This window comes from Paenibacillus sp. UASWS1643, assembly GCF_008693195.1.
Classification (GTDB): Bacteria; Bacillota; Bacilli; order Paenibacillales; family Paenibacillaceae; genus Paenibacillus; species Paenibacillus amylolyticus_B.
This window is the reverse complement of the sequence record NZ_VXKZ01000107.1, coordinates 115,343-173,013: the sequence shown is the minus strand read 5'-3', so window position 1 is coordinate 173,013 and position 57,671 is coordinate 115,343. Positions and strand designations below refer to the sequence as shown.

The 57,671-nt window shown below is 47.3% G+C and carries 55 protein-coding genes and 3 riboswitches (2 of these 58 running past the window's edge); of the genes, 11 read left to right on the top strand and 44 right to left on the bottom strand.

Annotated elements, in window-relative coordinates; genetic code table 11:
* Both FE296_RS14185 and FE296_RS14180 read left to right on the top strand, forming a co-directional pair.
* Positions 1–133, top strand: the final stretch of a protein-coding gene (locus FE296_RS14185; protein WP_167483792.1) for an AraC family transcriptional regulator. The gene continues 728 nt to the left of window position 1, outside the view; 133 of the gene's 861 nt are visible here — the last part of the coding sequence; its start codon lies beyond the left edge, outside the window; it ends in the stop codon at positions 131–133.
* A gap of 145 nt (positions 134–278) precedes the next feature.
* Positions 279–962, top strand: a complete 684-nt coding sequence (locus FE296_RS14180) for an S-layer homology domain-containing protein (RefSeq protein ID WP_150365343.1) — start codon at positions 279–281, stop codon at positions 960–962.
* A gap of 185 nt (positions 963–1,147) precedes the next feature.
* On the opposite strand, the gene FE296_RS14175 is transcribed toward FE296_RS14180, so the two are convergent.
* A complete protein-coding gene (locus FE296_RS14175) occupies positions 1,148–1,774 on the bottom strand; it encodes a nitroreductase family protein (protein ID WP_076215923.1) in 627 nt (208 codons plus the stop codon).
* 302 nt (positions 1,775–2,076) lie between these two features.
* Positions 2,077–2,499, bottom strand: a complete 423-nt coding sequence (locus tag FE296_RS14170; protein ID WP_150365341.1) for an RrF2 family transcriptional regulator — start codon at positions 2,497–2,499, stop codon at positions 2,077–2,079.
* 430 nt (positions 2,500–2,929) lie between these two features.
* Here FE296_RS14170 and FE296_RS14165 point away from each other — a divergent pair, with 430 nt between their 5' ends.
* The gene (locus FE296_RS14165; RefSeq protein WP_124117918.1) at positions 2,930–3,661 is read left to right on the top strand and encodes an MBL fold metallo-hydrolase; all 732 of its coding nucleotides are present in this window, start codon (positions 2,930–2,932) and stop codon (positions 3,659–3,661) included.
* Positions 3,658–4,233 carry a TetR/AcrR family transcriptional regulator gene (locus tag FE296_RS14160; protein WP_150365339.1) on the top strand — a complete coding sequence of 192 codons (576 nt, stop codon included), beginning with the start codon at positions 3,658–3,660 and terminating at the stop codon, positions 4,231–4,233. The genes FE296_RS14165 and FE296_RS14160 overlap by 4 nt, the downstream gene beginning before the upstream one ends.
* Positions 4,234–4,392: 159 nt before the next feature.
* Here FE296_RS14160 and FE296_RS33765 read toward each other — a convergent pair whose 3' ends face one another.
* The 4 genes from FE296_RS33765 to FE296_RS14145 all read right to left on the bottom strand — a co-directional run bounded on the left by FE296_RS33765 (position 4,393) and on the right by FE296_RS14145 (position 8,379).
* Positions 4,393–4,518: a hypothetical protein gene (locus FE296_RS33765; RefSeq protein ID WP_263364193.1), complete on the bottom strand. Its 126-nt coding sequence runs from the start codon at positions 4,516–4,518 to the stop codon at positions 4,393–4,395.
* Positions 4,519–4,617: 99 nt separating this feature from the next.
* Entirely contained in the window at positions 4,618–5,748 is a 1,131-nt protein-coding gene (locus FE296_RS14155; protein ID WP_124117920.1) for a hypothetical protein, read from the bottom strand.
* Positions 5,749–5,801: 53 nt separating this feature from the next.
* A complete protein-coding gene (locus FE296_RS14150) occupies positions 5,802–7,244 on the bottom strand; it encodes a glycosyltransferase family 2 protein (RefSeq protein ID WP_150365338.1) in 1,443 nt (480 codons plus the stop codon).
* Positions 7,225–8,379 carry a HEAT repeat domain-containing protein gene (locus FE296_RS14145; protein WP_150365336.1) on the bottom strand — a complete coding sequence of 385 codons (1,155 nt, stop codon included), beginning with the start codon at positions 8,377–8,379 and terminating at the stop codon, positions 7,225–7,227. The genes FE296_RS14150 and FE296_RS14145 overlap by 20 nt, the downstream gene beginning before the upstream one ends.
* 217 nt (positions 8,380–8,596) lie before the next feature.
* Between FE296_RS14145 and FE296_RS14140 the strand changes: the two genes are divergently transcribed.
* A complete protein-coding gene (locus tag FE296_RS14140) occupies positions 8,597–9,082 on the top strand; it encodes a CcdC family protein (protein ID WP_190945223.1) in 486 nt (161 codons plus the stop codon).
* 119 nt (positions 9,083–9,201) lie between these two features.
* Here FE296_RS14140 and FE296_RS14135 read toward each other — a convergent pair whose 3' ends face one another.
* Positions 9,202–10,215, bottom strand: a complete 1,014-nt coding sequence (locus FE296_RS14135; protein ID WP_150365334.1) for an NADP-dependent oxidoreductase — start codon at positions 10,213–10,215, stop codon at positions 9,202–9,204.
* Positions 10,216–10,389: 174 nt separating this feature from the next.
* Complete coding sequence (gene map, locus FE296_RS14130) at positions 10,390–11,136, bottom strand: type I methionyl aminopeptidase (protein ID WP_076215941.1); 747 nt, start codon at positions 11,134–11,136, stop codon at positions 10,390–10,392.
* A 207-nt stretch (positions 11,137–11,343) separates the two neighbouring features.
* Here map and FE296_RS14125 point away from each other — a divergent pair, with 207 nt between their 5' ends.
* The gene (locus FE296_RS14125) at positions 11,344–11,553 is read left to right on the top strand and encodes a hypothetical protein (RefSeq protein ID WP_017690946.1); all 210 of its coding nucleotides are present in this window, start codon (positions 11,344–11,346) and stop codon (positions 11,551–11,553) included.
* Positions 11,554–11,768: 215 nt separating this feature from the next.
* On the opposite strand, the gene FE296_RS14120 is transcribed toward FE296_RS14125, so the two are convergent.
* Together FE296_RS14120 and FE296_RS14115 are read right to left on the bottom strand one after the other, a co-directional pair.
* A complete protein-coding gene (locus FE296_RS14120) occupies positions 11,769–12,590 on the bottom strand; it encodes a serine/threonine protein kinase (protein ID WP_150365333.1) in 822 nt (273 codons plus the stop codon).
* Positions 12,591–12,726: 136 nt separating this feature from the next.
* Entirely contained in the window at positions 12,727–13,413 is a 687-nt protein-coding gene (locus FE296_RS14115; RefSeq protein ID WP_124117927.1) for a hypothetical protein, read from the bottom strand.
* Between the two features lie 545 nt (positions 13,414–13,958).
* Between FE296_RS14115 and FE296_RS14110 the strand changes: the two genes are divergently transcribed.
* Positions 13,959–14,912, top strand: a complete 954-nt coding sequence (locus FE296_RS14110) for an L-lactate dehydrogenase (protein WP_150365332.1) — start codon at positions 13,959–13,961, stop codon at positions 14,910–14,912.
* A gap of 258 nt (positions 14,913–15,170) precedes the next feature.
* Here the strand turns inward: FE296_RS14110 and FE296_RS14105 are convergent, their stop codons facing one another.
* Positions 15,171–17,879, bottom strand: coding sequence for a PAS domain-containing hybrid sensor histidine kinase/response regulator (locus FE296_RS14105; protein ID WP_124117931.1), 2,709 nt, complete (start codon positions 17,877–17,879; stop codon positions 15,171–15,173).
* Positions 17,880–18,557: 678 nt separating this feature from the next.
* Here FE296_RS14105 and FE296_RS14100 point away from each other — a divergent pair.
* Entirely contained in the window at positions 18,558–19,118 is a 561-nt protein-coding gene (locus FE296_RS14100; protein WP_124117932.1) for an acyltransferase, read from the top strand.
* Positions 19,119–19,212: 94 nt separating this feature from the next.
* Here FE296_RS14100 and FE296_RS14095 read toward each other — a convergent pair whose 3' ends face one another.
* The 5 genes from FE296_RS14095 to FE296_RS14075 form a co-directional block, all read right to left on the bottom strand.
* On the bottom strand, positions 19,213–19,947 hold the full coding sequence (locus FE296_RS14095) for an ABC transporter permease (protein WP_091018485.1): 735 nt from the start codon (positions 19,945–19,947) through the stop codon (positions 19,213–19,215).
* Between the two features lies 1 nt (position 19,948).
* Positions 19,949–20,665, bottom strand: a complete 717-nt coding sequence (locus FE296_RS14090) for an ABC transporter permease (protein ID WP_124117934.1) — start codon at positions 20,663–20,665, stop codon at positions 19,949–19,951.
* Entirely contained in the window at positions 20,662–21,576 is a 915-nt protein-coding gene (locus tag FE296_RS14085) for an ABC transporter ATP-binding protein (RefSeq protein WP_150365330.1), read from the bottom strand. Before FE296_RS14085 ends, FE296_RS14090 begins: the two co-directional genes overlap by 4 nt.
* An 85-nt stretch (positions 21,577–21,661) precedes the next feature.
* Positions 21,662–23,173: a HAMP domain-containing sensor histidine kinase gene (locus tag FE296_RS14080; RefSeq protein WP_223868879.1), complete on the bottom strand. Its 1,512-nt coding sequence runs from the start codon at positions 23,171–23,173 to the stop codon at positions 21,662–21,664.
* Positions 23,174–23,229: 56 nt separating this feature from the next.
* Positions 23,230–23,913 (bottom strand): response regulator transcription factor, encoded by a 684-nt coding sequence (locus FE296_RS14075; protein ID WP_124117939.1) that lies wholly within the window; start codon positions 23,911–23,913, stop codon positions 23,230–23,232.
* Positions 23,914–24,149: 236 nt separating this feature from the next.
* On the opposite strand from FE296_RS14075, the gene FE296_RS14070 reads away from it, so the two are divergent.
* Positions 24,150–25,910, top strand: a complete 1,761-nt coding sequence (locus tag FE296_RS14070) for an alpha-glycosidase (RefSeq protein WP_124117941.1) — start codon at positions 24,150–24,152, stop codon at positions 25,908–25,910.
* Positions 25,911–26,083: 173 nt separating this feature from the next.
* Here the strand turns inward: FE296_RS14070 and sdaAA are convergent, their stop codons facing one another.
* From sdaAA to serS, 26 genes are all read right to left on the bottom strand, one after another.
* A complete protein-coding gene (gene sdaAA / locus FE296_RS14065; protein ID WP_223868878.1) occupies positions 26,084–27,061 on the bottom strand; it encodes an L-serine ammonia-lyase, iron-sulfur-dependent, subunit alpha in 978 nt (325 codons plus the stop codon).
* Complete coding sequence (sdaAB, locus tag FE296_RS14060; protein WP_124117943.1) at positions 27,051–27,740, bottom strand: L-serine ammonia-lyase, iron-sulfur-dependent subunit beta; 690 nt, start codon at positions 27,738–27,740, stop codon at positions 27,051–27,053. The genes sdaAA and sdaAB overlap by 11 nt, the downstream gene beginning before the upstream one ends.
* 112 nt (positions 27,741–27,852) lie before the next feature.
* Positions 27,853–27,987, bottom strand: a riboswitch (glycine riboswitch).
* Positions 27,988–27,991: 4 nt separating this feature from the next.
* Positions 27,992–28,116, bottom strand: a riboswitch (glycine riboswitch).
* Between the two features lie 346 nt (positions 28,117–28,462).
* Positions 28,463–29,473: a phosphotransferase enzyme family protein gene (locus FE296_RS14055; RefSeq protein ID WP_190945222.1), complete on the bottom strand. Its 1,011-nt coding sequence runs from the start codon at positions 29,471–29,473 to the stop codon at positions 28,463–28,465.
* Between the two features lie 200 nt (positions 29,474–29,673).
* The gene (gene pstB, locus FE296_RS14050; protein ID WP_062837230.1) at positions 29,674–30,429 is read right to left on the bottom strand and encodes a phosphate ABC transporter ATP-binding protein PstB; all 756 of its coding nucleotides are present in this window, start codon (positions 30,427–30,429) and stop codon (positions 29,674–29,676) included.
* A gap of 12 nt (positions 30,430–30,441) precedes the next feature.
* Positions 30,442–31,329, bottom strand: coding sequence for a phosphate ABC transporter permease PstA (pstA, locus tag FE296_RS14045; RefSeq protein WP_091018663.1), 888 nt, complete (start codon positions 31,327–31,329; stop codon positions 30,442–30,444).
* 2 nt (positions 31,330–31,331) lie between these two features.
* Positions 31,332–32,267: a phosphate ABC transporter permease subunit PstC gene (gene pstC, locus FE296_RS14040; protein WP_017690972.1), complete on the bottom strand. Its 936-nt coding sequence runs from the start codon at positions 32,265–32,267 to the stop codon at positions 31,332–31,334.
* A gap of 115 nt (positions 32,268–32,382) precedes the next feature.
* Positions 32,383–33,309, bottom strand: a complete 927-nt coding sequence (locus FE296_RS14035; RefSeq protein WP_124117949.1) for a phosphate ABC transporter substrate-binding protein — start codon at positions 33,307–33,309, stop codon at positions 32,383–32,385.
* A gap of 99 nt (positions 33,310–33,408) precedes the next feature.
* Positions 33,409–33,594: a hypothetical protein gene (locus tag FE296_RS14030; protein WP_150365325.1), complete on the bottom strand. Its 186-nt coding sequence runs from the start codon at positions 33,592–33,594 to the stop codon at positions 33,409–33,411.
* Between the two features lie 283 nt (positions 33,595–33,877).
* A complete protein-coding gene (locus FE296_RS14025) occupies positions 33,878–35,170 on the bottom strand; it encodes an arsenic transporter (RefSeq protein WP_150365324.1) in 1,293 nt (430 codons plus the stop codon).
* Between the two features lie 188 nt (positions 35,171–35,358).
* Positions 35,359–37,449 carry a methyl-accepting chemotaxis protein gene (locus FE296_RS14020; protein WP_150365322.1) on the bottom strand — a complete coding sequence of 697 codons (2,091 nt, stop codon included), beginning with the start codon at positions 37,447–37,449 and terminating at the stop codon, positions 35,359–35,361.
* A gap of 174 nt (positions 37,450–37,623) precedes the next feature.
* Positions 37,624–38,682 carry an EAL domain-containing protein gene (locus FE296_RS14015; RefSeq protein ID WP_150365321.1) on the bottom strand — a complete coding sequence of 353 codons (1,059 nt, stop codon included), beginning with the start codon at positions 38,680–38,682 and terminating at the stop codon, positions 37,624–37,626.
* 213 nt (positions 38,683–38,895) lie between these two features.
* The gene (locus FE296_RS14010; protein WP_150365320.1) at positions 38,896–41,169 is read right to left on the bottom strand and encodes a bifunctional 2',3'-cyclic-nucleotide 2'-phosphodiesterase/3'-nucleotidase; all 2,274 of its coding nucleotides are present in this window, start codon (positions 41,167–41,169) and stop codon (positions 38,896–38,898) included.
* Between the two features lie 476 nt (positions 41,170–41,645).
* Positions 41,646–42,062: a pyridoxamine 5'-phosphate oxidase family protein gene (locus FE296_RS14005; RefSeq protein ID WP_074093246.1), complete on the bottom strand. Its 417-nt coding sequence runs from the start codon at positions 42,060–42,062 to the stop codon at positions 41,646–41,648.
* A gap of 450 nt (positions 42,063–42,512) precedes the next feature.
* The gene (locus FE296_RS14000) at positions 42,513–42,971 is read right to left on the bottom strand and encodes an NUDIX domain-containing protein (protein ID WP_124117959.1); all 459 of its coding nucleotides are present in this window, start codon (positions 42,969–42,971) and stop codon (positions 42,513–42,515) included.
* Positions 42,972–43,057: 86 nt separating this feature from the next.
* Entirely contained in the window at positions 43,058–43,831 is a 774-nt protein-coding gene (locus tag FE296_RS13995) for a LamB/YcsF family protein (protein WP_150365318.1), read from the bottom strand.
* Complete coding sequence (locus tag FE296_RS13990) at positions 43,831–44,862, bottom strand: 5-oxoprolinase subunit C family protein (protein WP_150365316.1); 1,032 nt, start codon at positions 44,860–44,862, stop codon at positions 43,831–43,833. Before FE296_RS13990 ends, FE296_RS13995 begins: the two co-directional genes overlap by 1 nt.
* On the bottom strand, positions 44,859–45,575 hold the full coding sequence (gene pxpB / locus FE296_RS13985; protein ID WP_150365315.1) for a 5-oxoprolinase subunit PxpB: 717 nt from the start codon (positions 45,573–45,575) through the stop codon (positions 44,859–44,861). Before pxpB ends, FE296_RS13990 begins: the two co-directional genes overlap by 4 nt.
* A 39-nt stretch (positions 45,576–45,614) precedes the next feature.
* Entirely contained in the window at positions 45,615–46,448 is an 834-nt protein-coding gene (locus FE296_RS13980; RefSeq protein ID WP_150365313.1) for a DUF2785 domain-containing protein, read from the bottom strand.
* Positions 46,449–46,451: 3 nt separating this feature from the next.
* Positions 46,452–47,042 carry a histidine phosphatase family protein gene (locus FE296_RS13975; protein ID WP_124117969.1) on the bottom strand — a complete coding sequence of 197 codons (591 nt, stop codon included), beginning with the start codon at positions 47,040–47,042 and terminating at the stop codon, positions 46,452–46,454.
* On the bottom strand, positions 47,039–47,629 hold the full coding sequence (locus FE296_RS13970; RefSeq protein WP_150365311.1) for a DUF1572 family protein: 591 nt from the start codon (positions 47,627–47,629) through the stop codon (positions 47,039–47,041). The genes FE296_RS13975 and FE296_RS13970 overlap by 4 nt, the downstream gene beginning before the upstream one ends.
* A 68-nt stretch (positions 47,630–47,697) precedes the next feature.
* A complete protein-coding gene (locus tag FE296_RS13965) occupies positions 47,698–48,027 on the bottom strand; it encodes a DUF952 domain-containing protein (protein ID WP_091038169.1) in 330 nt (109 codons plus the stop codon).
* 51 nt (positions 48,028–48,078) lie between these two features.
* Positions 48,079–48,636 (bottom strand): GNAT family N-acetyltransferase, encoded by a 558-nt coding sequence (locus FE296_RS13960; RefSeq protein ID WP_150365310.1) that lies wholly within the window; start codon positions 48,634–48,636, stop codon positions 48,079–48,081.
* Between the two features lie 28 nt (positions 48,637–48,664).
* Positions 48,665–49,072: a ribosomal maturation YjgA family protein gene (locus FE296_RS13955; protein WP_150365308.1), complete on the bottom strand. Its 408-nt coding sequence runs from the start codon at positions 49,070–49,072 to the stop codon at positions 48,665–48,667.
* 4 nt (positions 49,073–49,076) lie between these two features.
* On the bottom strand, positions 49,077–49,628 hold the full coding sequence (locus FE296_RS13950; RefSeq protein WP_124117977.1) for a GrpB family protein: 552 nt from the start codon (positions 49,626–49,628) through the stop codon (positions 49,077–49,079).
* A 385-nt stretch (positions 49,629–50,013) separates the two neighbouring features.
* Positions 50,014–51,120 carry an Ig-like domain-containing protein gene (locus FE296_RS13945; protein WP_150365307.1) on the bottom strand — a complete coding sequence of 369 codons (1,107 nt, stop codon included), beginning with the start codon at positions 51,118–51,120 and terminating at the stop codon, positions 50,014–50,016.
* A gap of 455 nt (positions 51,121–51,575) precedes the next feature.
* Positions 51,576–52,868, bottom strand: coding sequence for a serine--tRNA ligase (gene serS, locus FE296_RS13940; protein ID WP_150365306.1), 1,293 nt, complete (start codon positions 52,866–52,868; stop codon positions 51,576–51,578).
* A gap of 388 nt (positions 52,869–53,256) precedes the next feature.
* Between serS and FE296_RS13935 the strand changes: the two genes are divergently transcribed.
* The gene (locus tag FE296_RS13935; RefSeq protein ID WP_150365304.1) at positions 53,257–54,492 is read left to right on the top strand and encodes an MFS transporter; all 1,236 of its coding nucleotides are present in this window, start codon (positions 53,257–53,259) and stop codon (positions 54,490–54,492) included.
* A gap of 421 nt (positions 54,493–54,913) precedes the next feature.
* Here the strand turns inward: FE296_RS13935 and FE296_RS13930 are convergent, their stop codons facing one another.
* Both FE296_RS13930 and FE296_RS13925 read right to left on the bottom strand, forming a co-directional pair.
* The gene (locus FE296_RS13930; RefSeq protein WP_486187797.1) at positions 54,914–55,135 is read right to left on the bottom strand and encodes a DUF2798 domain-containing protein; all 222 of its coding nucleotides are present in this window, start codon (positions 55,133–55,135) and stop codon (positions 54,914–54,916) included.
* 22 nt (positions 55,136–55,157) lie between these two features.
* Entirely contained in the window at positions 55,158–56,447 is a 1,290-nt protein-coding gene (locus FE296_RS13925; protein ID WP_190945220.1) for a phospholipase D-like domain-containing protein, read from the bottom strand.
* Between the two features lie 545 nt (positions 56,448–56,992).
* Positions 56,993–57,105, top strand: a riboswitch (TPP riboswitch).
* Between the two features lie 220 nt (positions 57,106–57,325).
* Here FE296_RS13925 and FE296_RS13920 point away from each other — a divergent pair.
* Positions 57,326–57,671, top strand: the beginning of a protein-coding gene (locus FE296_RS13920; protein ID WP_150365301.1) for an ABC transporter substrate-binding protein. It continues 695 nt past the right edge of the window; only the first 346 of its 1,041 coding nucleotides appear in the window; the start codon lies at positions 57,326–57,328; its stop codon lies beyond the right edge, outside the window.

Genomic DNA, 57,671 nt, shown 5'->3' with positions numbered 1-57,671 from the left:
CGATTTTACCGATTGGACCGTGAAGCAGATCAGTTCCGAGCTTGGATTCAAGGACCCGTACTACTTCTCCCGTCTGTTCAGCAAAATGATGGGACGTTCACCCACGGATTACCGAAATAAATCCAAAGGTTAGAGGCAATGCCTTCATTTAGCCCTTTCTAAATGATTATGAATTCAGTTGGAAAATTGCAGCAACCTTTTGAGCAGAAGGGTCGTCTATAGGGGCAAATAACTTTTATATAAAGGGATCATCCCTGGAAAAGTGAGGCGAACCTATCATGAAAAAAAATATACTTGCTACATTAACTGCAGGAGCTCTGCTCACGCTGTCTCTAAGTGCAGGCCCGATCAACGCTGCGCAGGCCCAATTCACGGATATTCAAGGTATCGCAGGAGCAGACAAAATCGAATCTCTCCATAAGGATGGATTCATCAAAGGCGTGAGCGACAGCTTGTTCAAACCCGAACTGGAGTTAAATACCGCTCAGGGCATTCAACTGATTGCGGACGGACTAAATCTGAATCTGGACACGATTCGTTTTATCAAACAGCCGCTGCCAAGTGACCACTTCTCTCAAGTAAAAGATGGCGTATGGTACAGTGATGCATTTATCCGCGCACAATATAATGGCATTCAGATGTCACAGGATATCGATCCGTCCAAACCGCTTACTCGTGAACAATTCACCCTGTTCCTGATGCAAGGCATCGAGGCCAAAGGCGGTCTGCCGATGATTAATATCAAACCTGTGGACATTACCGACGAACAGGAACTTACGCCAGAGTATCAAGGTGCCATTCAGCGTTCACTCGTTCTCAAAATCAATGAACTGGATGCCGACGGAAACTTTAATCCCAAACAAACGATTACTCGTGCCGAAGCAGCAGTGATGATGTATAACGCAATCGAGTACATGGAATCGTTCCATGCACCACAAATCCCGGAAACACCTGAGAAGTAATCTTTTCATGATGGAAGTAAGAGCTCAATTGAGTGGTGAATCCGCTCGATTGGAGTCATCGTTAGTGGACTTTTCCATACAACCTCAATATGCCAAACAGCCGCACCTTCCCTCAACAGGAAAGTGCGGCTGTTTGAATTATACTTATATCACTGATGCAAAATCATCAGATTTAACTTTCTAACTTAGAAAGAACCTTTAACAACAACCTCAGACAACGGCAAACGTCCTGACGGGCGAGCTGGCTGTGCAGCTTTACCTACAGTAATCAACAACGTTGGCACAAATCGTGCAGGAATGTTGAATGTTTCGATCAGTTTTTGTGGATTATATCCACCGATTGGACATGTATCGTAACCCAGGGAGCGTGCAGCAAGCATAATATTTTGGGAAGCAAAAGATGCATTGCGGATCGCTTCATCGCGAGCGATTTGCGGGCTTTGGTAAGCACCGTTGATCTGTCCAACCAATGCGTCACGAACCTCAGCAGTCAGTGCGCCTGCTTCAACAGCTTGATCGTAGATTACGGTGTTACGGTTTGCTTCCAAATCTCCAAGAACAGCAATCGTAACTGAACTTTCCACGATCTGACTTTGACCATAAGCAACTGGCAGCAATTTCGCTTTGTCTGCTTCGGATTCAATCACGAGGAATCTCCAGTGTTGCAGGTTCCATGAAGATGGTGCTTCCGCAGCTGCTGTCAGAATCGCATTGAGATCAGCTTCAGGCAATTCAAACCCTTTTTCGTACTTTTTGACAGCATGGCGTTCGCTAATAACGCGAAGTGTTTCATTTTTTTCAATGCCTGACATGTGTTCCACTCCCCAGAATCTAAATTGTTTATACTTCTTTACTTTCGCAAGGTGATCTTGAATTATACTCTATCAAGGATTTGCCTTCCGAAAATAACATCAGCGCAGACGATCTCTCCCCATCTGTGTTCACGTTATGCCCGGAATCGCCTGAGAACATCAATGGATCTTTCACCGGAGCACACGCCAATGCCATAACTTGTCCACCACGCCTGACTAAACCAAAGCCATGTCATGAAGGACCATTCGTTGTGGACTCCGTCAGGACTTCTCCTTTGCAGATAATCCCTTCAGCGATAAGTTCAACGTTTCCCATGACCTATGCGTTCTTTCACATCCTGAATGGATATACGATCAAAATAAGCGCTGAGCGCCTCTTCGCCACCATTATAAATGTTCCCCATCACATCCTGCATATTGGAAGATACCACGCACGATGAACCGGACTCCCCTGAGCACCAGTTGGGACCGAGTGAACCACCAGCTACCAGTCTGTACAATTCTCCCAGCTTGATCTCTTCACTCGGACGGCTAAGCAAGTACCCACCATGAGCACCTTCCTTGGTCGTCAGGTAACCATGCTTGCGCAGAACACTAAGTACCTTACGGACTCTGGCCGGGTGTGTACCCACACTCTGGGACAAATCTTCACTATTGGCCATACACTCATCTCTCATCGACAGAAAAACAAGACAATGCACCGCTATGGTAAATTCGCTGTTCATAACTTACTCCTTCCCGGCTTACAACACCGATGAACTCCAACCCAAGGTAAGTATAACTGTCATTATATGAATAACAGTTATGTTTGTCAACTTTCACGCAGGATGGAGATCAAACGTCATTTTTCCTGTTATACCAATACTTACAGCTCATCAACACAATTAAGCTAGGTTTAACATCCCGTCTTCATTTTAATCCAAAAAAGACAAAAAAGTGAGCCTTTCGCTACGCGAAGGGCTCCAATAAGATAGACATATGAAAGGGCTTACGTGATTATTATAATCGGTAATCTTCAATTTGAAAACGCTTTTTTTGTAAAGTGCATCATTATTTAAATTTTTTTTTATTTGAATAAAATGAATAATAGGTATTGCTAAAACTAATACCATTAGTTATTATACTAATACCATTAGTTTTAAGGAGGGTTTCACGATGCGTATTACCCGAGAATTTGATGTCGTTCAAGTTACGTTTTTTCCAAGACTCTTCCCTGTGAACGTATACCTGGTTGAAGAGGAAGATGGATTAACCCTGATTGATGCCGGAATACCGTTCAGTCTTAAGGGGATTTTGGCAACTGCCCAGTCCCTTGGAAAGCCCATTACCAAGATCATTCTGACTCACGCTCATAGCGACCATATTGGTGCATTGGATGGTCTCAAAGAGGCACTGCCCCAAGCCGAAGTCTTCATCTCCAGACGGGATGCCCGTCTATTGGCCGGTGATGCTTCCCTTCTTCCCGGTGAGCCTCAAACCCCGGTACGCGGCGGCGTGCCTAAGCCCAAAGCGGTGCGTACCCAGCCAAACCACTTGCTGGATGACGGTGACCAGATTGGTTCACTGGTCGCCGTTGCCTCACCAGGACATACGCCGGGGCATATGTCCTTCATGGATACGCGCAGCCGCGTGCTCATCGCTGGCGACGCGTACCAGCTGCAAGGCGGCCTTGCCGTATCCGGCCGCGTGCGCCCGCTCTTCCCGTTCCCCGCGCTGGCTACGTGGAACCGCGAAGCGGCTCTGGCCAGCGCGAAGCGCCTGGCGGAGCTGGAACCGTCCGTGCTGGCTGTAGGCCACGGACGGATGCTGCGCCAGCCCGCGGCCGCCATGCGCGTGGCAACCGCTGATGCTCAGCAGCGGTTTGATCTTGCTGGGGGGCAACTATGAGCCCCCGGCAAGGGCTGGATCGCGGCGCTCTGCTCAGCGCCGCCGCCCAGCTTGCTGACAGCGACGGCTTTCAGGCGCTGACACTGGCCGCGTTGGCACAGCGGCTGGATGTGCGCTCGCCGTCGCTCTACAACCACATCAGCGGACTTCCCGGGCTTCGCCAGGAAATGGCGCTGATGTCCGTACAACAGCTCAGCCGCGCAATAACCGCGGCTGTCGCTGACCGCACTGGCGATGATGCCATCCAGGCCATCGCTGCGGCATACATTGGCTTCGTTCGCGAGCACCCCGGGCTCTACGAAGCCTCATTTCATGCCCCGGACCGCGAGGAGCCACAGCTCGCCGCGGCCAGCACAGCCACCTTGGAGTTGCTGCTGCACAGCTTGCAGCCCTACCCGCTAACCGAAGCAGAAGCCTTGCATGCTGTTCGTGGTTTGCGCAGCCTCTGCCATGGATTTGCCTCCATCGAGGCACAGGGCGGCTTCGGCATGAACTTTGATCCGGACGACAGTCTGCGTCTGACCGTATCCGCCTTCCTGCACGGACTCCGACATCTTCACCAGAACCAGTAAGGCACGCATTGCATCATGAAAAAGGACTGCAGAGGATCTGCAGTCCTTTTTACGTTGCCGTATACAGCTATATCCCATAGATTTGACTGTAATAATGTTATAGATCACACTACAGATCATGCTAACACCGCAGTGGGATGATTCTTGTTGGGGATCTAGCTACAACTCCCATTGTTCAGGGCGGTAAGAGTTTAAAAACGTAATCGAGCTACCCAGTCCCAGTCCCACGGCAATCTGATCCTTACTTGATTCGCCCTGTCTCTCAACCACACTTTTACCGCTCACAACGACGCACTTCTCTATTATGTACATCTCCCGTTCCTCTCGAAAGGTGGAATGGACTTTAGCTTCCCTCTTTCCATCGAAAGGTTCTCGATAGCCTATCTATGGCCATTGCTGCCGTCCATCCTGCACTTCATTTAAGATATGCTTCATCACGGGCACGTACACCTTCCAGTAGAACATGTCCGGAATATCTTTCTGATCGGGCGTAAGCTTGGACCGGACGACCTCCCATCCTTTGATTCGGCGCCAGAAAGAATAATGCTTCATCTCTCCGAAGGACCCTGCCATGTAATAGGACCGATTATAGTCGTCATATCGGACAAGTGCAGCAAATTCCGCGGGAATTCCTGCACCCACCAGCTTCTGCTCGCCTGCCTTCGTCAAATCCGTCTTATACCAGGCCAATATGGAATCCTGCTGTTGCGGCAAAATGATATCGAACCAGCCATTGTAATGTATATCCTGGGTTATACCGCTCCAATCCCTGCCCTCCTGTGTGAATGCAACTTGTACATTTCCTGTCTTCACATCCGGACCTTTCTCCAGTACCATGACTTGTCCATCCATATGTATCAGCAGCATACCCGCTCCGGAATATGACCATTTCTTCTTCTCCCGTTGCTCATAATTCGCCCGAACCCACCGGGGGACTTCTTCTATACTTTGCAGATTAGATACCGATTTCCCTTGCCATCCACTGCTGTTCACTCCCAAGATGGGATACAGCTGCTCCTTGGTCATCTTCGAAGCCGTATTCGCCAACGCACTGTATTCGGCGACAAGCGTTACCCCTTTATACGCAGCCTCGCGGATCTTCTGCACATCATATATCGTTAATCCTTCATATATTCCGTCTTGTTTCCGTTCATTCTTGTGTGCAGACAGACTGCTCCGATTTGCCGTCAGATAGATCAGATCCGTATCTGTCACCTCATCAGGCAGAAGTTGTTTCATTCGTGGAAACCCGTCCTGAAGATCATAGCCGTAATAATCCTCTTCATACGAGTAGTATTCCCCTGTGTGCCGTACAATCTTCTGTTGATTCAAAAGCCAGACCAACCCCTTGTGCCCCTGATAGGACAAGTCCGGTCTGCTCTTGTCAATAATCATGATGTTCAGTGGAATAGGGGCCTGGGATTGCCACATAATCCAGGGGACAACCAGCACCACTGATACCACTGTAAAACAAGCCAGCGTCCACATCGTGGCTGGCCTGTAACTTTTCTTCATGAAGCCTCTTCCTCCTTGCTCTGTTCCAAGGTATTACCAGGATTGCCGATAGATTACCCCAATCCATTTCTGATCTCCTTCTCCTTTTCCTTCCTCAATCCCATAGCCTGCAAAATGCCAAACATACGGAATATATTGTTCAGCGGTCTGAACCAGAACGTCTCCGAACAAGCATACAATAACAGACGCGTCACTGCTCTGGACGTGTACGCTTTGCGTGAACACCATACTTCGAACATTACCATACCTGCGGACAACAGTGAACCATAGAGCGTCAGCAGCAGAGCGAGAATGATGCATAGGTTGATATCCACCAACTGTAGCCCTATGCCTGCAATGAACAGCAAAATCGCTCCCAGTTCCATCACAGGCCCCAACAATTCGATCAGAATAAAATACGGGATGGATACCATCCCCATCCAGCCATAGGCCGGATTGAAGATCATGCTCCGCTGAGTCCATAGACTGCTTGCAAGCTGCATGTGCCAACCGATACGCTGTCTGCACAGCTGACGCCATGTACCGGGTACTTCTACCCTGCAGATCGGATCGGGAATATATATAATACGGCCACGTTCCTTGATCTGCTTCATATGTTTCTGTAACCGCATCACCAGTTCCATGTGAGCGACCTGGTCGTCGCGCTTGTAACCCCCAACTTCCAACACCCGGTTCTTTTTGAATACACCGAATACTTGGGCCGTAAATAAAAGCACATTAATATTGTAACGAACAAGTCCCACACCACCAATCAAAAAAGCACGCACGTATTCAATGGTCTGCATTACATACAACGTACTGTCCGTATGTCTTGTGCTGTTTTCCGTTAAATCTGTATGATCCATATTTCTGGGGGCCATGAGATCTAATCGACCACTACAAGCAACGACCTCTTCTCCTGGGAGAGCATCCATAACGGGTTTCATAATCTTCACCAATGCATCCCGTTCCAGAAATGTCCGGGGCCCAACAGAGGCGATATAAGGATATTGCGAGATACTCAGGCCTGCATTCAGGGAGTCCATTCGTCCTCCATATTCCTTGTCGATCACAACCAGACGATGATGCAACCTGGATTGGTAGACACATTTAATCTGAGCCGTCTCCTGGCCGAGTCCTGAATAATGAACTTTACTCCGAATGGGCATCAGGTCATAGGTTTCTATTAACCGTGACATTGTCCCATCCTTTGATCCATCATTAATGATAATAACCTCATAACGTGCATACTGAATATCCAGCAGACAATTAATTCGCTGTATGATCGTATTCTCACTATTACGCATCGGGACAAGCAGGGATACCGCAGGAGCCAGTGCTTCATCCAACATTTCATGATATTGCAACGGGTCCAGATCCCTCTGGCGAATCAATGTGCGAGCGGCAGCAACTACCAGAACACTACACATCACAATCGCTAACACCAGATAGATAAATATCCCCTCGTAACATGCCAAAACAAAACTCTGCAACATCTCAATCCATCTTTCGTCCATACTGCATCCTTTCCAGCGTTTCCTCCGCTATCTGCCTTGCATATTTATCCGGATGGTTTACAGCCGTTTCCCGGAGTTCTTCAAGTCCCTGCTCGTACCGGGCAAGAGAGTTCGCCGCTTCCTGTCGGATCTGAAAAGAAGGATCACCCATCATTACCTTCAGTCTAGGAATAAAAGCATCCGCATGAACAGTACCCATAAGCTGGGTCACTGTTAGTCTTTCAGAGCGTTGCCTCTCCTCACCAGATTCGTTCCATACCAGCAATAGCCCCTTCAGCATATCTTCGTGACCTCTGCCCACTTGAGCCAATGCCTGATACGCATGGGTACGCAGCAATGCATCCTCTCCAAGAATGAGCTTCTCCAGTAGAACAACAGCACCCTCCGTCTGGTCATCCCGAATACGAATGGCTTGGACGATATTACACTGGACCTGATAAGGTACATCCTTGAAATGATCCTTCAGACGAGTCCAGGATGAATTGGTAAGCAACAGCAGAATCTGCAGATACTGCGAATCGGACCATACATATTGCTCACGCAACAATTCCTTCACAATTCTGAAATAACCGGTTCTGGCATATATGCGTAAAATGATGAAGCGTTCAAGCGGCGAACAGGAAGTAACCCGTAGCATATCCTCTAACCTGGGCAGAAGTTCCACCATATGAAACTGTTCAATATATAACAACGTGTTAATCCGTTCACTCCACTTTCCTGTCTTCAAAATCAATCGGTATGAGCTTCCAAAGACTTGCCAGGATAACAGACGAATTCGCAGAGTCTCGTGCTCTACCGGACCTTGAGCAAGTCGTTGCAATAACAGCTGCTGCAAAACGATCTGTTGATCTCCACTCATATTCAATAAGTTTACGCCAATTTCTCCCTCGTTCAGGTACCGCTGTAGAAATGAACCTTCTGCAAGTAATTCATGCACCAGTGCCGTCTTAACCTTTTCCCTGCGCCTACTGCTATATTTCATCCATAAGATGTAACCGTAGATAACCAGCAAAAAAGCTAGTACACTTGCACATACAAGGCTGACCACATGTACTAACCAATCTGTATTACCCATAAGCCACCCTCTATGATGTGAGCCGATAAGCTTGATATACATCCATTGTTGTCCAATCATTGCATGATTTCCCCTTAATCGAATAAACGGCCTTACAACGGGCACAATAATACAAAATTTTCAAATACACCCTGTGAATACATATCGGGTATATGATACACTAAGCTTTCTATCGGCTTTATGCGTTTGTGATATAATAGGAACTGAAAATTCCGGCAATTCGTACTGGGTTCCGGATCACCGGATAACATATTATTCCAGAAAGAGGGAGTTCTACGTGGCTCAAATCAGTCCGTACTACCTGCAAATCGGAGCAACCGTGGGCATGCTTGTCATGGCACTGCTTGCCATCTTCATCCGCATGAAAGCCAGTCACAGACCGGTGACCATTCGTAAAATCCTTATTCCTCCGCTCGGCATGAGCACAGGGTTTCTCATGTTTGTTGTACCGGAGACTCATATTCCTCTACTCTGGGCATTCATTGCGTTCCTGGTGGGCTGGTTCCTTTTCTCCTATCCCCTCATTCGCAGTACACGGTTTGAACGAGTAGGTGAAGAAATTTTCGCCACACGTTCTCGCAGCTTTGTTTTTATCTTGCTTGGATTGTTGGCCGTACGCCTGATCCTGCATGAAGTCATTCAGCGATATGTAAGTATTCCGCAAACGGGCGGATTGTTCTTCCTGCTGGCTTTTGGCATGATTGTACGCTGGCGTGTATATATGTACAAACACTACAAAGAAGTGCTGGTCGCCGAACACTAGTACCCTACATAGACCACGCACAGATTTACAGATAAAAAAGACACGTTCTGCTGCACCATTGGTGCGCAGAACGTGTCTTTTCGTGTCCAACCTAATTGTACATGTAAACCATTCAATATCTATTCAGGATCTGCAACCTTAACCAGTTGCTTGCCCAGATTATCTCCCGAGAAGAGACCCATGAATGCTTCCGGCGTCTGTTCGAACCCGTCCACAATGTTTTCTTCATACTGGATATGACCTTCCTTGATCCATTTCGCCAACTTGGCGCGGCCTTCCTTGAAGGATTTCGTATAGTCACCCAGCAGGAAACCTTTCATTAATGCTGTATTCGTTAACAGCAACGTCTGTGGTCGCATCCCGATATCCGGTTTCTCCAGATTATAGGACGAGATCTGACCGCATAACGGAATACGTGCATTCCGATTGATGTGGCGCAAGACTGCATCCGAGATGTCACCGCCCACATTGTCAAAGTAGACATCTACGCCATTTGGGCAAGCCCGTTCAATGGCCGCTGACATATCCTGCTCCTTCTTGTAGTTCAACACCACGTCGAAGCCCAGCTTTTCTTTCAAATAAGCGCATTTCTCATCAGAGCCTGCAATGCCTACCACGCGTGCTCCCACAATTTTACCAATCTGACCTGCAATCATGCCTACCGCTCCGGCTGCTCCAGATACAACGACGGTTTCGCCGTCCTTCGGTTTGCCGATGTCTTCCATACCAAAATAAGCCGTCAGACCCATCAGGCCCAGCGCACCCAGGTAAGCGGTGATTGGCGCTTCTTCCGTATCGATCAGCGACAGATCCCCCGTATTTACTGCGGCATATTGCTGCCAGCCCCACATACCGGATACGAGATCTCCTTTGCGCAGATTGGGTTCCGAAGATTCTACAACCTGTCCAACGGCTCCACCCTTGATCACTTCATTTAACGCGTACGGTGCAGCATAGGATTTTGTATCTTTCATGCGGCCCCGCATGTACGGATCGACCGACAAATATAATGTACGTACCAGAACTTGCCCAGCTTCCGGTTCAGGAAGAGGTGCATCAATGAAGTTGAAATTCTCTCTGGAAGGGGCACCTTCGGGACGAGACGCAAGTACGATTTGTTTATTTAAAGACACCAAAATTACCTCCTTGTTGCCAAGTGGGCGCAAGGTTAACCCTTGTCAGCTGAGATCACTTACCACCGGCTCTGTGTTATCACTTCTTAATAGTTTAAACCGAAACAGGCGGATCACAAACGTGGGCCGCCTTGAAATATGCAAATATCGTCACATTGTAGCTGCTTTTGGCTATTATTGTGCTGTCAAAATCACTGGACCATCCGCCGTAATCGCAATCGTATGTTCATACTGGGCAGACAGACTTCCATCCATAGTACGAGCAGTCCATCCATCTGAATCCAGCTTACTTCGGAACGTACCAATATTCAGCATCGGTTCGATCGTAATAACCATGCCTTCCTTGAGACGCGGACCCCGATGAGGCGGACCGTAGTGAGGGACTTGTGGTTCCTCATGCATCTTCTCACCAATGCCGTGACCAATAAACTCACGCACAACCGATAGGCCTTCACCTTCTGCATACACTTGAATCGCATTGGAGATATCTCCGATCCGGTTGCCCACCACGGCAAGTTCAATGCCTTTGTACAGAGAGTTTTTGGTTACATCCAGCAGATGTTGTGCTTCCGGAGTCACTTCACCTACGGCATATGACCAGGCCGAATCCGCCAGCCAGCCATTTAGATTAACCACCATGTCGATTGTAACGATATCGCCGTCTTTCAGTGCATATTTTCCCGGAAACCCGTGACAGATCACATCATTAACCGACGCACATGTCGCATATTGGTATCCGTTATATCCCTTTTGTTCCGGCGTAGCGCCATTTTTCTTCATAAAAGCTTCTGCAAACTGGTCGATCTCCTGTGTCGTAATGCCCGGACGAATCATCTTTGCAATTTCTCTATGGCATGCGGCGAGAATTTCTCCGGCTTTTTTCATATATTCAATCTGTTCTTTGGTCTTTAATGTAATCATAATAACTACTCCTGTCCGTTAAAATCTTATCCTGTCCTCTATTGTAACGCTAAACACTCAAAATAAAAAATTCCGTGCAATCAGCAACATCCTATTATACGCCAAGCTCCTGTCCAATGAATACAATTATCCATGAAAAAATCGAAACCCCTCCATATCTGACCACGTATATGCTTAAAACAGTTGAAGTCGAAAGGGTGATAGCTCATGTTCAAAAAGATTATCGGCAAACTTATTGATTCCAAATCTTCATCTCACCGCAAACGTTACAGCTCCTCGGACAGGCGCTCCTATAAACGTCACAGCAGTTCCTCAGGCAAGCGTTCCTATAAGCGCTATTCTTCTTCGGATGTGAAATACCGGGACAGCCGCAGTGGCTCCGGGTATTACAAAAGCAGGAAATATAGCTCCAGCTAAGCGGCTCGCATGACTGCTTTTAAAGAACAATGATTATACCAGCTTATTAGACGCTTCAATAAATGAATATGTAATAAAGGGGTGCTCTGTTATCCGTACTTACGGATAACAGAACACCCCTTTATTGTTTCTATAGCAAAGAGGAAAAAGACCCCTATAAATATCGTACGAAGAGGTCACGGATAACAAATATAGGTCCGCCTATAGAGCTTATTTCATTGTAATTTCAGCAACACATTCTCAATTTCTGCCTGTAACTCCGTCGCTCCGCCTTCATAACCTGGACGGAGTCCAAGGAGTCGCTCCAGCATCTGGTGCAATTCAGGCGTAAGCTTAAGTTCCTCCTGCCAGCTGGCGGGTTCGCGGCCCTTCTCTGGCTCATAAGCCGAATACAGCATAAAGAGAAGAAAGTGGCCGATATCCTGCAGATCATGATCCGGTGTAGCCCGCTCATCTTCAGGCTCAGGGACTTCACGCATACGTCGCTTCAGCTCCGGCAACAACGGCTCCCCCAAGCGTCTCGCCAGGCCAAAGTCAATCAGATGCACCGTCCCTTCACGTAAAATAACATTGGGAATCCGCACATCTCCATGAATATATCCCTGCTCATGTACATGAGCCACCGGAGCCAGCAGTTGACCTGCCAATTCCAGACATTCCCGCTCCGTATATTGAAGACCTTGCTCAAATATGCAATCTTCCAGAGTCTGTCCACGAATATACTCGGTAACGATATAACTTCGTCTCCCGGATGTGAACACATCCAATAGATCAGGGATCGCCGGATGATGCAGACGTCTCATCACGTCCGCCTCCCGCTCCAACAGGTGCGCAGAGAGTCTGCCCTTGCTAGGTTTGGACTCCTTCAACGCCACTTCCCTGCCGTTCTGGTCATCTGTACACAGGTATGTCAGCCCATAGCTCCCCATACCCAGCGATTCCTGTATTGTATAACGCTCAGCAATGGTCGTGCCTTCCTGGCGAGGACGATCCGTCCATAATCCGAGCAATCTTTGCCAACTTCGTCGCAGCTCCACAGACCCTCCCACGCCAGCTTCCTGATCCACTCAGTCTTTAATCTATACTGAGCAGTTCGTTGCCAGTCTTCATGTTGTATGGAGCTTATTATATCAGGCCGATACTGTAAAATCACGATGGGTAAATGCCTGTTGCTCAAGCTTCCTTATGCTTCTTGGGCAGGAACCCAAACAACATACGCAGGGATACTCCTTTTGGTTTGCGTTTTCTTCCCTGGAAACTGCGCAGATTGGTTACGAGTTCACGATCCCGCTCTTCCTCCAGCTTCTCGTTCATCCATAGACGCTGTTTTTCCATCTGTTCCTGAAGCGCCATATGTGTCTCCGCCAGATGCTGAAGGGTCAACTCCAGTTCATCGACCCGCTGTTGCAGCAGCTGTACCCGATCATCCTGCTGTTGTTCTACAGCACCATAAGTCACCTCACTTACCAGTTGCCCCAGACCTTCATAGGATCTCAGATTACCCATTATTTCAGGTTCTTCAGGGAGTATAGATGACATGACTGTCGCTGCACATTCCGTCTCTGACAGACCTTCAATTCCCACCACCGGTACATCTACTTCTACTGCAGCTACAGGTACTTCTGGAGCCAAGACAGTCACCACAGCATCAGCCAGCGGTAGATTATGCTCTCTGAGTTCAGTCATCAGACGTTCAATGCACTCGATGTCGTCGGACTTGAATAGTCTCGATTTGTTGGCGGACCGTTCGAACCGGTATCCCTGTTCTTCCAGTGCCGCCGCATATTTACGAAGAGTACTGGCACCTATGCCCAGGCTCTTGGCCGTTTCCGTCGTTGCTCCTGCTTCTTCAATCATCATTAATTCCCTCCCGGAATGAAGTCTTTTGGGAATCAATTTCATAATACCTTTAGTAAGTTATGAAATTGATTCTTGGATAAAAACATTATGGCTTCAGCGTTCCTTTATGGAACCGTCATCGGATCGGGGCAACCTGTCTCATGGATCAAGTATGCTTATCTTTTGCTTGTCCGTATGTATTCGTCAGCTTCTCGGCAGATCCCTTTGGCGGTTTTGTTCTGTTTCTGCGGATTAATAAGAAGTTTTGTCAGGTATATGATCCGCACAAATAACCCCCAATCCGACAACGAGCATGAATGCTGTCATGTCGAATGACACAGGTGCAAACGCCGTCAAATCCTATGATTAAGAATTATTCATGTCAATTTTGTTAACTCATTTACTCCAATACGCTCCCGCGATAGCGGATATCATTGCTGCACAGCTTTTCCATGTGTTATCTTATGTAACGTAGAAGTGCACTTCAGCATAAAATAAAGGACAATACTTAACATAGGACGCATTAGTAACGGATAAATATCAATCTAAATGGGGGCTGAACGGCAGTGTTAGGAAAATCAGGCAAAGTAGCGGTGATCGGGGCGGGTCTTGTCGGTTCGAGTTGTGCGTATTCCATGATTAATCAATCAATTTGCAGGGAAATTATGATGGTGGACCAGACGTATGACCGTGCTGTAGCTCAGGCATTGGATTTTTCCCATTGTATGGACTTCACACATAATCGCACCAAGGTATATGCAGGCACATACGCCGATTGTGGCAATATGGATGTTATCGTCTTAACTGCCGGGGCGAATCCCAAACCAGGACAGACACGGCTGGATATTCTGGAGGAAGCGGAATCGATTGCCAAAGACATCGTGGTCCCGATCATGAACAGTGGATTTAACGGAATTTTTGTCGTCGCTGCTAATCCGGTTGACATAGTAACTTATATGGTATGGAAATTATCTGGCCTGCCGCGTGAGCATGTCATCGGCACAGGGACGTCCATTGACTCTTCAAGGCTCAAAACCCTGCTGTCTGAAGTCTTCTCCATCGATCCACGCAGTGTGCATGGTTATGCTCTCGGGGAGCATGGAGAATCCCAGTTCGTAGCCTGGTCCCATGTGACCATCGGTGGCAAACCGATTATGCACATCATGGATCAGCACAAGGAGCGCTTCAAACATCTGGATCTGGACGATATCGCACGCAAAACGAAAGATGCGGGATGGGAGATCTTCACTCGCAAAGGCTCTACCCAATTCGGGATTGGCAACGCCCTCGCTCACATCACTCGTTCCATCCTCAATGACGAACACAAGATCATCGCCGTATCGGCTATTCTGGACGGAGAGTACGAGCAACACAACGTTTGCGTCGGTGTTCCTGCAATCATCGGTGGCAATGGTATTCAGGAGATTATCGAGTTGAATCTGGATGCGGCGGAACGTGAGAAATTCAACAATTCCTGTGAAATCCTATCTGGTAACATCAATCGTCTGACACTGGTATAAGCCATTCGTGTACAACTCCACTTTGTATACTTGGGCTCAACTTCAAAAGCCTGCCAACGCAAACACGCCAATAACACTCCATCAGTGGAGGATTATTGGCATGTTTGCGTTTATTATTTTCACAGCCAGGTGAATCAATCTCATAATACCTTTAGCTGCTTCAATCAAGGCTAGATATAGATCAAAACGGTTCATTTTGTCTATATTTAGTTACAGAAATTGATTTTAGTGAGTTATGAAATTGATTTGGGTAGTTGTTCAATTCGGTGCAAGTTGAGGTTCGTCCCTTGGTCCCCATTGCTGTAACACCCGCTTCAACTCACTCAGCATAACCGGTTTGCTAATAAAATCACGCATACCAATCTCCAGACAAGCTTCCTTGTCTTCACGTTTGGCATTGCCTGTAACTGCGATGATTGGAGGTATGCGATCCTGTGGAATTAGGCGGTGTAACAGGTCTGTCGCCTTTAGTCCATCCATCACAGGCATATGAATATCCATCAGGACAATATCATAAGCATTCTGAGAGATGGCATCAATTGCCTCCACACCATTGGTACATACATCTGCGTGGTATCCGAGCTTCTCCAGATATTCTCGTAAAATCTTCCGGTTTACCGGATGATCCTCCGCCACCAGAATACGCATGGCGACCTTGTCACTCTGACGTGTGCGATCATGATGGAACTGACTTACTGTCTGTTCTGCTGAAGCATCTACACTCGCCGCAGGAACAGCAAACCGGAAGGTTGAGCCTTCCCCTTCTATACTCTCGACACTGATACTGCCTCCCATGATCTCCACGAGTCGCTTGGAGATGACCAGTCCCAGCCCTGTACCGCCATACTTCCGGTTAATCACCGGATGCAGTTGAGAGAAGGACTGAAACAACTGATCCAGCTTGTCAGCCGGGATGCCAATTCCCGTATCTTGGACCGCAAAATCAAGAACGCTGTCTTCAGGCTTTCTGCCCTTAATAATATCCACGTTAACATCAATGCTTCCCTGATCTGTGAACTTGAGCGCATTGCCAACCAAGTTCACCAGAATCTGCCGGATACGTATGGCATCACCGACCATGAACTCAGGGATGCTCGGATTGAGACGATATCTGATATCCAGATGTTTCTCATCTGCACGCGGTTTAAACAGTTCAGCAACCTGTTCCAGCATCTTGCGTAATGCAAATGGTTCATAAGCCAGTGCCATTTTCCCGGATTCCAGCTTACTGAAGTCCAAAATATCATTAAGGATGTTCAGCAGAGCATCGCCACTGTCTCGAATAATCTCGGCATATTCACGCTGTTCTTCCGATAAATCGGTACCGATCAACAATTCTGTCATCCCCACGATCCCGTTCATCGGTGTCCGGATCTCATGGCTAACCATCGAAAGAAATTCTGACTTGGCCTGAGCTGCCAGCTCAGCTGTTTCTTTGGCACGTACAATTTCACGTTCGCCAGTCACGTCATTGAACACAACCACGGCGCCCTGAATCTGTCCCTGTTCAATAATCGGCGTCACCTGATACTGCACCAGAAAGCTGCTGCCATCTTTACGCCAGAATACATCTTCCTTGATTGAACGTCTCTGTCCATCCAACACGGTCATGTGGATCGGACACTCTTCTTGTGGCAAATGACTTCCGTCTGCACGGGTGTGATGTATGATGGGATGTGAGTTTTTGCCAATGAATTCTTTCGCCTCATAACCGAACATCGAAGCTGCTGCAGGATTCATAAACATGGTGATTCCATCCGCATCCAAACCATATATTCCTTCCGTAACCGTGTTGAGGATCAGCTCATGTTGCTTGCTGAGCTCCTGAATCCGCTCCGTATATTCCTTGCGCTCGGTAATATCGGACACGATCCCATAGACGCCTACCATTTCCTTATCCACAATAATGGGCACATTCGTAACAGATACTTCAATCTTCCGACCTCTTGAATTGACGATTCGGGTCTCATAATATTGCGGTTCGCCTTGCTTCACCATTTCAAAATAATGTTTGCCGTATTGTACTTCGCATTTATCAAGATTGGATAAAAAAGATTGGCCAATAAGCTTATTGCGCGGAATATCCAGCATTTGCATCAGTTTGCTGTTCACTGCGCTGTATTTACCTTCCAGATTCAATGAATACACAGCTGCCGGGTTATGTTCGAACAACGATCTGTATCGCTGACGGCTTTCCCGAAGACGTCTGTCCGCATCCTTATGCTGGGTAATATCCCTGCTGATGCTTACAATCTGGACACTCTTGCCACGCTCTCCAGCCACAGGTTTTGCCAATGTCTCCATCCAGATATAATGTCCCTTTTTGTGCAACACACGCATCTTGCAGCCATTGCCGATCTTGGAAAGATCCATAGGGTCCGGATAATCTCCCGGATAACAATAATCCTTGAAGGACTTTCCTATGACTTCCTCCGACTTATAACCCAGTAAGGTGTACACGGAAGGGGAAACGTATAATAACTCGCCATCCGTAGCACAAGTTGTAATCAAATCTTGTGCATGGTCAGCCAGCACCTGATATTTCTCCTGTGCCTCCTTAAGCTCACGTTGCACTTCCAGGATATCGGTAACATCTTTGGCAATGCCATAGATTCCTACAACTTCTTTTCCCTCCGTTATAGGCACATACGTGATCTCTGCCTGTTTCAGGGAACCATCTTTATGATAAAAAGTAATGGAATTACTGACTGAACGTCCAGCCATTACCTCTTTAATGTATTGTTTGCGTGAATTTTCACTGTCCGGAGGACAGATCTCACCCTGATTCATACGAATCAAGTCATCCAGTGTATACCCCGATATCCGCTCTACCGAGGGATTAGCATCAATATAGTTTCCATGGATGTCCATTACGTAAATGGCATCCGGATGGTTAAAAAACAGTGATTGGTAAGAACTTCCCTCAGAAATAATGCGCTTCAGGGTTTCCATTTTATTAATATCCAAGGCTTACCCCTCTTTTCTCAGCCAATATCTTCATCTAACAACAGGGATTAATTATCCCTTACAAAAATGGGCCTACCCTCGAATAACCATGTAAGCCTGCCTAGAAACAGCTTTTTTTATTTTACCAGATTCTCGTCTCATTTTGCTTACAATCTATGATTCAATTCACATGATGTGTGAGGTAATACTTGGAATTATGATATTACTTAGGAGCGTCTTCAATGAAAGACAAGTTATACAAGGATTAATGTTAACCTCTGACAACCTTGAAGTTCAATTCCAAGTCAGCTGAATCTGGCGAATGGCTGAACGATTTTCTAAAGAGCTCAGGACATCTTATTTGGCGTACATGTGCCCTTTTTAAATTTTAAAGAACATCAGACACGCTAATCCCTATAATCTCCTGAGATAAACGCTGCAAACGGTTGTTTCATTGGATATAACATGTCTCAAGTTCCTTAGATTGCTGCGATCACTTCAAATCCTTGATTAAGACTCCTCAGATTCGTTAGCGAGCTGAGAGGATGACCCGAACTCCCCCTGAAGAAAAGCTCCTCAAGGAAAGAGAGATCATCCGCTCTTACGATGCCTTGACGTAAAATTAACGATACAAATTGTATCAAAAAGGCTATAATCGTTAAAAAAACGATTTTCAACTACGGAGAGGACGGATGAATCATGCTGCCCAACAGAGTTAAAATTATTTATGGCAAACTAAGAGGTTTGGCCATCTTTGGTAAAATTCAGCCCTCTATGGGCCTGCTGCCACGAATCAGGGGTAAGGTTTATCTGAATAGATTGGGTGACCTGCAGGTGGGAAAGCGGCTTAACATTATAGGCAAACCTTGGGGAACCCAGTTAACGGTGGTCAAAGGCGCGCGATTAACGATTGGCGATGACGTCATGATTAATGCAGGAGTCGGGATTGCCGCTAACGTTGAAGTGACCATCGGCAATAACGTCATGATTGGTCCTCGAACAAGCATATTCGACAGTGCCTACCACCGAATTGACTCGCTGGATGACGGGAGCCAAACTGCCAAGCGGATTGTGATTCAGGATAATGCCTGGATTGGTACAGGCGCACTCATTCTGCCGGGAGTGACTATTGGCAGAAATGCAGTCGTGGCAGCAGGAAGCACGGTGACCAAAGATGTACCCGAGAATACACTGGTAGCCGGAGCGCCGGCCAAAATCATTCGGGAACTGACCATTCATGATGGTTGGGTCAGACATTAGAAAAAAATCCCCTCAAGCTCACATACAATAGAACGTTGCATGTTTTGCTTAAAGAGGATTTTGATTTACGATAACCAAGTGGGTAATGGATTATTCAGATTTCTTTTTTCGCAAAATACATCATGCCGATTCCAATAAAAATAACAGCACTGCCTCCAACAACCGCCAGCATCGTCATCAGTGGCACGTTGTAGGCTCCGAAACCCGCGCCGTCCACGGGTGTCATCAGAATCATCGGTTGTGCCCATGGATAATACGGCCCATATGTCGCCGAGTTTACAATGAGAATATTCGGTATGGTCAGTGCAAAATTCAGTGCGAGCGGTGCGGCAAAGCTACTCCACACCAATGAAACGAACATCTGCAGGGCAGCCAAGGGTACACAGGCCAGCAACCCAAGCAGTAGTTTGCCCACCAGGAATCCCCAGGGTATCTCCATCGTAATGCCATGGATCATGCCTGCCAGCAAAATGGATATCAGCAACAACACTTGTGTACCCGCCAGAAGCATGAGTACAATCGTCAGTTTGCCAGCATATACACCTGAACGTGTGAGCGGCAAAACCAGCATCTGCTTCCACCCTCCTCCCGCATGTTCGAAACGGCAGACAAAGGACGTAAACACGCCAGTCAGCATCGGCAAAAGGAGTAATCCGTGTAAGAAGACCATGGTGCCCATCAGTACCTGCCAATTCCCCGATGGAGTGGACAACAGTCCGATGAGCAGTGCAATAAGTGGACTTAACAGAATCAGGAGCCATATGGGTGATTTGCCCATCTTCAACCGCTCAGCAGACAAAATTCGAAAATACGTTGTCGCAAAGCTCATATCAGGCCACATCCTTCCGGCTAAAATGCACCATACCCAACAACAGGATCAAGAGCCCCAGACCTGCCCCCATGCCTGCATACAGATATGGATTAGGTCCATTCCAAGCCATCTGTGCCCAAGCAAGTGGAAAATACGGTGAGATACTGAGCGCAAACATGCCTGTTATCGCGAGAACAATTCCCAGAGTGACGGGAAGCGCCTGATTTTTATTGACCATTGTGAGCCACAACTCCAGTGACAACACCGGAAGTGCACCAGCCAAAGGCAATAGCCCCAGCTTGATCGCATGTGTCCAAGGTATTTCGCTGGCATGGAATCCGAGGACCAGACCCAGACCAACAATTCCTGCGGTTAGCAGCAGGCAGGAGATCACCAGCAGCACACAAGCAAGCAGGAACTTGGCTAAATACACGGCTGGTCTGGGAATGGGCATCGCAAGCAACTGTTTCCACGATCCCTGTTCATGCTCGATATTAGCGATCATGGAGCTAAGAATAGTTGCTCCCAGCATCAGAGACAAGGGCACAAAGACAACCACATTGCCGAGCAATCCGCCCCACAGGTTATCTGCATACTGCTCTTTCAGATAGTCCAGCCGTAAGCCAAAATTAAGCGCCTGCATCGCTGTCAATCCAAGAGGGGCCAGAAAGATAAGAAACCAGATCCCTTTCCCCCGAATCTTGAGCCAGTCCGACGATAATGCACGCCCGGTCATATGGAAGCCCCCTCGCCAATGACCCGCATGAACAGATCTTCCAGTGACTGACGCTGTTCCTCTACACGATACACATCATGATCCTGCTCAATCAATCGGCGCACAAGCAGTGCCACTGAACTGTTATCCATATAAGGGAACGTTAATGCAGAACCTTGTTGCTGACCAAATTGTCCCTGTTCTCTCGCCAGCTTCATAGCCTCTTCCGGCTTGGAAACCGTTAACCGGATAGAGCTACCCGTCTGACTATGCAGACTTGCGATGGTATCCTGAAGCACCATCTTGCCTTCACGGATAATACCAACACGACTTGCCATCTGTTCGACTTCACTCAGCAAGTGACTGGAAACCAGAACGGTAATGCCATGTTCCAGAGGCATACGTTTGATCAGTTCCCGAATCTCCTGAATACCGGCAGGATCGAGCCCATTCGTTGGTTCGTCCAGAATCAGCAGCTCCGGTTCACCCAACAAAGCGCTGGCAATACCCAGACGTTGCTTCATCCCAAGGGAGTACCCCTTCACCGAACGTTTGGCATCCTTGGTCAGATCTACAATGGACAGCACTTCAGCAATTCTTGATTTTGGTACATTGATGATGCGGCGCAAAGTTTCCAGATTCTCTACTGCGTTCAGATGTCCGTAATAGGACGGGTATTCGACCAAGGAACCCACACGGCGCAAGATATCCATGCGATCCTTGCGGATATCCTTGTCGAAGATACGGATCACGCCTTTGGTTGGTTTAATCAAGCCGAGAAGCATGCGAATCGTTGTTGTTTTGCCGGCACCGTTGGGACCGAGGAAGCCGTAGATATCTCCCTTTTTAATATGCAGATCAAGTTCACGGACCGCTGCACGGTCCCGGTATGTTTTCCATAAATTCGCCGTTTGAATAATATTTTCACTCACTGTATGATCACCTCGGAACTATCGTAACCTTCCAAGGTTAAAGCCAAAGTAGTCTCTAGTTTAAGTTTAGTTTAAAAAAGCTATTTCAGCGGTTTGTTGTTTCCCTGTTTCCCTTACCACTGTAGATATATGTCTGGACACCCGTATCGGAACTGCTTACCCGCTTGCACAGACCCATCTCACGAATCAACAGGTCTACAATGGATAAGCCTAGACCTGTGCCTTTTGTGTCGGAATTCGGTTGCATTCCCGGACCCCGATCCTGAATAACGATGGCCGTCTCACCCTGAATCTCCTGAGTTGATATACCAATATATTTCCCGCTGGCGGCATGACGTATCACGTTTTGGAACAAATTATCAAGAATACGGCGCATGCCCTGTTCATCCATATGCCAGATCAGCGGTTCCTCTGGCAGGTCAATATCAATATCAAATTGCTCTTTCTCCCAGACCGGGTACCAGGCGGCAGCCGTTTCCCTGACGATCCGCAGTATATCTTTCTCTTCCAGCTTCAGTGTATATTTCCCACTCGTGAGCAAATTATAGGACAACATGTTGTCAATGAGCCCACCGAGGTCCTCCATCTTCGCTTCCATGCGATGTAATGAACGGTCACCTTGCTCGCTCAGCGCTTCCTTGTGCAAAGCATGCATATGCCCACGAATCACCGTTAGCGGGGTGCGCAGATCGTGGGAAAGCCCCGCAATCAGACGTTTGCGCAATTGTTCTTCCTCGCGTTCACGGCGACGGCTGTCGGACAGTTGATGCACCATCTGATTGAAGGATTCCTCCAGTTGACCAATCTCATCTGACCGGCGGATATCTACCGGAAGCGGAATGCCCTCCTTGCCCGGGGTCATCATCGCCGTCTGTAAGCGAATAAGTCGTTTGCGAATGCGCGCGAAGAAGAGAATCGACATGATGATGAAAATCATGAAGATGATAGTCATCACAATGCCAAGATACAGGAGCTCCATCGGCCAGTTGCTCTGTGTCATTTGCAGAAGTGATCGCGGCACTTCAATGATCATGAAGCCCTGTCCCTTGTCCTTTTCACCTCCGCCGATGTATGTAACTACGGTTAGCGGATCTCGATAGGAAGCTTCTTTCATGAATTGCACCGTGTTGCTCACATTCCATATGGCCGGAATTCGAGTCTCTGCCGTTTTCCCGGAATCCAGTGACCATCTCAATGTCGTGTCTGTCCTGCCATCCGGCGATGTGGAATTCAGAAGCGTTACATCTTCACCACCGAGAATAAAGAGGGTCTCACCGCTCGCATTCACACGATACATGGAAGACTTGGGATACGATGCATGTAATTGCTCCAAACGGGCCTTAATCTCCTCATCTGAAGCACCATTCAGGTTCACCGCTTCACGCGACCATAGGTTACTGATCCGGGTAACATCACCGTACGGTGCCGCTTGATTCGTATTTGTGTTGTTCACTACGACAACATATATGATGGATATGATCGGCAGAACGACGGGCACGAATAATACTGCCGCCAGAATCAGGATGATATATCTGGACATCAAGGACCGCCCAAAGCGTAGCTTGCCCTGCCTGGTTTGCTTATGCTTAGGAGCCATGCGCGGTTCTCCTTTCCATTCTCCATTCATCGTCTTCCGTGCTCTGAACCGTCGGATCATGGCTTCTTCACGCGATATCCCACACCGCGGACTGTCTGAATAACTACCGGATTGGCCGGGTCAAGCTCCAGCTTCTCGCGTAGATGTCGAATATGTACCATCAAAGTCTTGTCTCCATCCAGGTAGGGCTCGTTCCAGACGGCTTCATAGATCTGCTCTTTGGTTCGAATCATGCCCATATGTCGTAGCAGGTAAGCGAAGATGTGGAACTGTTTTCCCGATAAAACAATCTCATCCCCCGTCTCCTCATTGACGATGCGGTTGTCCTTCTCATAGATGGAGAGGTGATCCAGCTTCAGAGCTGTATCCGATGAGACCGCAGTTCCCGCCTTACGCAGTTGGACCTCAATCCGGGCAGCCAGTTCATCGGGGTGAAATGGTTTGGTCACATAGTCATCGGCAAAATCGAGACCATGCAACTTGTCGTCAATGGACGTTCTGGCCGAGAGCATGACAATGGGCACGGCTGGATGTTCTTTTTTCAGTCGCTGACCCACCGTAAATCCATCCAACCCGGGCAGCATGACATCCAGAATAATGAGTGAGCAACCAGCAGCAGCCTCCGCTGCACCTTCACCACTGCCGAGCCATACCACCTCATAACCGCGTTCCTCCAGATCGGCTCTGACCCAAGTTGCAATTTCCGTATCATCTTCAATATATAACAGTTTGGTTTTCATTCGAATATTCGTTTCCTTTCCGCCCCCATTGGGTTAATGATATATCTGAGCATCATCATCACAAAAGCTGTCTATAACAGATGGGTTCATATCTTGTTATCTTGTTGAAGCCATGTTGAATTCCTTTACGTTACCACACATTCTAATTATAGCTTATCCATTAACGTGGGGAATGTTATATCAATCAAATCGACCAAGTACATATTATACCTACACCTGACGGGAGGAATTTCATTATGCTGTTGGAAGCCATCTATCATCAACCGAAACGCAATTGGGCCTATGCCTATGACCAAGACACAATTCATCTGCGCCTGCGCGCCAAAAAGAATGATCTGACTGAGGTACATGCCCTGACTGGAGACAAATATGCGTGGGATGCAACCAAAGCGCTGGTTCCTTTAACAAAGTTCACCTCTGACTCGATGTTCGATTACTTCGAGGGCGAGGTGAAACCTCCCTACCACCGACTGAAATACTCTTTTCTGCTGAAAAACGGAGACGAACAGATCTGGATGACCGAGACGGACTTCCAGGAAGAAGAACCGGACGATCCAGGTCGTATGTTCCAGTTCCCTTATATTCATGCCGGAGCTGTATTCACACCCCCTGCATGGGTTAAGGATGCGGTGTTCTATCAGATTTTCCCTGAACGATTCGCGAACGGCAATCCGGATATTAGTCCGGAAAAGGTGGAACCGTGGGGCGGCGAGCCAACACCCTTCAATTTCTTCGGCGGTGACCTTCAGGGCGTGATCAACCATCTGGATTACATCAGCGATCTTGGCATTAATGCGATCTACTTCACACCCATTTTTGAAGCCACCACCAATCACAAATACGATACTGAGGACTACCTGCGGGTAGACCGGCACTTTGGTGACGCAGATACCGTGAAACGACTGGTCGAGCTGTGCCATGCACGTGGAATTCGCGTACTTCTGGATGCTGTGTTCAACCATTCCGGGAAGACGTTTGCCCCGTTTGTGGATGTGCAGAAGAACGGAGAACAATCCAAATACAAGGACTGGTTCCATGTACACGAATACCCGCTGGACGTGAAGGATGGCATTCCTACTTATGAGACCTTCGGATTCGAAGCACACATGCCAAAGCTGAATACGGAGAATGCCGAGGTTAAAGCCTATCTGCTGGAGGTTGCCGAGTACTGGATTAAGGAAGTGGGTGCAGACGGATGGCGACTGGATGTTGCCGACGAAGTGGATGATGCCTTCTGGCGTGATTTCCGCCGAGTAGTCAAAGCTGCTAATCCGGATGCCTATATTCTGGGCGAAGTATGGAATGAGTCCTCCTCCTGGCTTCAAGGCGACCAGTTCGATGCGTCCATGAACTATCCGTTTACCGATGCTGTGAATGCTTTCTTTGTGAAAAACACAATGCATGCCGAACAGTTCGCGAACTCCATCGGTCGGCAATTATCCCGTTATCCGCTTCAGGCCAGCGAAGTGGCGTTTAACTTGCTGGACAGTCACGATACCCCGCGACTGCTCACGCTGTGTGAAGGAGACCAGCGCAAGATGAAGCTGGCTGCATTATTCCAGTTCAGTTACATGGGCGCGCCGTGCATCTATTACGGAGACGAGATTGGCATGGACGGCGAGCATGATCCGGGCTGCCGTAAATGCATGGAATGGGATGAAGCGAAGCAGGACCGTGAGTTGCTCGACTTTTATCAAAAACTGATCTCCCTGCGTCATGCTCATCCTGCCCTCCGTGCAGAAGGCACCGTTCGTTTCCTGCAGGCTCGCTCGGATGGCAGCCAATTGGTATTCGAACGGCAGAATGAAGAGGAACGCATTCTGGTTCTGTTCAATCGCTCGGAAGAGACGGCTATTGTCGAGCTGGAGGCTGGTGACGAGGAATGGACCGAGCTATTCGGTGGAAACCATCGTACCGCCAAGGATGATGACGTGCTTGCCATTGAATTGCCTGCGTATGGATATGCCGTACTGAGTACGTCTGTGAGCAAGGACTAGATCAGATTACACATACATCTGAAGTCACATATTAGTAACCTGGCTTCGCATCATTTGACAGCATAAAAACAAGCGTCCTGCAGAACCCGGATTCGGGTTCGCGGACGCTTGTTTTGTATTCGCCATTATACATAATAATGTCACTGATCATATCCCGGTAGTCCCAGTTCAGCTTAAACCTGAGGGTCCGTGTCCACTTGAGCATTGTCCGCCCCACTTGTAGTTGTGTCAGAATCCGCTGTCTTCGGCTCCATCTCCGGCTCTGCACGCTTGGCCTTCGGTTTTGCCAGCTTCTGCATCATTTTACGGCCAGTTGGCGTCTGAGCCAACCCGCCTTGGGCTGTCTCCCGGTGACGGCTCGGCATCGCACTGCCTACTTCCAGCATAACGTCGATGACTTCATCTGACGGAATAGCACTACGCACTCCGGCCAGGGCCATATCAGCCGCAGCCAGCGCCGTAACTGCACCCAATCCGTTACGGACGATGCATGGAATCTCAACGAGGCCTGCGACCGGATCGCAGATAAGGCCCAGTGTATTTTTCAACGCCAAGCCTACGGCATGAACGACCTGTTCCGGTGTACCTCCACGCAGTTCAACCATGGCACCTGCAGCCATGCCGATCGCGGAACCCACTTCTGCCTGACAGCCCCCTTCCGCACCGGAGATAAATGAATTGTTGGCGATAACATAACCGATCGCTCCCGCGCAGAACAACCCATTCACCAAATGTTCGTCCGTCCAGCCAAATCGCTCCTGTGAGCTAATAAAAACACCGGGGATGATGCCGCAGGAACCGGCTGTTGGTGTTGCCACAATCCGGCCCATGGAGGCATTTACTTCAGATACACACAGGGCATACGCCATGGCAAGTGCGGAAGCATCTCCTGAGCAAGTCTCACCCTTGCGAATGTACTCGGCCATTCTTTTACCGTCTCCACCCGTTAATCCACTGCGTGAAGTGGTATCTTCCGTTAACCCTTTACGTACCGCTTCCTTCATCACCTGATAATATTCAGACATCTGTTTCACAACATCCGCTTCCGGTGTATTGGTCTCCTGAACCTGCTCCTCGATCATCAGTTGAGCAATCGTTTTGGATTCCGCTGTACAGATCGTATTCAGTTCGTGTAAATGTTTAAATCGCATCCGAATCAACTCCTCTCTTCAAATCGATGACACGAATGTCCAGTACATGATCCAGCTCCTTCAGACGCTTGAGCATATCAGGATTCGGCACGCCATCCATCTCCATCGCAGTAAGCGCTTCGCCATCACGGGCTTTCCGGTCCACCTGCATATACCCGATGTTAACCCCGGATGAACTGATCGTGGACGTTACCGAGGCAAGCACCCCTGCTTTGTCCGCATGCCGCAGCACGAGTGTCGGAAACTCACCACTAATCTGAACACGAAAATCATTCATCGCATGCACCGATACACTACCACCACCAATAGAAGCACCAATTAAGGAACATGTACGCCCTTCATGCCACAACTCAATTTTGACCGTATTCGGATGAGGAGCAGGCAGGCCACTTGTGTAAAATTCAACCTCCATGCCCGCTTCCTCTGCATATTGCTCTGCATCCGGGATACGCGGATCGTCTGTGACATAATCCAGCAGACCGCCGATCAGTGCCAGATCTGTTCCGTGCCCCTGATACGTATCAGCAAATGAGCCGTATAGTGTCAACCGGGCACGTTCGGGCGTACCACCTAGCCACTGACGAGCGATTCTTCCGAGCCTTGCTGCTCCAGCTGTATGTGAACTTGAAGGCCCCGTCATCGACGGACCAATAATTGAGAAAACATCTTTAAATCGCACCTTGTAACCCTCCAATTGTATTCGTCATTTCCATCCAGATCCCATGCCATAATGTTCCTTTATTACTGAATGATGACATCAAAAAAGGACAGAAGAAGGCCTCAGGCCCTCTCTCTGTCCTCGATACCTGAGAGTTTCACGATCAGCAGTGTCTCACGACAAGGTGCATTGCCTGCGATTACAGACAAGTCACCGGACTAACTGATCATATACCCCTTGGGTGGCGCAATTCGCGCACTCTCCAGAGTTGCGTCCAACGATGGTACATTTACCTGAGAGATTAACCACTGGGCCGGGTGCGCAGCAGCTTGCTCCTTCGGTGCCTGAACACTAGCCATTTTGCTCGGCTAATTCAGGTCTCTCCCGCTCGTTATCATCCGCTGTATGGAACCATTCTGAGCGAATGTCAGAACAGTAATGGAAATCGTTCATTCTTCTTCATTAAGATTAATCGACCGGAAGATCAGTGTCAACAAACTTAACGATTTCTTTGGATGTATTTCCTTCATTTTCGATTGAATCGATAAAACCAGAATATTTTGTCAGCTTTCATCACATTAAAACGATAAAAAGAACTTGTAAACAGCTTATTTCATTTCCCTTCAATTCATAAAGCGCTTACTACTATTTATGATATTGTCCACGAAACTGTTCGGGTATTCAGGCAACCATTATATTTGAACCACACTGTTCGTAGCCCTTCCGGATCTGTACACCCTAATTCACAGTTCGTAGAAGATACTCTCGTTCTGTACATAGGGTCTGCAATACTTGCTGCATAACTTCGGCATGCGGTCTTTCATCCATTCGTGTCTCGACTCATTCGCCATCTGAAAGGCATAATAACCCAGTGTAAAGATCAACATGAACCCTTCCATTAATCGGATATCACGATCCGTCAGTGGTCCGATCTGTTTGGTATAACCTGATAAGAATATGTCACGTTCCTCCCGGTTGAACATAAGTGCTGCCCCTCCGGCATCGAAAAGATAATAACCATAACCGTGTAGGCAAAAATCAATCATGGACATCCCCTGATCCGTTATCAGCAGATTGTTGCGAGTAATATCCCCATGAATGATCCCCCATGTCCCTGCGTGCTGTGGGTACGTTGCTAGCTGCTCATTAATGTTCTCAAACGTCTCACGAAGCAGATCGAAGTCTTCCGTTGTAAAAATCCCCAGTCGGACACCTTCCTCCAGCTGCCCTAACATGACCAAATTCTCATGGACATTGCCATATGCCGGGCGTACCTTAGTTCGATCTGTCTGATTCTGCACACGTCCATATTGATGAAGCATCTGCAGTTGTGCCCCAAGATCATAGATCTGCTCTGTTGTCAGGCGTTCTCCCTGCTGGATGTCCCTCCCCTCAATCCACTCCAGTACTGTACAACAGATCTCTTTCCCTGCCTCACTTGTCCATACCGTGACACATTCACCGGATGCATTGCGTACCGGATGTTGCACGCGCAATGCTGTCGTTGCATTTAACTCATGAAGCAGGTTCATCTCTGCCTCCAGCGCAGGAGGCGTATGCTGAATGCCTGACATACTTGCATATGCGGCTTGATGTATACGCAGCAGATACTTCTGCCCGCTCGCTTCATCCACGACATGGTACGTCAGATTCTCGTTGTGACGAATATAGGAAACGACAGGTTTTTCAATCGTGTAGTTCTGTATGATATCCGCTGCCATGTGATCATAAGACATCTTATCCGTATTGATCATCAACATCTCCTTCGGAGTTATGTAAACGTTCTCTTCACACTAAATATCGTAGCATAATGTTTATCCTGCATACAGAAAATTCCACTAAAATTACAAATTAAAAAAGCACAACCCCCGACCAACTGTCCAGGCATTGTGCTTTCTTTTTTCTATATTTATTTCTTTATCTCTATTACTCTATGTTACACTCCATGATCCAATTAACCGAAACGACCCATAATGTATTCTTGCGTCAGACGATTGTCCGGGTTAGTGAAAATGTGCTCCGTATCCCCGTGCTCAACCATACTTCCAAGATAGAAATAAGCCGTGTAATCCGAGATGCGTGCCGCCTGCTGCATGTTATGGGTAACAATAACAATCCGCAGATCTTTCTTGAGCTCGGTAATCAACTCTTCAACTTTACCCGTAGATACCGGGTCAAGTGCAGATGCAGGCTCATCGAGCAGCAGAATCTGCGGATCAACAGACAGAGCGCGGGCGATACATAACCGCTGCTGTTGTCCACCTGAGAGAGACAGGGCTGATTCATTCAGCCTGTCTTTCACTTCGTCCCAAAGCGCAGCACGACGCAAGCTTTTTTCCACAATCTCATCCAGTGCCTTCTTACTCTTCGTACCACGGTAGCGGGGGCCAAACGCGATATTGTTGTAGATGGACTTATGAAAAGGATTTGGCTTCTGCCACACCATGCCAATCTTCTGGCGAAGCTTGATTACATCGGTTCCAGGCTCATTCAGATCGTTACCGTCCATCCAGATATGTCCCTCTGTGCGGGAACCGGCGATCTCGTCGTTCATTCGGTTAAGCGACCGGAGGAACGTGGATTTACCGCAGCCAGACGGCCCGATGAGCGCCGTTACGCTCGCTTCGGGAAATGTGAGACTGATCTGCTTGACCGCCTGAAAATGTCCATAATATATGCTTAACTGTTCCGTACCAAAAGGTATGGCCATGTTGGTTCCTCCTTATTTCGAAGCTGTCATGCGGCGGAATACAACCCGACCGATCCAGCGCGCACTTAGATTGAACGCCAGCACGAGAATGACAAGCACAGCTGATGCACCTGCTGCCACCTCTTTGGAATCTGGCCCAATGCCTTCACTGTTCACTTTCCAGATATGGACAGCAAGTGTCTCTGCCGGACGGAACGGATTAAGCGGTGATCTTGGACTCGTCGGATTCCAATCTGTAAAGTCCAGTGGTGGACTACTCATACCTGCGGTGAACATCAACGCTGCCGCCTCACCAAAGATCCGGCCCGATGCCAGAATCGTACCCGTAATCAAACTCGGCAATGCCACAGGCAGCAGAATGGAAGTGATAATCTTCCACTTGGACAGTCCAAGTGCAAGACCCGCTTCCTTCTGTTCCTTCGGAACAGCCCGGAAGGCCTGCTCCGTTGTCCGTACCATCAGTGGCAAGTTAAAGATCGCCAGAGCCAAGGCACCCGAGATCAGGGAGAAACCAAGACCAAATTGATTTACAAGCAATAAGAGACCAAACAAACCGATAACGATGGAAGGGAATGATGACAACACTTCAACGACCAGACGAATGAAGCTGGTGATCTTGCCTGGTTTGGCGTATTCAGCCATGTAAATTCCACCGCCCCATCCGAGTGGGATGGTCACAATCAATGTCAGGACAAGCAAGAATACGGAGTTAAAGAGCTGTGGACCAATCCCGCCGCCACCCTTAAGCAACTGGGGTGCACTCGTCAGAAAGTTCCAGCTAATATGTCCAATTCCTCTATACATGATGAAGCCAAGCAGACCGAGCAATATAATAACAATGAACAGGGCCAATACAACGATAACGGATGTTGCAATTTTATCTACCGTCTTTGCCTTCATTTTCATACCCGGTTCCTCCTTTCAAGCAGGCGAACCAGAATGACGAAGACAAATGTCATCACCAACAGGACAAGCGCCATACTCCACAGTGCATTGTTATGAACAGACCCCATCGTGGTGTTACCCATGCTGAGTGTAATTACACTTGTTAATGTTGAAGCCGATTCGAGCAAGGATGTTGGAACATGCGGTGCATTACCGATAACCATCTGCACAGCAAGGGCCTCACCAAAAGCACGAGCCATACCCAAAACGACACCTGTCAACAAAGCCGGCAAAGTCGTAGGAATGATGACACGGTAGATGGTTTGCCATCGAGTGGCACCCAGTGCGTACGAGGATTCACGCAATCCTTTTGGCAAAGCAGACAACGCATCTGCCATAATACTTGTTACCGTAGGAAGAATCATTACCGCCAGAACAAGACATCCGGCTGCAATCCCGACGCCTGTTCCACCAAAGATACTGCGCAGCAAAGGTACGATGACACTCAGACCGATAAATCCGTAAACAACAGACGGAATTCCAGATAAGAGCTCAATGGCCGGTTGCAATATCTTTTTCCCTTTACCCGGTACAATCTCTGTCATGAAGAGTGCTGCACACAGGCCAAGTGGACTAGCGATCAATGCTGCAAGCAAGGTTGTAATGAAAGAACCTGTAATGAACGGTAATGCCCCGTAGAACGCAGGTTCTCCGGTTGGATTCCACGTCTTTCCACCAAGGAATTCGCTTATGCTTATTCCGTTTTGGAAAAATGTGGACAGTCCCTTGGACGCTACAAAATAAACAATGGAAAACATGACAACGATCAGGAAAACGACACAAATCGACGTATAGATCCGTCCCGTCCACTCTTCCCAATAATGTTTCTCTTTTAAGGGCCGGCGCGGTTTCAACTTGTTATTCATTACCGTTCCCCCTTCGGTCTGTTCCATAACAACCATCCTTCTATAGTAGAATTAATGCAAAATATGGGATTATTTCAGAGCAAACCGCGTAAAGAGGCGGGACCTAAGTCCGCCTCTTTCGCTGTATGCGCAAGTTCAAAGATTATTGAACCACATTACCTGCTGCATCGCGTTTTACTTTCATACCTGACATTGGAATGTATCCAAGTTCTGTCACGTCGTTTTGTTGAATTTCGTCACTCAGGATGTAGTCCAGGAAAGCTTTTGTTGCTGCATCCGGCTCACCTTTTGTGTACATGTGCTCGTAAGCCCACACTGGATACGTTCCTGCTTCCACGTTCTCAACTGTTGCTTCTACACCTTCGTACTTCAATACTTGCAAGCTATCATCCAAGTAAGACAGGGCGAGGTAACCAATAGCACCTGGCGTTTCAGCTACCAATTTTTTTACGTTACCAGAAGAATCTTCTTGAATCGAACCTTGGATATCATCCATTTTTGCACCCAATGCATACTTCTCGAAAGTTGCACGAGTACCGGAACTACTTGGACGGTTTACAATAACAATTGCTTTATCCGCGCCACCAACGTCTTTCCAGTTCTTCACTTTACCGGAGAAAATGTCGACCAGTTGTTGCTTAGTCAAATCTTCTACACCTGCATCTTTGTTGCTAACTGGGGCCATAGCTACTACGGCTACCTGATGGTCAACCAGTTCTTTTACTTTGGCTTCGTCCTCCAGCTTCTCTTCTGCAAATACATCAGAGTTACCGATTGTAGCTTGTCCGTCAGATACTTGTGTCAAACCAGTACCACTACCGCCACCTTGAACTTGAACCGTTACGTTCTTATATTCATCAACTGCCATAAATTTCTGTCCAGCTTGTTCTACCAGAGGTAGCAATGCTGTCGATCCGACTGCCAGAATGTTACCGCTAAGCTCAGTAGCAGCTTCTCCTGATCCATTGCTTGCGGCACCCTCTGTACCAGCGTCATTCTTCGATCCGCATGCTGCGAGTACCAGTACGAACGTTAAGGTCATCAAAATAAACGGCAACTTTTTAAACATGTTTTGTTTTCCTCCCCCAATGTAGTGATGGCGTTTTGTGAATTTGTTTGTTCACCATCAACTCTTTACTCATTGTAGTTTCGGTATGTCATCTTAAAATCAGTGTTTTGTAAACGCAATGTTAAAAATATCGGCTGCATATTGAAATATTTGGGATTTATTTGGCGCTGAAGTGGCCGCTTCGGGAACGGACGTTGTTTCAATCGCTGTTATCCCCGGATTTATATGATTTAATTTTTCAAAGGTATACATCCGGGGATAAAGGCGAACGCTTCGCTTTTCCACAATCGTTCCGTCCCCTGCGCTATGTCAGCGCTCGTTGAATCTCAGTCATTTCAATGTTCAGCCTGGGAAGTAGGCAAAAAAGGCCAGCCCTATAGTAGGCTGGCCTTCTGTAATTGGTTAGGTGCATAATAGAAATAGAGAATTTTCATTCCTTCTATAGAAGACACAGAAGAAGAACAAAAAAAACTGCCTCACAGTCAGTGCGTAGCGCACCAGCTGTGAGAGCAGCTTTTTACAATACAACAGATTATCTTATGAATACTTAATGTAAAATCTAATTTTTCTAACCCAGAATCCATAACCACAACGCCAACCCGGCTAGCGTAATGAACAAGGTTGGAATGGTCAGGATAATGCCTGCTTTGAAATAATACCCCCATGTGATCTTCACACCTTTACGGGATAACACGTGCAGCCACAGCAATGTGGCAAGTGATCCAATCGGTGTCATTTTGGGACCCAAGTCGGAACCGATGACATTGGCATAGATCAATGCTTCCTGAATAATACCTTCCGTATGTGCGCCTTGAATGGCTAGCAGGTTAATCAACACGGTAGGCAGGTTGTTCATCACCGATGACAATACTGCCGCGATGATACCCATCCCGAGCGAAGCAGCCAGCAGACCATGCTCTGCTATGGCATCCAGCCAGCGACTCAGATGATCTGTTAATCCTGCATTACGCAGTCCATATACGACGATATACATGCCCACCGAGAACACCACAATCGACCATGGTGCTTCCTTGATTACCCGTTTGAGGTCAACAGCCTCGCTCTTGCGTGCCAGTACAGCGAACAGCAAGGCAACGAAGCCGACGATAACCGATACGGGAATCGGGAGAAACTCACTGGATGCGTAAGCTACCAATAACAGTCCAAGCATGAACCAGGCGATTCGGAACATCCGTGGATCACGTATCGCTTCCTTCGGGTCACGTGCCGCGGAGATGTCGTAGCGAATGGGTATGCTTTTGCGATAGAACAAAAACAACATCCCCGTACTCGCTACGATTGAGAACAGATTGGGCACGACCATGCGTACAGCATACTCCACAAATGTAATACCAAAGAAATCGGCTGACACAATGTTAACCAGATTGCTGACGACTAACGGTAACGACGTGGTATCGGCGATAAATCCACTCGCCATCACAAAAGCCAACACCATGCGCTCATCAAACTTCAATGCACGCACCATCGCCAGCACAATTGGCGTCAGAATGAGCGCCGCACCATCATTCGCGAACAGAGCAGACACAGCGGCTCCCAGCAGAATGGAGTAGAAGAACAGTCTGCGACCGTCTCCTCCAGCCAGCCTTGCCATATGAAGGGCAGCCCATTCGAAGAAACCCGTCTCGTCGAGGATGAGAGAAATCATAATAATGCCAACAAAGGCCAGTGTTGCATTCCATACAATAGATGCCACATCCGAGGCATCGTTTAAGCTGACAACTCCACATAGCAGGGCAAGCAATGCCCCGCCCGAGGCAGTCCAACCGATACCCAACCCACGAGGCTGCCAGATCACCAAGGTGATCGTCACTACAAAAATCAGTATTGCTACGTATACCATAGAGCCTCCTGCTGTACCCTGTATCAATATATTATTTCGTTAATTCGATCTTGTTTTGTAAGATTACACCGCTCTACGCGCGGAATAACCAGACGATATATTTATACAGGGCCACAGGAACATTGTCTATCTTTATTTTCTTCTATATATAAAAGTTGTGGTAAATTATGTTGCTAAAATGCTAGAATTTATTCTTTGCCCTTATCCTTCGGCGTATCCTCCACCATCTTGAACATGCCAAGCAATCCTTGCAATTGTTCCGCCATACTGTTCAGATGTGCCGACGATGAAGCAATCTCTTCTACCGATGCCAGTTGTTCTTGCGAAGATGCAGACACGGATTCTGTATTCGCAGCCGATTCCTGGGTCACATTCGAAATATCGCTCATCGCCTTGGCAACGTGGGATGCCCCACTCTCCAGTTGTTTCGTTGTTGCGGACAAGTCATCCAATGTATGAACCGCATCTTCCACCGCCTCCCGAATCTGAGCAAAGGATTGTCCAGACGTATTCACAGCCTGAATTCCTTCTCCCACCCGAGTCTGAGCCGCATTCATGGCGATTAGAGCGGCATCCATGTCCTGACGGATATTATGAACGACCTGACCGATCTGCGCTGCCGAGCTTCCGGATTCTTCTGCCAGTTTGCGTACCTCACCGGCTACAACTGCAAACCCACGACCCGCATCCCCTGCTCTGGCCGCTTCAATAGAAGCATTCAATGCGAGCAAGTTCGTTTGTTTGGAGATGGATGCAATGACATCCACCATGCTACCAATCTCAACGGAACGAGCATTCAGAGATTGAACCACAGTTCCCAGCTGCTCCACGGTTTGCTGGATGCTGTTCATCTGCTCCACAGCCTGTCCTGCTGCCTCATTACCAGAAGAAGCCGCTCCGGACGTATTCCGCATATTCGCCGTAATGGATTGTACACGCTCCGACATCATCCGAACATCTTCTGCCATTCGGCTCATCTGTCCCGATCCGTCTTTCACACTGTTTACTTGCTGCTCAGCACCTTCGGCCAGTTCCTGAATGGCCTGTGTTGAATGTTCAATCGCTTTGGTGGTTTGTTCTGCACTGGCAGACAACTCTTGTGAAGAAGCAGATACTTGCTCTGTCGTTTCCTGTACACCAAGAATCATCATCCGCAGGTTATCGACCATTCGTTCAAAATACTTCGCCAGTTCTCCGACTTCATCTTTACGCCCTGTTTCCATTTTCACGGTCAAGTCACCTTTACTAACCGCTCTGGCCGACTCCTGCAGTCGTTTAATTGGACGCAGCATGGAGCGTGTAAACCAGATAATAAAGAGGAGCGTAAGGAACGTAGCCGCCAAAATAACAATAAATGTGGCCATGCGAATATCCTTACTCGCATTGGTTATTTCACTCTTGAACATCGTGCCGGCAATTTTCCAGCCTGTTGCTTCATTTGTTGAGAAAATTATCATCTTCGGCTGATCGTTGAACACATAATCGAATTGACCTTCTGTACCTTCATACATCTCATCCAGCAGGCCACCTGTTTCCGGCGTACCTGCATCTGCTACAGGGGATACGACATAGTTTTTGTTTGCATCCATTATAATGACGTAGCCTTCTTTGCCCACCTTAATGGATGCCTGCTCTTGCAGGTCTGTCAGGTCCAGAGATAAACCGATTACACCGGATTGATCCTTTAATGTTTTGGAGATAAACACAACGGCAACGCCATCGGTATTAACAGACACAGCTGATACAACAGCTGTACCTGGCTTTTCCATCGCTAGTTTGTACCACTCCCGCTCCCTAGGATCATATGCATCTCCCCGTGTGCTGCTAGCTGTTGGTTTACCTCGAACCATGACTCCGTCCGTTGTTCCTACAAAAATGTTCATGGCATCGGGATGCAAGCCCAGATATTGCTCCAGCTTCAACTGAAGCTCGGCACTATCGTTCTCCCCTTTGACCAAGCTCGGATCAAGGACATCCGCGAAATAGTTAATATCATGGATCTTATAATTCACTTGGCTTTCTACAATGGTATTGGCAGTGCTCACACTTTGCTTGGCACTATCCACTAATTGTCCTTGTACGCCATCCTCAGCCATCGTTAGTGTGATCAAGCCGATCGCCAAGCTTGGCAGGAGCAGAACTGCCAGGAAGGAGACCAATAGTTTGTTCCTTATATTCCAGACGAAACCTTTCTTTTTCTTCTTCTTTTTATTTTGATTATGTTTTGGTTTGGCAGGTTTCGCTGCTTTCATTGGTGTATTATCCTGAGTTTCACTCATGTCTTTCTTCCCCCTCTAAATGTAAAAATGCCCTCTTTCTTTCTATGTATGGATCAATCTAAAAGGCTTATCTTATATATCGGCTAAATGAGGGTATTTATTTGAGAGAAAAATGTGCAGGCACGCCAAACAAGCCACCTCTGATCAGAAGCGACTTGTACAAGGTACAGGTTACTAATTATTACATAAATTAGATGAAGTATTGCAGTACGGACCGCCTGGCGGTTGTGCCGAGGGTTTACCAAAATAGTAGCCCTGGGCAAGCTCAATACCTATGGAACGACAGAATTCAAACTCTTCCATTCGTTCGATCCCCTCGGCAAGGACTTGCCCTCCAAATCGACTCGACATCTCAACAATATGAAGAATTTGCTGTTGTTTGGTCGAATCCTGATCACATCGGTCAATAAGACTTCGATCTATTTTGACAAAATCCGGTTCTAACCTATTCATCAACTCTATTGTCGAATATCCGGCACCCACATCATCCAGTGCAACCGACATTCCACGGGAACGATATACCTCAAATATTTGCTGCAAGATGGGCATATGCTGAATCTGCTCTGTTTCCACGACTTCAAACACAAAATCTTTAGGGTCCAGCGAAAGACGTTCAATCGCTTCAAACGTATGTGTCAGACAATATTCGGGATTATATATGGAGGAAGGCAGGAAATTTACGAAGCGTTTGACACCATGCGGCAGAAAAAGGGCACTGGTCTCAATAGCAGTAATACGCGCCAATCGATCCAGAAAAGAATGTAGTCCGGTCTCACGCGCAACTTCAAATAATTCATAGGAACTGAAGGATCTGCCATTCTCAGCAGGACGAAGCAAAAACTCATATCCGATAATCTGCTCCGATGCATCAACGATGGGTTGCATATGACTGCTGAATTGATGCTCCAGAATAATGGAAACAAGCTCCGCATGTTTGAAACGGGACTCCTGCATGGTTAGACTAATCCAGCTTTCTTCATTAGCCTGTTCGTATATAGGCATAATCTGAACAGTTAGGGAATCACGTAATGTCGGATCGATTTCGCCGATCTGTTCTATTAAGCTCTGAACCGTCTCCAGATTCGAAAAATGCATCCACATCATGTCATCCCACGTCTCGATAAGTCTTCCCGGCGTTTGTAGCGCTTCCAGCAAAGCGGGGGAAATGGGACGCAAGTACAAGGTACCTTGGCCCTCTATAGGATAGATTGGACTGCAGCCACTGCAATTCATGTAGGACCCCCCTTGCCAATTTAGATTCCATGTCCATTAATGTTCACTTGTATATACCCAAAGTTTGTAAATATTATATCATGGGTCTTAAAATTAATCTCTACTGTTTTGATGACTTCCTGTATGACGGTTCTTGGAACAAATATATTCAAATTTGCAGAAAAAAGACCGACAGTCTGATGACTGTCGGTCTCCTCCTCAGCTTATTACACTTTAAGAAGCGGGAATCACGATTTTCTGTCCAACTTTCAGGTTATGCACATTCGAGATTTTGTTAGCTGTTGCCAGCTTGCGCCAGTCCACACCATATTTCATACCGATGCGGTACAGGTTGTCCCCTTTTTTCACTACATATACCACTTTGCCGCCCGCTGGTTTCTCAGGCTGTGGCTTGGTCGTTGGTTTGGTTGGAGTAGTCGGCTCCGTAGGTTTAGTTGGCTTTGTAGGCGTAGGAGCAGGCTCCGAACCTGGTTTCGGAGTTGTTGTTGCTTCTCCAGTCAATTTCATGCCGTATTCAGCAAAACCATCATCATTTGTACCAATGAAAGACATCGCCGGGTTCGCTTCTACCAGATTTTTGGCATCCGGGGAAGATGCGAATACCACTTCAAGGTCGTTAAGTGCTGCTGCGGTTACACCTGCAGATGGTTTGATTGGTGCCAGGGACCAGTTGCCGTCCGCTGCCGGATTAATCGTTTTATTCTCGCGGATGTAGTCGATGATCACTTGACGGTTCTCATCCGGTGCAGCCAGAACGATCCGTTTGCCGTCCGGGTTAGCCAGTTTGGATGAAGAAGCACGGTAGTTATTTGTCGCTACAATGAATTTTTGTGCTGGGTCAACCGGTTTGCCGTTAAAGCTCAGGTCCTTGATCCGGCTTGCGGATGCATTAACAATCGTAGCTTTGCTATCGTATTTGGCTGGTTGGGTCACATCAATCAGATACGTTACCCCATCGATAACATCGAAGTTGTACGTCGGGAAGTCGTTGTTGATCAGTTGTTGTTGTCCACCTTTAGCCGGGTCGATCTGGTTGAACTGGCCTGCAGACCATTCCAGCCATTCTTTCAATTCTGCGCCGTTAACCATTACAGCATGTACCGTATTTGGATATACGTACAGGTCAGCAACGTTTTTGATCGCAATGGTGCCTTTAGGAATATTCGTGTAATACGAAGCGCCTGAACGTCCACCGGCTTTGAATGGTGCACCTGCGGACAATACAGGGATTTTCTCATATTCCGTACCTTGCATATGTTTTTCGACATACCATTTCTGTGCATTCGTTACGATCTGAATGGATGGGTCATCCTGAACCAGAGCGAAGAAGCTGTTGATCGGTGCTGTCGTTTCGCCCACTGGACCACGAACATACTCCAATGTACCTTCATGCTCTTCATGAACCGCATCAATGATGTCCTGATCCGCATCTACCAGTGGCTTTTTGTTCGCAGTGTCATAGATTGGGCGTGCTTCCGTTTTGGAATCTACCACTTTCCATTTGCCATCAACCAGCTCCAGATCCAGGTCGATAATACCAAGATGATCACCCCAGAACCCTGGCTCTACAGCAGGAACTCCATTAATTGTACCTTTCTCAAGGTCTACCCCTTTTTTGCCGGCAAAATCAGCACTTGGGAATACTTTGTGAGCATGTCCAAACAAAATGGCATTAATGCCTTCTACTTGGCTCAGGTACAGTACGGAGTTCTCCATCAGATCCGTTTGAGGGATATCCTCAAATCCGGAGTGAGGAATAGCTACAATAATGTCGGCACCTTTGGCTTTCATTTCAGGAATGAATTTTTTCGCGGTAGCAATAATATCCTTGGCGATGACTTTGCCTTCAAGGTTAGCGCTGTCCCACTGCATGATTTGTGGCGGTACAAATCCGATCACACCCACTTTGATCGTATGTTCCTTGCCAGTCTCGTCCGTTACTTTTTTATCCAAAATCTCATACGGTGTGAAGTAATTCTTGTCATTTGTCTCATCATCATCACCATCGTCTACATAAACATTGGCATTAATGTAAGGGAAGTTTGCTCCCTCCAGCGTCATGTCCAGGAAGTCCAGACCATAGTTGAACTCATGGTTACCGATGTTACCTGCATCATAATCGAGCAGATTCATCGCTTTATATACAGGGTGAGTCTCACCCTTTTTCAGTGGATCAATCTTTGCAACATAGTCTCCCAGCGGGTTACCCTGAATCAGATCACCATTGTCAAACAGCAAGCTGTTCTTGGCTTCATCACGCGCTTTTTTGATCAGTGTAGCTGTTTTGGCGAGTCCATACTGGTCTGTCTCTTTGTCGGAATAATAATCGTAGTTAATCAGATTGTCATGAATATCTGTTGTCTCCATGATCCGCAGTTTAACTTTGGCAGCATCCGCAGCCGATACAGGTACCGGAAACACCGCAAGCACGTTTAATGCAACCAAAGCGGCAGTCAGGCTTGATAATACTTTTTTACTCGTTTTCAAAATAACCCCTCCCGGTTATGTACATTGAATCATGCATTATTGGGCAAACGAAGAGCGCAGAAAAAAGATAGATTTCATGGGTTGTGCGTACTGACGCTCTGATGACATGCATCGGAATCCCAGGTAAGTTTATCTCACATGAACATCTATTTATGTCTGTGCTTGTCGTTTACATTCCAAATCATAACGCAATGTTCAGCCATTGAAAAGCATTATTTTTTACATTAACCGTACATACCTAGGCGAGTTTACATTATCATGCGTGATTTCGACATTTTTTTCAACATTTTAGTAGGTATTTAGTACTCATTAGCTTTAAAATACGTATATTACATGTTTCTTACATGTATATCCATTCATCATTATTCACTCATATCAAAAACCGTGAAACCTTAAAGGCTTTCACGGTTGGAGTGAATTCTGCGGGTATTTTCGCATAAGGACGCTACTTTGCAGAGGTTATGTTCATATTTGGATTATTGTTCCCACACATGATGTTCATGATCTTTCCCTGTATATTCAATACGAGTCGGAGTGATGTCCAGAATGACATAGTTCGGATCATTAGGTCCATCGAACCACGCTTTCAATTCGTCGTTCCACACTTGCTCACGTAAGCCTTCGTTCTTCGTCACTTCACAGGTTCCTTCGATCTCAACCACTTCCTTGGAACCACCAGCCTCGTAACCCAGTAGCAGGCTAACATTCGGATTATTCTCCAGTTCCTCTACTTTGTGTGTACGGCGGTTCGTTGCCAGATGAATGTTCAGTCCATCGTTGAAAAGCGCCATATAGCGGGATTTTGGTTTACCATTCTCCACAGTGGAGAAGCTGCAAAAAGGGTTGTTTTCCAATGCTTTTACAATGTTTTGTTCCAATTCAGTCTGGTTCATGGGAAGTGCTCCTTTCGGTTTGGGGGATATTGGAAGGACTCTTGTAGGCGGCCGTTCCGGGTACGGATCGTTCTTTGGATCGCTGTTATCCCCGGATTTTTTGGATTCCCTTTTCTCAAAGGGAAAATCCGGTGATAAAGGCGAACGCTTCGCTTCCTCAGAATCGATTCTGTCCCCTCCACTACGTCTACTGTTCTCCCAATTAAGGGTAGATAATAAAAGTACAAAGAGAAGTGTAGTTGTTACTCTCTCTTTTGTTTAATGACAGTTCATTAATCGCTTATAACTAGAGCCAGCTTAATGCAGCTCTGTAATAAGCCTGTACTTATAGTGTACCCACCTCACCTATGGTGAATCCATGAACCGATACGCAAACGCGACAAAACTGGAAAAATCCTTTATAAATATGTTTACATAAAGGGATTATCTCATATCGTTCCTAGGATCATTTCAATTCAAATCTCCAAGATAGATTGATGAAGAACCTGATTGAAGCAGTAGCTCACCAATGGTTTTTGGATATAAACGAATCTGGGACAGCTCTTCAAGTGCAATCCATTCCACAGCGACTTGGTGGTCATCTGGATTGGAGCCTTCAAAAATAGTTGCCTTCGGATTGATCAAACTGCACGCAAAATAAAATTCAACCTGGTGGATATCTGCATCCCACTCGGCGAATTCATGATTTTTTCCGATATACTCCCGGATATGTAACAGCTCTCCCACGTTCACGGCCTGACCAATCTCCTCCAGACATTCGCGCGCGACCGCATCCTTAAGTTCTTCACCTTTCTCCTGTCCTCCACCCGGGAACACATAAGCGGTACCATATTGGTCTTCCAGCCGGATGACCAGCAATCGTCCATCCTGCACAATGACAGCTTTCGCCGAATTGCGTATGGGTTTCATTCTGTTCATTCACTCCTTGTCATTCCAAAATTTCAAAGTTCAATCCGAACAACCCGATACTACTGTTGTTCTGCTGAACATGCGTATCATCCCGTGGTATGCGCAGATAACCTAATGCCTTCCGATTCCAAGACGTGACGAATCTCTTGCGCAAATGCGAGAGCGTTCGCTCCGTCACCGTGGATACAGACCGTCTCTGCCTTAATGGGAACCAGCGTATCATCCGTGGATACAACCACACCGTCTTTCACCATCCGAAGCACTTGAGCAATGGCTTGTCCCGAATCTTCAATGAGGGCTCCAGCTTGGCTGCGAGGAGTTAACTGTCCGTCCGTCCCATAGGTTCGATCCGCAAACACCTCGCTCACACTGCGCAGACCGATGCGATCCGCAGCGTGAATCAGCTTACTGCCCGCCAGACCATACAAATACAGATCAGGCTGTACTTGATAGATCGCCTCCACAATGGCTTCAGCAAGCTCCGTATCTTCTGCGGCCATATTGTATAAAGCACCGTGCGGTTTGACGTGATGCATTCGCCCTCCGCTTACCCGGACAAATGCATTCAGGGCACCGATCTGATACACCACCATGTCATATGCTTCCCGTGGCGTAATATCCATACGTCTTCTGCCAAACCCTTGTAAATCCGGCAACCCGGGGTGGGCTCCAATCGCAACCTGATGCTTCAATGCCCTCTCCACAGTCAGCCGCATTGTAGCCGGGTCCCCTGCATGAAATCCGCAGGCAATATTGGCTGATGTAATCAAGGGTAGAATGGCTTCGTCCGACAGAGTGCGATATATACCATAACTTTCACCCAGATCACAATTGATATCCAAGGTTTTCGAGGTATTCATTAAGCGCCCCCCATTTCTGCCATTCTTCTGCGTATCAGCTTATCCATGAGCTGCATATTGATTTCCTGTTCCATATACAACTGTCCGGCTTGATCATGCGTAATTTTCTTAAAAGAAATTCGGGCTCCTGGCCTAACCTGAGCCAGGATTGGCATATCCACCCGAGCTACCTGTGCAATGACAGGATAACCTCCAATCGTCTGATGGTCTGCCATCAAGATGATGGGCTGACCATCAGGTGGCACCTGCACCGTGCCATAGGTAACGGCTTCAGACAACCGATCCAAGGGCTGATCCAGCTCCAGTCTGGAGCCCTGTAAGCGATAGCCCATCCGATCGGATTGCGAAGAAATCACGTATTTTTCGGCATAGAATTGTCCAAGACTTTCTTGGCTGAACAGCGAACTATCTTTGCTCTCCATCACACGAATAACAGGTTGCCCATAATAGTCAGGTCTTTCACGTTCAGATAAAAACCACGCAGGCGCCAACATTCGGTGGTCCTGCTCACTCTCCTTTACCTGCTGCTCCATACGCTGCATCCATACTCGCGCTTCGGCAAAAGGTTCACCATTGGATAACAGATCTCCCACGCCCAAGGCTCGGCCCTCCACACCGCCAAGACCTGTCTTGAGGTCTGTACTTCGACTGCCCATCAATTCAGGCACAGCAATTCCGCCCGCAATCGCCAGATATCCACGCAAACCATGACGACAATGACCAAACTTCAGTACACTTCCAGCCCGCACCAGCACAGGACGCCACAAAGGTACAGGCAGATGATCCACCGTTACCGTCAGATCGGCTCCACATAATGCGACTAGCTGGCTCTCCTGAAATCGAAGCTCCGGCCCCGTCATCGTCATCTCCAGCACTGCCGCATGTCGGGAGTTGCCCACAAGTATATTGGCTGCTCTGGCTGCAAAGGTGTCCATGACCCCTCCAGGATGAATACCATACCGGCGATACCCGGTTCTGCCTTCATCCTGAACGGTAGATAACAGACCAGGGCGAATCACCTCAATACTCATCGTTCGCCCTCCTTCCGCTTCAACGCCAGATAGTCCTGCATCGTAATCTGTTCAAATTGAACCCGATCTCCTGCTGCCAGCAAACTCGGTACCTTCTCATCCGGCCGAAACAACCGGAGTGGTGTTCGTCCAATACATTGCCATCCTCCGGGTGTGTCCACTGGATAGATTCCCGTCTGTTTGCCACCAATACCTACTGTGCCAGCCTCAACCCGAAGCCTTGGCGTTGCCCGTCTGGGCGTAGCAATCTGTTCAGACAACCCGCCGAGATACGGAAAACCCGGTGCGAATCCTATCATATGTACGAGATAATCCCCGGATGTATGAATCGCAATAACGTCCTCTGCGGTCAGTCCATGTTTACTGGCAACGTAGTCCAGATCAGGCCCCCACTCGCCACCATAACATACGGGAATCGTGACCGTTCTGGGTTTGTCTTGGACGGATTCCTTCATTTGGTTCAACTGTTGAAGCAGAGCGCGGCACAACTCGGGGTACGGGGAGATGAACGGATCATAAAATAGTGTAACGGACGTGTATGAAGGCACCCATTCGATCATGGCCGACAGAGTGCGTTTTTCCAGCAAAGCACATACAGACGCCACTCTGCGCTGCACCGCGACAGACAATTGATCTCCGCACTGGATGATAACCGCTGCCTCACCCAGCGGAGATAAAATCTCTTCCGTCCATGCATATGTCAATTCGGTCATGCGCCATCTCCCCCTTTATCCACGACGTTTAGCGTATCGTTATTTATCTCTCTCCAGTGCATGCAGTACCAGTGAACGCACCGCCGGAAACGGCTCGTCTTCTTCTGTACGTATCGCAAGATACAGTGTCTGCAAAAACAGACGCACATTCAGTTTCCTATGACTGGTTTCCAGAAGTGATCTGTTCACCGCCTGATCTCCTTGATGAAGAGAATCGATCCACAACGTAATATCCTTTTGCTCCAGCAGATTGCGACGCAAAATGGTAATTACGGCATGCGCTATTCGCTGATCTTCATCATGGATGTAAACCACACTTGATTCCGTTATTTTTACAGCGAGTGCATGCAGAAGTTCCAGCAATTCCGTTCGCTCCAGATATGGCGATTGTGCCAAGTCTTCAACCGCATCCGCCGCGTGTGCAGGGGCATGCGCCCAGCCCTTATTATCGGCGTAGCCGCGAACATCTTTTTCACGTTTCAGATATGTAGTCAACCGATGATGAATCCCTGCGATATCCTCTTTGTCCAGGAAAGGTCGCTGACGATCCACATTCAGAATTGGAGGCAGTAACAATACGGAGAACGTCCGCGTAAACACACTATCCGTTCCCTGCTCTCCGATCCCATAGAACAGGTGCTGATCGTCCAGCGCCAACTGTAATACATGCCTTAGCTGATCTTCCGAAAATACACCCTGTCCAATCCACGTTGCAAACGTAACATAGATCAATTCATCCCGCAGGACAGGGTCAGTACTGCCAATATGCTTCATCATATGCAGTGTCAATTCGTAAGGCTGTTCCTCGTGATCAATGGAATGATTAGACGACTGAATATGCTGTAATTTTTGTTTTAACGTCAGAGCATCCATCTATTAAGACTCCCTGGACGAATCCAAATGCACGCTGCAATTGTACAGTTCGCATTGCCACGCATTCTCATTCTTGGCGATCCGGGTAATGGATGTGTTGGACAGTTTCACGCTGATATCCAGTTCAGGCACCAGACCTCTCAGTGTATTCCGCAGAACGGCCCCGTGACTGACAACGATCACTCTTCCATCAGGGTGCTGCTGTACAATATCCTCCAGCACCGCACTGCCTCGAACAGTCCCTGCATCTGCAAGCTCCCGTCCCAGATCCAGGGTACTCCAATCCGCTCCCCACTTGGCTATACGTTCCTCTTCCGTCGTTCCTTCGACCTGTCCTCCACCCATCTCGCGAAGTCTAGGGTCCAGATGAACCTCCTGAATGCCCAAGCGATCACCAATGATGCGAGCCGTCTCACTTGCGCGCTCCAAGTCACTTGCATAGATGGCATCCCAGGATTCTTCGGCTAGTCGCGCAGCAAGTAAAACCGCCTGTTCCCTTCCTTCCTGATCCAGCGGATTATCCGTCTGTCCCTGCGAACGTTTTTCCTTATTCCACGCTGTACTTCCATGGCGAATCAATGCAATTTGAGTCATTGTTGTTCCTCACCTTTTTCTATTTGAAGTTCATCTTCTGTAAAATGTTTGCGTGCCTTCGGCTTGGCAAATTTGCCGCCATTATATTGAGCAGACCCGTTTCTCGGAATCGAGAGACTGTCCCAAGCTGTTTCTTTAAGCATTTTTGCGGCAAATACAATCTGCCCGACATGGTACGGATAATGCGCCAATTGCCGAATAATTGCCTCCATGATGGTGTGTCCTTCATTGCGAATGTATATGATATGAGACAATTGTTCCGGGGTAAACGAACGAATGGCTTCGAGTAGGCATGTCCAGCCTTCTTCCCATTTAGCGAGCAACTCTTCCCGGGACGTAATATCATTCACGAATTCAGCATCTCGTTCACGCCAGGGTTTCTCACCATCTGTTGTCAGTACATCCGTCCAACGGGACAGCATATTGCCCCATAGATGTTTTACGATAACCGCAATGCTGTTCGCGTCTTCATTCCAGGATTGAAACAATTGCTCGGACTCCAGTTGTGCCATGGCTTTTTCCCCGAGCTGCTTGTAATACAGAAATTGCTTCTCCGCTGTCTCCAGAAAAACCTGATTCATATCCATCCGTTAACCACCCTTCGGAAAAGTATGTTGTCCCCTGATCACGTCCAAACAGAAGAGTCACATGTTATTTATTCAGGAAATGAGAATGTGCCGTCTGCATTCGGTTCAAATGGAATGACTTTGCGAACCGCATCCAGATTAAGTTCTCCATAGATATGTGGAAATAGTTCATTCAATTCGTAGAGATCCTCATATACCAGCTCCGGCTTTAAGGCCTTCTCATCAATACTAAGTAATAACAGATCCGTGCGGCCTGCATAATATTGCCCGGCTACCCATGGGATCTGTTCCTTGGTGGAACAATGAATGAATCCGTCTGTCTCCAGGCTATCTGGTGCATACTCACTCCCTTTTGACACTTGCTCCCACAACGAACGGGAAATAATACTATAGATCATGGTTCCGCCTCCTTCAATTTCTGCGATGCACCCTATGTGGCATTGGAAGTATTATAGATCATCCCGGATACGGGAGTACAATTTTTGATCCGTAAATACACCTTTGATCTTCAACTGTTTGCGTAACAAACCTTCGTACGACATGCCCAGCTTCTCCATTACGCGTGCAGAGCCTATGTTGCCTGCATTACATTTCCCATCCAACCGATTGCAGTCCAATTCCCGAAAGCAATAATCCACGATAGGTTGCATTGCTTCTGCTGCAAGACCCTTACCCCAGTGAATGCTGGCTATCGCATACCCTAGTTCAGCACTCTGCATGGGTTCGTTGAGATGAAAGATGCCCCCTCTCCCGATCAAGCTTCCTGTTTCCTTCAAAATAAAAGCCCAGATATGTACCGTTTTCCGTTCATAATTATCCAGTACCCGCTGAATATATTGAATTGAATCCTCCATCGTCTCATGGCAGTTCCACAAGCTCTGCTGACTCACTCGCGGATCAGAGGCAAATGCATAATATTCATCGAGATCATCCATCGCAAGGCGTCTCAGCTTTAACCGCTGTGTTTCGAATTCCGGCGATTCGGCAAAAAGTTTTTCTACATTCATTCAGTACACCTCCATGATTCACTTGAGTTTATGATCCAGCCATCTTATTTCTCAGGAAATAACGATCTATCATAACCATGCACAGAATACCGACCGTATACCGAATCAGATCGATTACCAGAAAACCATGTCCCAAAATAAGAGCACCCCATACGGTTGAGCGTATCTCAATCAGCCAAGGCGTCTGAATCAACTGCGAGAACTCAATCATCCAGCTGAATACACAGCTCAAACACATCGCCCATACCAAGCTGCGATGAGGCCACACCATGCGTACTCCGAAATAAATCATGCCCGCCCATAATGCATCCCCGAAATGTTCATGCACCCAACCCGGCAATCGTTCACCAAAGTGTCTGGATGCGAGTCCTGCCGCCATGGTCATCATGACTGCGAAGAAATAGATCAGCCTGTCTCTGATAAGTACGCTTTTCAATCAATCACACGCCTTCATCAAGCACTTGTAAAATAAATTGCGTTTTGGCGGCGGTATACGATTCCCTGTCTTCTTTATTCTCATCAGCAAGCTTCGCCTTCAGGACGGCGTAAGCTTCCACCAGATCTGGGCGTTTTCTCAGCACATCCCGAAACCGAATTTGACGATCCCAGCGTTCTTCTCCCGGGCGCATTAGATGAAGGTGCACAGCTCTCTTGCCATCCTTAACTCTGACCCAGAATCGTCTGTACTCCCGTCCATCCAGTTCAGGCGGAACGTAATTCCAGCCCACCGGATTCAGCTGATCGGCAATCAGATCCATATCCTCCCATGACTGTACCTCTGCCATCAAATCAATAATGGGTTTGGCGGGTAATCCGGGAATGGATGTGCTTCCGATATGTTCGAATTGATGGATATTAAACTGCTGTAGAAGACGTTTGAGTTGCCGGATTTCTTCCTGAGCCTGTGCGTCCCAGTTGGGGTTGGCTGGAGCAATCTCTACCGCCTCTGTCGCCCAGGCAGGCCAGTTCTCTGGTTGCATTGGATCTTTCATTCAAGAACCTCCTCTTCACTATGACATTTTAAATGGTAACCTTCTCTGTAATTTTCATAGGTGCGTTGCTTCATGCGCTTAATCGTAGTACTCCGTTGAAATGTAAGTGTGGAACTTAAGGATAATAGAAGATATTTCAGGTAAGCCAGATCACTAGAGTTAGAGTCTGAGCTTATAATTGAAGCTTTCATTTTCATCCCATCCCATCCCGTTATATTGTTGTTCTAGCAGAAGGCATCCAAGATACATATTTCTATATATCCAAAAAGGAGCGTATGTCTACGCCCCTAATTGTCTGATACCCTTGATCATATAATGCTATTTAACGTGATGATGTACTGAATTTATGTTTTGATTTATGCAAAGCGCTTCATTATACGAAGATTTATTTTACCGTAACAGGGATCGTCACTTTTTTGTTGCCCCACTTGGCCGTGATAGACGTTTTACCTTTGCCTACAGCCACGATCTTGCCATTTGTTACTGTCGCTACGCCCGGCTTTGTGCTGCTCCACACCGCACTGTTGGTCACAACAGTGGTCTTGCCCGTATCATACTGGGCCATCACACTCAGTGTTGTGCTTCCCTGTGGGGACAAAACCAGTTTTTTCTGGCCAGTAATCAGCTTTTTGAGCAAAGGTACAACGGTAACCTCTGCCTTTATTGTCTGATTTTGATAAGTTCCTGTCAAGGTGGCTTGTCCCTCGGTCAGCGTCTTAACGGCTCCATTTTTCACGATAGCCACATTTGTATTGGAAGAGGTCCATATCACTTGTTTCGAAAGGTTAATCGTTTTGCCGTTTGCGTAGGTGCCGATGACCTTCAACGCCTTGGACTTCTTGATGTTCAGCTGCATTGTGGCAGGAGTGACTTCAACTTTGGTAATCTCGTCCGTCACGGCAACAGGAACTTTTACAATCGTTGTTCCGTACTTACCTTGCAGCAATACTCTGCCGGGTGTAACGCCTTTGATTTTACCGTTTTCCAGCACAGCCGAAGAAGTGGATACGGACCACACAATCTCAGACGTCACATCCTCTTCCTTACCATTCGCACGGGTGATGCTTACTTTCGGAAGGGTGCTTTCACTTCCTTTAACAAAACTGTAAGATTTCGGTGAAGCTTTGATGCTTTTGATCTTCTCCTGCACTTGGACAACCAACTGGGCTTTAGACCCGTCTACTTCTGCAAAAATGGTTGCTTCGCCTGCGGCTACAGCCTTGACTTTGCCTTTCACCATCGTCGCAACCGCTGCATTACTGGTGGACCAAGTCACACCTTCGGTAACATCCTGCTTGTTATCAAAACCTTCTACCGTTGCCATCACCTGAAGCGCAGCTGTTTCGGAAACACTCATCTTCTGCGGGCTGCTATTGGTTATTTCAATCGATTTCACGTCACCAGTAGCCGCCAAGGCCAACGAAGGGACCAGTACGGTTAATGCAATAATTAGAGCAAGTGTGCCTCGAAGCGCCAGTTTGATTCTACTCATTTCTATCTCCAACTCCCATAATCCAATATTTTACTTCTATTATATTATATCGGATACAAATTGTATAAGTTGAATAACGTAAGTGGGAGCCTTGGAACAATTCATGAATTTCATTGTATAATATGGGAAGGTCTCGTAATACTGCAGCCCGAAATCGTTTCAAAAAAGCTTTTGAATCTGGACAAATTGAAATCATTAACGAGCGTGAATAGAAGCTACTTTAACATTTAAAATATAATTTTATTTACTTACATAAACGAAGAATTTTGTGAACAAGAAAGTAAGCTATACCTTAGGTCCGAGAATTAACCAGATTAGTAAATTTGGCACAAAGTATTAGGGGATTGATTAATTAAATTGCGTTATCATTTAAAAGGGGATGTCCACCGTCATTTTACAAGACGTATGGAACATCCCCTCTTCTACTGCCTAAAGCATTATATAACCTCTCTAATTCACTTCATCTGCTCTGGCAAAATCAAGCTCTCCGCGCCGCACATATAGGGCCGCAGGGCTACCGGAATCCGAATGCTTCCATCCTCCTGCTGATGATTCTCAAGCAACGGAATCAGGATACGCGGCGATGCCACCGCCGTATTATTGAGTGTGTGACAATAGGCCAACTTGCCTTCGGCATCCAGGCAACGAATGTTCGAACGGCGAGCCTGAAAATCATGCAGATTCGACGACGAATGGGTTTCTCCATATGCACCGCGGCTCGGCATCCAGGTCTCGATGTCATACTGTTTGTACGTTTTCTGCGACATGTCCCCAGTACATACGGCGACAACACGATACGGCAGTTCCAGTAATTGCAGCAATTCCTCAGCGTGTCCCGTAATCTCTTGCAACATGTGCTCCGATTCTTCCGCATCAGGGGCACAGAGGATGACCTGCTCAACTTTGGCAAATTGGTGCACACGATACAATCCGCGTACATCACGTCCGCCGGAGCCAACTTCACTGCGGAAACACGTCGATACCGCGGCCAGCTTCACAGGCTCTTGAACATCAACAATCTCATCCGAATAATACGAGACCAGCGGCACTTCAGAAGTTCCCACCAGCCACTTATTCTCCCCTTCAAGTTCGTAGACCTGATCTCGACCGGTTGGGAAGAATCCGGTGTTTACCAAGGCATCCTCCCTGACCATCAGCGGTACCTCCATCGGTGTAAACCCGTGCTTCAGCAGCAGATCCAGCGCAAGTTGCTGTACTGCCCGATGCAATAACAGGCCAGCGCCTTTTAATACATAGCTTCGCGTACCACCAATCTTAACGCCACGGGGAATATCGATCAGATCATGCAACTCCCCAAGTTCCACGTGATCTTTGTTGTTATACTCGAACGTTGGCACCTCTCCCACACGTCGCAGCTCCACATTATCCGCATCCGACGTGCCTTTCGGGGTATCCGGGGATACGATATTGGGTACCAGCCACTGCAGCCTGGTTACTTCCTCCTGTACAGGGGCGAGCTTCGCTTCCACCTGTTCCAACTGTTCATTGAGCTGTTTCACCTGCGCCCGCAAACCATCGGCCTCTTCCCGATTACCGGCTTGCATGAGTCCGCCAATGTCTGCGGATAACGTATTGCGTAATCTACGCCCTTCTTCCGATTCCTGTAAAAGTGCTCTGCGTTCCTCGTCCAGCTTCAGCAATGTGCGAATGTTAATCTTGATTTTTTTCCCGTCTGCTGCTGCCTGAACCTCATCAGCATGTGCACGAATCCACTTCATTTCCAACATGGTCACCGTCTCCTTTGGCTGTAAAAATACAAAGAGCGCCCTCATCCCTTGGGACGAGGAGCGCTCTGCTCGCGGTGCCACCCAACTTGCTGAATCAGGATATCCTGTTTCCAGCCTCTTGGTCCGCGATAACGGGCGGTTCCGGTTAACTTGGGGAAATATCGCTCCCCTGGCGAAAACGCCTCCGAGTTGGATGCTCTTCAACGGCATGGTCCGATCTGTAATTGTTGTGTCTCAGTATATACGAACGCCGGACCAAATTGCAACCTTTTGTATCGATCAGGAATTCATGGCACAACTTAACATGTCCTGTTATGATAGACTTTGTCTTCAAGATTGCGCTTTAATGTGATCCTCAATTTATGTATATAAGTAGAAGGAGTTCTTTATGAAAAAATTACTTTGGATCGGATGTCTGTCCTATTTCCTGATTGGACTTGCCCACGTTGTGCTCGGTTCCATTCTGCCGGTTGCACTTGAATATTACGGCAAAGATTATAGCCAAGGCGGAACGCTGATCTTTGCTCAATTTGCCGGATTCCTGGGCGGTGTATTGTTATCTCCATGGCTGAACCGACGCTTTGGTAAACGGGGAGGCTTGTTAATCGCCCTAGCACTACTCTGTATCGCAGAATTATCCTATATGTTGTTGCCACCATGGGGCTGGATGTTCGTCATTGCACCCGCTGCCGGCTTTGGATTCGGAATGGTTGAAGCTGTCATTGGTACCATTATCATTGCTGCAATCAAAGAAAATACTGCCGTTGCCATGAGTCGACTGGAAGTGTTATTTGGGATCGGGGCTATGGTCATGCCGCTCATTTCCAGTGGTCTGATTGCTGCCGGATACTGGCGCCTTTCCTTTCTCGTTGTTGCGATCTGCGCAGCGCTGACCTTTGTTTTCTGGGCAAAAGGATCATTTGGTGAACTCGATAAGGTTCTGGAGCGACGTAGTTCTAATAACGGTTTAGTACATGCCCATACTGCCGGCGCATCAGGTGAGATGCATCCCGTAGCTGCCACTACACCCGGTCCAGCCTATCGGGGCCGTAACAGGACTCTTTTGGTATTATTCGTCCTGTTCTTCTTCCTATATGTTGGCACAGAGATGAGTCTTGCGAACTTCATGCCAGCGATTCTGATTGAGAAAATGAACATGAAGGAAGCCGGAGCAGCACTTAGTGTCACCTGTTTCTGGATTGCCATGTCCGTGGGACGACTCTTCGCCGGATACATCGCAGAGAAATTCCAATACCGCGTCTATGTCCTGTACAGTTGTCTCGCATCTGTTCTCTTGTTAATGGTATTTCCATTTACAAACCAAATCTGGTCTGCATTTCTCATCATCTTGCTGCTTGGACTTGCGATGTCAGGGATATTCTCCATTGCTCTTGTCTTCGCCAGTAAACTGCTGCCTGGAACCGAAGAATCCACCCCTAGCATTTTGATTGCCTCAGGTGGGGTTGGCGGTGCCATTCTTCCTTTGACCACGGGATGGAGTCTTGATCATCTGGCGGTTAATCAGTCTGCATGGATGCTTGCCATCTTTGCGGTTGGCCTGTTTGTCATTAGTGTAATCACGTATCAATGGCAGAACAAACATGTGGTCGATACAGCGACTTAACAGCCATGGATCCGCCCTTAGCCTGAGAGCTGGAATACCAATTATAGGGATTGAGATGTCCACCTCCATGACTTTGGCGGTGGACATTTTGTTTTAGCGTTACTCTGTTCTAACGAACCTAGCACACGCTATCCCCCTCCATTTCTGCATATTTGAAATCTAACGAATCCTGGAGACGTTATTATAGATAATTAGCTTCAATTAAATGCCTCGTTGGAGGTTTTTGCATAATAACACCGCTGAGATTCGTTACTTTTTTCATTCCCTAAAAACTGGCCGAATAAGATGTCCTCGATTCGTTAGCGCTGTAATCATGGTGAAAAGTATCCTATCTTTGCCTCAGATCACCTTTCATTACAGGTGAGAATACGATCTATTCATTTGCACAAGATTGCCCAGGAAATACTTATGGCCAACCGAATCACACACTTTTGTTAACGACAGGCATTACAGGCCCGTTATCCTTGATGAATTTACCAAATACATATCGCACGAGTGGTCCCAGAACGATCAACTGATATGGAAGCGCCAGGCTGAAGTTACGAGCGATTGTATGGAGATACGTACGGAGTACGGATGACCCACTTAATTGATCAGCGAGATATGCCGAGATCATTCCATACATGGACATGATCAGAACCATGCCAAGATTGTGGGTTCTTTTACTACAACATAAATTTCCAGAGAAAAGACAGTTTGGATAAAGCTGTGATTGCCATTCGTTTGAAAACAGAGCCTTTCTGATTCGTAGATTCTGCTGGATAGTCACCTTTATTCACACGCGTACTGTGTGCACGTTTGATATCCATAGCCTCTGTTAGTTGGTCGGCGAATGCAGAACCAGAAATGACCACAGCAGATTCTGTATTTAGAAAGGCAGATCTGGGATCAAGGTTATACGAACCAACCATGCTGAGGTAATCATCCATAACAAATGATTTGCCGTGTATGGAATAAGGGCCTTGGTATTCATAAATGGCCAGATTGGTATCAAGTAACCGCTTCTTAGAACTTAAGTATCCCGCGAAAGCCAAAGGGTTAGGGGTCTGCTGGATTGAATTGGTTAGCATGACCCATTCTGTTTCTGGATTCATCGACAGATGTACGGCTTTCATCATTTTCTTGGTAGGAATGGCATATGGCGTCTGAAGGTACACTTTCGACTTTGCTTGATTGGCGAAATGAACAAATGCTCTCCACATGATCGGTTCTTTATACAGCCTTTGGATTGGATTGTGAATGAAAGTGACGTGGTCGGAATGAAGAGTTTCTTGAGCCCATTCCTTCGGCAACACTTTAACAAAAGGATCGCTCTGAGCCTGAGCTTTTTTATATAACTGAGCCAGCTGAGCCAGTTCTTTTAACCCTTTTGCATGATGCTGACGTTTTGTATGTTTTTCTGGTTTGGTGAATGGATGGCTCCATAACCGATCTATATATTTTTTCATTTCAACAACCGTGCTGTTCGTATTATGATTTGGATTGTAAACAAGGACATCCCGATCGAATACATAGTCTTTTGGGGGTTGCAATGCCATGTATTTATCACCAATATTTTGGCCGCCAATGATGCCATATGTGTTGTCGACAAGAAGGATCTTGTCATGCAGACGGTTATGCCATGTCCATGGCATAAATATGTGGAGTGGTTCATAATATCTTAATTCCACATTGGGGTGAGCTGCAATGGCATCTGGAATATCACGCAATTCTCCACGCATGCTGTGAAAAATCCCGTCTAAAATGATTCGAACATGAACACCCCGATCAGCTGCATCGAATAAAGCAGCAAAAAAGAGTTTAGATGTTTTTCCTTTTTGAATGGAGTAATAAGCCACGTCGATGCTTGTTTTCGCCTCTCGAATGGTCTGGATTCTCACCTGACCGGATTGAAAGCCGTCCTCCAAGAGCAATACGCGATCTGTTGTACTTCCTTCTGTTATCGATTTTTGCATATCCGTATTTTCAATAGTAGCTGGAGACGGAACCAAAAATAAAAGGTAAGCTGTGAAAAAAACGTAGATACAATAGGACAGAATAATTGCGAATATGATTTTAAGGATCATTCAGTACGCCCCCATTTTTATGTAAAAAGTAATTATTTGTATAGCAGTACTATCTCCTTTTGTATCTAAATTATGTTTTTTAAATAAATCAAGCGACCCCGGTCAAGGTCAAACGGCAAAAGCTGATCACTGAAATAGGAAAAACAGCCCTTATGCGACGAGATATCAAACATCCGATTTGATCTAAGTATTTGTTGGGAGCCTTCCGGATCTTCAGCACTTAGGCTATGACCCACTATCCGATGCTTTTGCACTCAGCCAGATTTCCTTATAGGATTCACCACGATAATTATTGAAAATAACACATCTAAACAGGCTGATATACATATGTATAACGGCCTGTTTGATAAGTTCATACGTGTCCCCATCCAGTTCCTGACTGGACACGAATGGGCCTCTGACCTATAATTACACCTAGTAATGCCCGTAACTTCATAGTTTCCCAGGGGAGTCGGAATTGGCCGGCTGAGAGTGTATCCCACCAAGATACTAACCCTTAGACCTGATCTGGATCATGCCAGCGTAGGAATCGGAGTATATCGAAATGGCACAGCCCTATGCTGAACGCCACCTCTCTAACGCCTGCACGCGTCCCGGATTACGGGACGCTTTTTTAATGTTCTTTTATATAGCCAGAGAGCTAAAAAAAGTGACGTTATCCAGATCTCAACTGGTATAAATCTGTCGATTTATGCAAGATGATTGGATATGAAGCCAAGGAGTACCCCGTGCCAATCGGCCGGACATACCGAAGGAGAGAACCACAGATGAAATGGCGTAAAACGATGGGATTGTTGCTCTTATGCGTGCTTATGGTGACTGTAGCCGCATGTGGTGGCAAAGAAGCTGCCCCAGCTGGTCAGAACGGCAACACAAATACGGAAAGCAGCAACAAAGGTGACACTGCCGCCCTGAAAGATATTAAAGTGGTGCTCGACTGGACACCAAATACGAATCATACCGGCCTGTATGCGGCTGTGGATCAAGGATTTTACAAGGCTGAGGGCTTGAATGTAGAGATTGTACAACCAGGTGCCGGTGGCGCAGATACAATGGTTGCCTCGAATGAAGTGCCTTTTGGCGTAAGTTATCAGGAGAGTGTAACTCAAGCCC

Coding starts and splice junctions, on each gene's coding strand:
- FE296_RS14025 (WP_150365324.1), bottom strand. CDS start 35,170: ATGGTATACGTAGCAATACTGATTTTTGTAGTGACGATCACCTTGGTG.
- FE296_RS14015 (WP_150365321.1), bottom strand. CDS start 38,682: ATGAATTGCAGTGGCTGCAGTCCAATCTATCCTATAGAGGGCCAAGGT.
- FE296_RS14090 (WP_124117934.1), bottom strand. CDS start 20,665: ATGACCGGGCGTGCATTATCGTCGGACTGGCTCAAGATTCGGGGGAAA.
- FE296_RS13980 (WP_150365313.1), bottom strand. CDS start 46,448: ATGGATGCTCTGACGTTAAAACAAAAATTACAGCATATTCAGTCGTCT.
- FE296_RS14155 (WP_124117920.1), bottom strand. CDS start 5,748: ATGAAGAAAAGTTACAGGCCAGCCACGATGTGGACGCTGGCTTGTTTT.
- FE296_RS13960 (WP_150365310.1), bottom strand. CDS start 48,636: ATGAATGTAGAAAAACTTTTTGCCGAATCGCCGGAATTCGAAACACAG.
- FE296_RS14180 (WP_150365343.1), top strand. CDS start 279: ATGAAAAAAAATATACTTGCTACATTAACTGCAGGAGCTCTGCTCACG.
- FE296_RS14070 (WP_124117941.1), top strand. CDS start 24,150: ATGCTGTTGGAAGCCATCTATCATCAACCGAAACGCAATTGGGCCTAT.
- FE296_RS14095 (WP_091018485.1), bottom strand. CDS start 19,947: ATGAGCTTTGCGACAACGTATTTTCGAATTTTGTCTGCTGAGCGGTTG.
- FE296_RS14080 (WP_223868879.1), bottom strand. CDS start 23,173: ATGGCTCCTAAGCATAAGCAAACCAGGCAGGGCAAGCTACGCTTTGGG.
- FE296_RS13925 (WP_190945220.1), bottom strand. CDS start 56,447: ATGCAAAAATCGATAACAGAAGGAAGTACAACAGATCGCGTATTGCTC.
- FE296_RS13990 (WP_150365316.1), bottom strand. CDS start 44,862: ATGAGTATTGAGGTGATTCGCCCTGGTCTGTTATCTACCGTTCAGGAT.
- FE296_RS14170 (WP_150365341.1), bottom strand. CDS start 2,499: ATGAACAGCGAATTTACCATAGCGGTGCATTGTCTTGTTTTTCTGTCG.
- FE296_RS14035 (WP_124117949.1), bottom strand. CDS start 33,309: ATGTTTAAAAAGTTGCCGTTTATTTTGATGACCTTAACGTTCGTACTG.
- serS (WP_150365306.1), bottom strand. CDS start 52,868: ATGTTGGAAATGAAGTGGATTCGTGCACATGCTGATGAGGTTCAGGCA.
- FE296_RS14075 (WP_124117939.1), bottom strand. CDS start 23,913: ATGAAAACCAAACTGTTATATATTGAAGATGATACGGAAATTGCAACT.
- FE296_RS14145 (WP_150365336.1), bottom strand. CDS start 8,379: ATGATTGGACAACAATGGATGTATATCAAGCTTATCGGCTCACATCAT.
- FE296_RS14175 (WP_076215923.1), bottom strand. CDS start 1,774: ATGTCAGGCATTGAAAAAAATGAAACACTTCGCGTTATTAGCGAACGC.
- FE296_RS14165 (WP_124117918.1), top strand. CDS start 2,930: ATGCGTATTACCCGAGAATTTGATGTCGTTCAAGTTACGTTTTTTCCA.
- FE296_RS13970 (WP_150365311.1), bottom strand. CDS start 47,629: ATGGATATGAATCAGGTTTTTCTGGAGACAGCGGAGAAGCAATTTCTG.
- pstA (WP_091018663.1), bottom strand. CDS start 31,329: ATGAAGGCAAAGACGGTAGATAAAATTGCAACATCCGTTATCGTTGTA.
- FE296_RS13950 (WP_124117977.1), bottom strand. CDS start 49,628: ATGAAAGATCCAATGCAACCAGAGAACTGGCCTGCCTGGGCGACAGAG.
- FE296_RS14100 (WP_124117932.1), top strand. CDS start 18,558: ATGCTGCCCAACAGAGTTAAAATTATTTATGGCAAACTAAGAGGTTTG.
- pstB (WP_062837230.1), bottom strand. CDS start 30,429: ATGGCCATACCTTTTGGTACGGAACAGTTAAGCATATATTATGGACAT.
- FE296_RS14160 (WP_150365339.1), top strand. CDS start 3,658: ATGAGCCCCCGGCAAGGGCTGGATCGCGGCGCTCTGCTCAGCGCCGCC.
- FE296_RS14020 (WP_150365322.1), bottom strand. CDS start 37,449: ATGAGTGAAACTCAGGATAATACACCAATGAAAGCAGCGAAACCTGCC.
- FE296_RS14125 (WP_017690946.1), top strand. CDS start 11,344: ATGTTCAAAAAGATTATCGGCAAACTTATTGATTCCAAATCTTCATCT.
- FE296_RS14115 (WP_124117927.1), bottom strand. CDS start 13,413: ATGATGATTGAAGAAGCAGGAGCAACGACGGAAACGGCCAAGAGCCTG.
- FE296_RS14005 (WP_074093246.1), bottom strand. CDS start 42,062: ATGAACCAGACTGAATTGGAACAAAACATTGTAAAAGCATTGGAAAAC.
- FE296_RS13935 (WP_150365304.1), top strand. CDS start 53,257: ATGAAAAAATTACTTTGGATCGGATGTCTGTCCTATTTCCTGATTGGA.
- FE296_RS13965 (WP_091038169.1), bottom strand. CDS start 48,027: ATGATCTATAGTATTATTTCCCGTTCGTTGTGGGAGCAAGTGTCAAAA.
- FE296_RS14150 (WP_150365338.1), bottom strand. CDS start 7,244: ATGGACGAAAGATGGATTGAGATGTTGCAGAGTTTTGTTTTGGCATGT.
- map (WP_076215941.1), bottom strand. CDS start 11,136: ATGATTACATTAAAGACCAAAGAACAGATTGAATATATGAAAAAAGCC.
- FE296_RS13945 (WP_150365307.1), bottom strand. CDS start 51,120: ATGAGTAGAATCAAACTGGCGCTTCGAGGCACACTTGCTCTAATTATT.
- pstC (WP_017690972.1), bottom strand. CDS start 32,267: ATGGAACAGACCGAAGGGGGAACGGTAATGAATAACAAGTTGAAACCG.
- FE296_RS13995 (WP_150365318.1), bottom strand. CDS start 43,831: ATGAATACCTCGAAAACCTTGGATATCAATTGTGATCTGGGTGAAAGT.
- FE296_RS13930 (WP_486187797.1), bottom strand. CDS start 55,135: ATGGTTCTGATCATGTCCATGTATGGAATGATCTCGGCATATCTCGCT.
- FE296_RS14055 (WP_190945222.1), bottom strand. CDS start 29,473: ATGATCAATACGGATAAGATGTCTTATGATCACATGGCAGCGGATATC.
- FE296_RS13975 (WP_124117969.1), bottom strand. CDS start 47,042: ATGACTCAAATTGCATTGATTCGCCATGGAAGTACAGCGTGGAATAAG.
- pxpB (WP_150365315.1), bottom strand. CDS start 45,575: ATGACCGAATTGACATATGCATGGACGGAAGAGATTTTATCTCCGCTG.
- sdaAA (WP_223868878.1), bottom strand. CDS start 27,061: ATGCGATTTAAACATTTACACGAACTGAATACGATCTGTACAGCGGAA.
- FE296_RS14000 (WP_124117959.1), bottom strand. CDS start 42,971: ATGAAACCCATACGCAATTCGGCGAAAGCTGTCATTGTGCAGGATGGA.